The sequence below is a fragment of the Anaerococcus sp. NML200537 genome, assembly GCF_026131715.1.
Taxonomy (GTDB): Bacteria; Bacillota; Clostridia; order Tissierellales; family Peptoniphilaceae; genus Anaerococcus; species Anaerococcus kampingae.
This window is the reverse complement of record NZ_JAMXSL010000012.1, coordinates 1-54,421: the sequence shown is the minus strand read 5'-3', so window position 1 is coordinate 54,421 and position 54,421 is coordinate 1. Positions and strand designations below refer to the sequence as shown.

65 protein-coding genes and 1 tRNA gene are annotated in these 54,421 nt (G+C 33.9%); 3 read left to right on the top strand and 63 right to left on the bottom strand.

The annotated features are described in order from the left end of the window. Positions 1–128 precede the first annotated feature (128 nt). The 9 genes from NH288_RS04980 to NH288_RS04940 all read right to left on the bottom strand — a co-directional run bounded on the left by NH288_RS04980 (position 129) and on the right by NH288_RS04940 (position 8,217). The gene (locus tag NH288_RS04980; protein WP_265213574.1) at positions 129–1,352 is read right to left on the bottom strand and encodes an AI-2E family transporter; all 1,224 of its coding nucleotides are present in this window, start codon (positions 1,350–1,352) and stop codon (positions 129–131) included. A gap of 43 nt (positions 1,353–1,395) precedes the next feature. After that, entirely contained in the window at positions 1,396–1,851 is a 456-nt protein-coding gene (locus NH288_RS04975) for an Asp23/Gls24 family envelope stress response protein (protein WP_106460938.1), read from the bottom strand. A 9-nt stretch (positions 1,852–1,860) separates the two neighbouring features. Beyond that, positions 1,861–2,145: a DUF2273 domain-containing protein gene (locus NH288_RS04970; protein WP_106460939.1), complete on the bottom strand. Its 285-nt coding sequence runs from the start codon at positions 2,143–2,145 to the stop codon at positions 1,861–1,863. Further along, the gene (amaP, locus tag NH288_RS04965; RefSeq protein WP_265213570.1) at positions 2,132–2,701 is read right to left on the bottom strand and encodes an alkaline shock response membrane anchor protein AmaP; all 570 of its coding nucleotides are present in this window, start codon (positions 2,699–2,701) and stop codon (positions 2,132–2,134) included. The genes NH288_RS04970 and amaP overlap by 14 nt, the downstream gene beginning before the upstream one ends. Before the next feature lie 41 nt (positions 2,702–2,742). Then, complete coding sequence (gene abc-f, locus NH288_RS04960) at positions 2,743–4,671, bottom strand: ribosomal protection-like ABC-F family protein (protein ID WP_265213568.1); 1,929 nt, start codon at positions 4,669–4,671, stop codon at positions 2,743–2,745. Then, on the bottom strand, positions 4,672–5,301 hold the full coding sequence (locus NH288_RS04955; protein ID WP_265213566.1) for a redox-sensing transcriptional repressor Rex: 630 nt from the start codon (positions 5,299–5,301) through the stop codon (positions 4,672–4,674). Beyond that, positions 5,298–5,903, bottom strand: a complete 606-nt coding sequence (locus NH288_RS04950; protein ID WP_265213564.1) for a hypothetical protein — start codon at positions 5,901–5,903, stop codon at positions 5,298–5,300. Before NH288_RS04950 ends, NH288_RS04955 begins: the two co-directional genes overlap by 4 nt. 10 nt (positions 5,904–5,913) lie before the next feature. Beyond that, the gene (gene typA / locus NH288_RS04945; protein ID WP_265213563.1) at positions 5,914–7,731 is read right to left on the bottom strand and encodes a translational GTPase TypA; all 1,818 of its coding nucleotides are present in this window, start codon (positions 7,729–7,731) and stop codon (positions 5,914–5,916) included. A gap of 111 nt (positions 7,732–7,842) precedes the next feature. Next, complete coding sequence (locus tag NH288_RS04940; RefSeq protein ID WP_265213561.1) at positions 7,843–8,217, bottom strand: ATP-binding protein; 375 nt, start codon at positions 8,215–8,217, stop codon at positions 7,843–7,845. A gap of 161 nt (positions 8,218–8,378) precedes the next feature. Here NH288_RS04940 and rd point away from each other — a divergent pair, with 161 nt between their 5' ends. Further along, positions 8,379–8,537 carry a rubredoxin gene (rd, locus tag NH288_RS04935; RefSeq protein WP_004833839.1) on the top strand — a complete coding sequence of 53 codons (159 nt, stop codon included), beginning with the start codon at positions 8,379–8,381 and terminating at the stop codon, positions 8,535–8,537. Between the two features lie 34 nt (positions 8,538–8,571). Here rd and NH288_RS04930 read toward each other — a convergent pair whose 3' ends face one another. The 5 genes from NH288_RS04930 to NH288_RS04910 all read right to left on the bottom strand — a co-directional run bounded on the left by NH288_RS04930 (position 8,572) and on the right by NH288_RS04910 (position 12,909). Then, a complete protein-coding gene (locus NH288_RS04930; RefSeq protein WP_265213557.1) occupies positions 8,572–9,447 on the bottom strand; it encodes a hypothetical protein in 876 nt (291 codons plus the stop codon). A 22-nt stretch (positions 9,448–9,469) separates the two neighbouring features. Continuing rightward, the gene (locus tag NH288_RS04925) at positions 9,470–10,405 is read right to left on the bottom strand and encodes a YitT family protein (RefSeq protein ID WP_414731750.1); all 936 of its coding nucleotides are present in this window, start codon (positions 10,403–10,405) and stop codon (positions 9,470–9,472) included. A gap of 118 nt (positions 10,406–10,523) precedes the next feature. Beyond that, on the bottom strand, positions 10,524–11,696 hold the full coding sequence (locus NH288_RS04920) for a coenzyme F420-0:L-glutamate ligase (protein WP_106460947.1): 1,173 nt from the start codon (positions 11,694–11,696) through the stop codon (positions 10,524–10,526). Positions 11,697–11,811: 115 nt separating this feature from the next. Further along, a complete protein-coding gene (locus tag NH288_RS04915; protein ID WP_265213554.1) occupies positions 11,812–12,177 on the bottom strand; it encodes a zinc-ribbon domain-containing protein in 366 nt (121 codons plus the stop codon). Then, complete coding sequence (locus NH288_RS04910; protein ID WP_106460949.1) at positions 12,178–12,909, bottom strand: NAD-dependent protein deacylase; 732 nt, start codon at positions 12,907–12,909, stop codon at positions 12,178–12,180. A 208-nt stretch (positions 12,910–13,117) separates the two neighbouring features. On the opposite strand from NH288_RS04910, the gene NH288_RS04905 reads away from it, so the two are divergent. After that, a tRNA-Pro gene (locus NH288_RS04905) sits at positions 13,118–13,194 on the top strand. 177 nt (positions 13,195–13,371) lie between these two features. Here the strand turns inward: NH288_RS04905 and NH288_RS04900 are convergent. The 39 genes from NH288_RS04900 to NH288_RS04710 form a co-directional block, all read right to left on the bottom strand. Then, complete coding sequence (locus NH288_RS04900) at positions 13,372–15,027, bottom strand: AP2 domain-containing protein (protein WP_265213550.1); 1,656 nt, start codon at positions 15,025–15,027, stop codon at positions 13,372–13,374. Then, complete coding sequence (locus tag NH288_RS04895; protein WP_265213549.1) at positions 15,024–15,332, bottom strand: hypothetical protein; 309 nt, start codon at positions 15,330–15,332, stop codon at positions 15,024–15,026. The genes NH288_RS04900 and NH288_RS04895 overlap by 4 nt, the downstream gene beginning before the upstream one ends. An 83-nt stretch (positions 15,333–15,415) precedes the next feature. Next, positions 15,416–16,009, bottom strand: a complete 594-nt coding sequence (locus NH288_RS04890) for a hypothetical protein (protein ID WP_265213548.1) — start codon at positions 16,007–16,009, stop codon at positions 15,416–15,418. Beyond that, positions 15,996–16,235, bottom strand: coding sequence for a hypothetical protein (locus tag NH288_RS04885; RefSeq protein ID WP_265213546.1), 240 nt, complete (start codon positions 16,233–16,235; stop codon positions 15,996–15,998). Before NH288_RS04885 ends, NH288_RS04890 begins: the two co-directional genes overlap by 14 nt. A 47-nt stretch (positions 16,236–16,282) precedes the next feature. After that, the gene (locus NH288_RS04880; RefSeq protein WP_265213544.1) at positions 16,283–16,621 is read right to left on the bottom strand and encodes a hypothetical protein; all 339 of its coding nucleotides are present in this window, start codon (positions 16,619–16,621) and stop codon (positions 16,283–16,285) included. Between the two features lie 57 nt (positions 16,622–16,678). After that, on the bottom strand, positions 16,679–16,933 hold the full coding sequence (locus NH288_RS04875) for a hypothetical protein (RefSeq protein ID WP_265213542.1): 255 nt from the start codon (positions 16,931–16,933) through the stop codon (positions 16,679–16,681). 74 nt (positions 16,934–17,007) lie between these two features. After that, on the bottom strand, positions 17,008–17,526 hold the full coding sequence (locus NH288_RS04870) for a hypothetical protein (RefSeq protein WP_265213541.1): 519 nt from the start codon (positions 17,524–17,526) through the stop codon (positions 17,008–17,010). A 51-nt stretch (positions 17,527–17,577) separates the two neighbouring features. Then, the gene (locus NH288_RS04865) at positions 17,578–17,889 is read right to left on the bottom strand and encodes a hypothetical protein (RefSeq protein ID WP_265213540.1); all 312 of its coding nucleotides are present in this window, start codon (positions 17,887–17,889) and stop codon (positions 17,578–17,580) included. A 123-nt stretch (positions 17,890–18,012) separates the two neighbouring features. Further along, on the bottom strand, positions 18,013–18,300 hold the full coding sequence (locus tag NH288_RS04860) for a hypothetical protein (RefSeq protein ID WP_265213539.1): 288 nt from the start codon (positions 18,298–18,300) through the stop codon (positions 18,013–18,015). A 1,016-nt stretch (positions 18,301–19,316) separates the two neighbouring features. Further along, positions 19,317–19,754, bottom strand: a complete 438-nt coding sequence (locus tag NH288_RS04855) for a hypothetical protein (RefSeq protein ID WP_265213538.1) — start codon at positions 19,752–19,754, stop codon at positions 19,317–19,319. Between the two features lie 11 nt (positions 19,755–19,765). After that, positions 19,766–20,668, bottom strand: a complete 903-nt coding sequence (locus tag NH288_RS04850; protein WP_265213536.1) for a peptidoglycan amidohydrolase family protein — start codon at positions 20,666–20,668, stop codon at positions 19,766–19,768. Between the two features lie 41 nt (positions 20,669–20,709). Next, positions 20,710–21,177 carry a hypothetical protein gene (locus tag NH288_RS04845; protein ID WP_265213535.1) on the bottom strand — a complete coding sequence of 156 codons (468 nt, stop codon included), beginning with the start codon at positions 21,175–21,177 and terminating at the stop codon, positions 20,710–20,712. Between the two features lie 52 nt (positions 21,178–21,229). Continuing rightward, entirely contained in the window at positions 21,230–21,394 is a 165-nt protein-coding gene (locus NH288_RS04840; RefSeq protein WP_265213533.1) for a hypothetical protein, read from the bottom strand. Between the two features lie 73 nt (positions 21,395–21,467). After that, a complete protein-coding gene (locus NH288_RS04835; RefSeq protein ID WP_265213531.1) occupies positions 21,468–21,788 on the bottom strand; it encodes a hypothetical protein in 321 nt (106 codons plus the stop codon). After that, positions 21,789–22,958, bottom strand: a complete 1,170-nt coding sequence (locus tag NH288_RS04830) for a hypothetical protein (RefSeq protein WP_265213530.1) — start codon at positions 22,956–22,958, stop codon at positions 21,789–21,791. It lies immediately after the preceding gene. Between the two features lie 47 nt (positions 22,959–23,005). Next, the gene (locus NH288_RS04825) at positions 23,006–23,482 is read right to left on the bottom strand and encodes a hypothetical protein (RefSeq protein ID WP_265213528.1); all 477 of its coding nucleotides are present in this window, start codon (positions 23,480–23,482) and stop codon (positions 23,006–23,008) included. Beyond that, positions 23,472–24,026 carry a hypothetical protein gene (locus tag NH288_RS04820; protein WP_265213526.1) on the bottom strand — a complete coding sequence of 185 codons (555 nt, stop codon included), beginning with the start codon at positions 24,024–24,026 and terminating at the stop codon, positions 23,472–23,474. Before NH288_RS04820 ends, NH288_RS04825 begins: the two co-directional genes overlap by 11 nt. Beyond that, positions 24,016–24,549 carry a hypothetical protein gene (locus NH288_RS04815; protein ID WP_265213524.1) on the bottom strand — a complete coding sequence of 178 codons (534 nt, stop codon included), beginning with the start codon at positions 24,547–24,549 and terminating at the stop codon, positions 24,016–24,018. The genes NH288_RS04820 and NH288_RS04815 overlap by 11 nt, the downstream gene beginning before the upstream one ends. 22 nt (positions 24,550–24,571) lie before the next feature. After that, complete coding sequence (locus NH288_RS04810) at positions 24,572–25,024, bottom strand: hypothetical protein (RefSeq protein WP_265213522.1); 453 nt, start codon at positions 25,022–25,024, stop codon at positions 24,572–24,574. Beyond that, positions 25,021–25,506, bottom strand: coding sequence for a hypothetical protein (locus NH288_RS04805; protein ID WP_265213520.1), 486 nt, complete (start codon positions 25,504–25,506; stop codon positions 25,021–25,023). Before NH288_RS04805 ends, NH288_RS04810 begins: the two co-directional genes overlap by 4 nt. 3 nt (positions 25,507–25,509) lie before the next feature. Continuing rightward, positions 25,510–26,130 (bottom strand): hypothetical protein, encoded by a 621-nt coding sequence (locus tag NH288_RS04800; RefSeq protein WP_265213518.1) that lies wholly within the window; start codon positions 26,128–26,130, stop codon positions 25,510–25,512. Positions 26,131–26,145: 15 nt separating this feature from the next. Next, positions 26,146–26,685, bottom strand: a complete 540-nt coding sequence (locus NH288_RS04795; RefSeq protein WP_265213516.1) for a BppU family phage baseplate upper protein — start codon at positions 26,683–26,685, stop codon at positions 26,146–26,148. 1 nt (position 26,686) lies between these two features. After that, entirely contained in the window at positions 26,687–27,259 is a 573-nt protein-coding gene (locus tag NH288_RS04790; RefSeq protein WP_265213514.1) for a hypothetical protein, read from the bottom strand. A 24-nt stretch (positions 27,260–27,283) separates the two neighbouring features. Next, entirely contained in the window at positions 27,284–27,448 is a 165-nt protein-coding gene (locus NH288_RS04785) for a hypothetical protein (protein WP_265213512.1), read from the bottom strand. 6 nt (positions 27,449–27,454) lie between these two features. Then, complete coding sequence (locus tag NH288_RS04780) at positions 27,455–30,871, bottom strand: DUF4815 domain-containing protein (protein ID WP_265213511.1); 3,417 nt, start codon at positions 30,869–30,871, stop codon at positions 27,455–27,457. A 13-nt stretch (positions 30,872–30,884) separates the two neighbouring features. Then, positions 30,885–31,439 (bottom strand): hypothetical protein, encoded by a 555-nt coding sequence (locus NH288_RS04775; RefSeq protein WP_265213509.1) that lies wholly within the window; start codon positions 31,437–31,439, stop codon positions 30,885–30,887. 1 nt (position 31,440) lies between these two features. Further along, the gene (locus NH288_RS04770) at positions 31,441–32,451 is read right to left on the bottom strand and encodes a hypothetical protein (RefSeq protein WP_265213507.1); all 1,011 of its coding nucleotides are present in this window, start codon (positions 32,449–32,451) and stop codon (positions 31,441–31,443) included. Then, a complete protein-coding gene (locus NH288_RS04765) occupies positions 32,448–33,521 on the bottom strand; it encodes a baseplate J/gp47 family protein (RefSeq protein WP_265213505.1) in 1,074 nt (357 codons plus the stop codon). The genes NH288_RS04770 and NH288_RS04765 overlap by 4 nt, the downstream gene beginning before the upstream one ends. Before the next feature lie 12 nt (positions 33,522–33,533). Continuing rightward, positions 33,534–34,178, bottom strand: coding sequence for a LysM peptidoglycan-binding domain-containing protein (locus tag NH288_RS04760; RefSeq protein WP_265213504.1), 645 nt, complete (start codon positions 34,176–34,178; stop codon positions 33,534–33,536). Further along, a complete protein-coding gene (locus tag NH288_RS04755) occupies positions 34,175–34,849 on the bottom strand; it encodes a hypothetical protein (RefSeq protein WP_265213502.1) in 675 nt (224 codons plus the stop codon). Before NH288_RS04755 ends, NH288_RS04760 begins: the two co-directional genes overlap by 4 nt. A gap of 11 nt (positions 34,850–34,860) precedes the next feature. Next, complete coding sequence (locus NH288_RS04750) at positions 34,861–35,589, bottom strand: hypothetical protein (RefSeq protein ID WP_265213500.1); 729 nt, start codon at positions 35,587–35,589, stop codon at positions 34,861–34,863. Continuing rightward, positions 35,579–36,901: a hypothetical protein gene (locus NH288_RS04745; protein ID WP_265213499.1), complete on the bottom strand. Its 1,323-nt coding sequence runs from the start codon at positions 36,899–36,901 to the stop codon at positions 35,579–35,581. Before NH288_RS04745 ends, NH288_RS04750 begins: the two co-directional genes overlap by 11 nt. A gap of 8 nt (positions 36,902–36,909) precedes the next feature. After that, positions 36,910–38,949: a hypothetical protein gene (locus NH288_RS04740; RefSeq protein WP_265213498.1), complete on the bottom strand. Its 2,040-nt coding sequence runs from the start codon at positions 38,947–38,949 to the stop codon at positions 36,910–36,912. Beyond that, entirely contained in the window at positions 38,949–41,891 is a 2,943-nt protein-coding gene (locus tag NH288_RS04735; RefSeq protein WP_265213497.1) for a phage tail tip lysozyme, read from the bottom strand. The genes NH288_RS04740 and NH288_RS04735 overlap by 1 nt, the downstream gene beginning before the upstream one ends. Then, complete coding sequence (locus NH288_RS04730) at positions 41,884–42,144, bottom strand: hypothetical protein (protein WP_265213495.1); 261 nt, start codon at positions 42,142–42,144, stop codon at positions 41,884–41,886. The genes NH288_RS04735 and NH288_RS04730 overlap by 8 nt, the downstream gene beginning before the upstream one ends. After that, positions 42,110–42,520 (bottom strand): hypothetical protein, encoded by a 411-nt coding sequence (locus NH288_RS04725; protein WP_265213493.1) that lies wholly within the window; start codon positions 42,518–42,520, stop codon positions 42,110–42,112. The genes NH288_RS04730 and NH288_RS04725 overlap by 35 nt, the downstream gene beginning before the upstream one ends. 5 nt (positions 42,521–42,525) lie before the next feature. Beyond that, entirely contained in the window at positions 42,526–42,948 is a 423-nt protein-coding gene (locus tag NH288_RS04720) for a hypothetical protein (protein ID WP_265213492.1), read from the bottom strand. Positions 42,949–42,963: 15 nt separating this feature from the next. Then, positions 42,964–45,048: a hypothetical protein gene (locus NH288_RS04715; RefSeq protein ID WP_265213490.1), complete on the bottom strand. Its 2,085-nt coding sequence runs from the start codon at positions 45,046–45,048 to the stop codon at positions 42,964–42,966. Positions 45,049–45,064: 16 nt separating this feature from the next. Continuing rightward, the gene (locus tag NH288_RS04710; protein WP_265213488.1) at positions 45,065–45,274 is read right to left on the bottom strand and encodes a hypothetical protein; all 210 of its coding nucleotides are present in this window, start codon (positions 45,272–45,274) and stop codon (positions 45,065–45,067) included. Positions 45,275–45,558: 284 nt separating this feature from the next. Between NH288_RS04710 and NH288_RS04705 the strand changes: the two genes are divergently transcribed. Next, on the top strand, positions 45,559–46,728 hold the full coding sequence (locus NH288_RS04705) for an IS110 family transposase (protein ID WP_265213487.1): 1,170 nt from the start codon (positions 45,559–45,561) through the stop codon (positions 46,726–46,728). An 842-nt stretch (positions 46,729–47,570) separates the two neighbouring features. Here the strand turns inward: NH288_RS04705 and NH288_RS04700 are convergent. From NH288_RS04700 to NH288_RS04655, 10 genes are all read right to left on the bottom strand, one after another. Further along, positions 47,571–48,248 (bottom strand): ATP-binding cassette domain-containing protein, encoded by a 678-nt coding sequence (locus tag NH288_RS04700; RefSeq protein ID WP_265213485.1) that lies wholly within the window; start codon positions 48,246–48,248, stop codon positions 47,571–47,573. Next, complete coding sequence (locus tag NH288_RS04695) at positions 48,229–49,743, bottom strand: hypothetical protein (protein ID WP_265213483.1); 1,515 nt, start codon at positions 49,741–49,743, stop codon at positions 48,229–48,231. The genes NH288_RS04700 and NH288_RS04695 overlap by 20 nt, the downstream gene beginning before the upstream one ends. After that, positions 49,727–50,470: a hypothetical protein gene (locus NH288_RS04690; protein ID WP_265213482.1), complete on the bottom strand. Its 744-nt coding sequence runs from the start codon at positions 50,468–50,470 to the stop codon at positions 49,727–49,729. Before NH288_RS04690 ends, NH288_RS04695 begins: the two co-directional genes overlap by 17 nt. 106 nt (positions 50,471–50,576) lie before the next feature. Beyond that, a complete protein-coding gene (locus tag NH288_RS04685; RefSeq protein WP_265213480.1) occupies positions 50,577–50,966 on the bottom strand; it encodes a hypothetical protein in 390 nt (129 codons plus the stop codon). Between the two features lie 201 nt (positions 50,967–51,167). Then, positions 51,168–51,389: a helix-turn-helix transcriptional regulator gene (locus tag NH288_RS04680; protein WP_265213478.1), complete on the bottom strand. Its 222-nt coding sequence runs from the start codon at positions 51,387–51,389 to the stop codon at positions 51,168–51,170. 327 nt (positions 51,390–51,716) lie between these two features. After that, on the bottom strand, positions 51,717–52,187 hold the full coding sequence (locus tag NH288_RS04675) for a hypothetical protein (protein WP_265213476.1): 471 nt from the start codon (positions 52,185–52,187) through the stop codon (positions 51,717–51,719). Between the two features lie 325 nt (positions 52,188–52,512). Beyond that, complete coding sequence (locus NH288_RS04670) at positions 52,513–52,743, bottom strand: hypothetical protein (protein ID WP_265213474.1); 231 nt, start codon at positions 52,741–52,743, stop codon at positions 52,513–52,515. Positions 52,744–52,822: 79 nt separating this feature from the next. Then, complete coding sequence (locus NH288_RS04665) at positions 52,823–53,758, bottom strand: hypothetical protein (protein WP_265213472.1); 936 nt, start codon at positions 53,756–53,758, stop codon at positions 52,823–52,825. 161 nt (positions 53,759–53,919) lie between these two features. Further along, positions 53,920–54,150 carry a helix-turn-helix transcriptional regulator gene (locus tag NH288_RS04660; RefSeq protein ID WP_004828547.1) on the bottom strand — a complete coding sequence of 77 codons (231 nt, stop codon included), beginning with the start codon at positions 54,148–54,150 and terminating at the stop codon, positions 53,920–53,922. A gap of 121 nt (positions 54,151–54,271) precedes the next feature. Then, positions 54,272–54,421: DUF3847 domain-containing protein (locus NH288_RS04655; RefSeq protein WP_265213576.1), on the bottom strand; the 150-nt coding region annotated here is incomplete at its 5' end.

Here is a 54,421-nt window from a genome sequence, read left to right as displayed (position 1 = left end):
TAAGGAAAATGTGGAAAAATTTATTCCCACCTTAAAAATCTCTATATAATTAAATTACTTAATACAAATATCCGAGAAAAAAAGTGATGTTGCAGAATAGATTTAACTATTCTGCAACATCACCTTTTCTATATATCTTTTAAATTTTCCGCTCTTATTTCTTCGTAAGTTTTTTTCCTTAAATTTTCTATTTCTTCTTCGCTAATATTTTTGTTTTTAAGTTTCTTTTTGGTATTATCTGTCACAAGTGTGTAGATTACAGTCGCAAGCGGTATGAAGGCAACCATACCAAATACTCCGAATAGTCCCCCGCCTATTACTACTGAAACAAAGATCCAAATAGCAGGTAGGCCTTGGTGCTTACCTATTACAAGTGGATAAAATATCTGTTGTTGGACTTGTTGCAATATTAGGATAAATATCAAAAATATAAGAGCTTTGGCTGGCGAATAGATAAATATCAAAATCATACCGATGGCTGTTGCTGAAAATGCTCCAATGTATGGAATAATATCAAAAGCTCCCATAAGAATTGAAATCATACCAGCTGATGGCAACCTTAGGATGAGCATTCCTATAAAGCAAGCCACACCTAGGGCTATACATGATAAGATTTTAGTTTCGAGAAACCTTGAAAATGATGCATAGGATAGTTTTGAAACATAGATTATATTTTTAGCTACATCTATTGGAAGGTGGGCAAAAATAAAGCCTGTTATCCCATCTGCCAGTCCATTTCTATTTAGGCTGACATATATTGAAAAAATAAAGCCTATACCAAGGGCTAGGATTCCTTGTGATACTGTATTTATAATTGATCCAGTCTTATTTAGTATATTTGATTCTGAATTTAGGAAATCTTGCAAGAAACCTGTCACAGTCCTGCTTATCCCATCTAAATCTAGACTTTGAATCTTAGTTTCTAAAATATGGCTGGCCTTTTCTAAAAACTTGTAATCATCCAAAAAATCTACAAGCGAATCAAAAAATACCGGTATATTTTCGCTAAGCTTGGTAATTGCCCTGGAAAGCTCTGGTATTAAAACTGTTAAGACTATTGTCACCATTGCAAAAAATATTATCCATGAAATTGCCAAAGATAGGGTGAGGCTTAGCTTCTTATTTTTCTTAAAAGCATCAAATCTTGATAAAAGGTCATTATGAAAAAAGTTGACCGGAAGATTTATTATAAAGGCTATAACCAATCCGTAAACTAGAGGCCTAAAAACCTGATAAGCCCTTGATAAAAATTCTCCAATCTTATCTATATAAAAAAATCCAAAATATATAGCTATCAGACAAAATCCTACAAATATGTAACGTCTTGTCTTGCTATCGAGTAAATCTCTCATATTCTATCTCCATACTAAGAGGCCCGCTTAGCAGGCCTTATTTTTAGTAATTATTTTGCTTTTTGTCAGCGTCAGAATTTGCTTGTTGTTTTTCTTGGTATTCTTTTCTTGTTAGAACATCCACAACATCCACATTTATTGTCACTACTTCAAGACCAGTCATCTCTCTAACATTAGAACTTACTACTCTTTGAATGTTGTTAAAGATTTCCCTAGCATTTTTGCCATATTCGATAATTACATCTAGGTTAATCTTTGCTTCTCTTTCTCCAACTTCTACATTAACACCAGCAGTTCTCCTATCGCTGGAGCCAAAAAATGATCCGATAGAATCAGCAATATTACCCTTCATTTCAAGAATACCATCCACTTGATTAATGGCTATTCTAGCAATCTTAGCAACTACCTTATCTTCTATGATAAGCTTGCTTTCTTCATATTCCAATTCTCTGCCATCATTTAGGTCTTTTTTGATTTCTTTATTTAGATTATCTGTCATGTCTACTCCTTAATTTACAATTTTCCTAATTATTTGAAGCACTCTTACATCTTTATCAAAATAAGCTCCGATCAAATAGCCTATTACCATCACTACCCAGATACCCAGGGTCTTAAAAAAACCAAAGTTAAATAGGCAAATAAGGGTGATGAGGCTAAGGATTGTAGAGTTTATTTTCCCTTTGTTTAATCGATAGAAAGCAAGAAGAAATTTTTTATTGTTTTCTCTATTATCAAGCTTTCTCATCTCTACATCATATATAGTATGATTTGTATCCTTGTTAATTTCTTCCATATTCTCTCTTCTCTTTTTGCTTTTCCTTCTTTTCAATCTTTAGGTCGATTTTTATTTCATCAAGTCCTGTAAGATTATTTAAGCTTGTTTTTATCTCTTCTCTTACTCTTTCGGCAAGCTTGTCGATTGCTTGATCTGAATAGTCATCTGCTAAGATTTTTGCCTCAAGCTTGTTATTGTCAATAATTTTAGCCCTTGCCTTTATGGTTTCAAGTCCTAAAAACTTATTAACTGAGGATTTTATCGAAGATTCTAGAGATCTTTGGGCTATAAGCACACTTCCCTTTTCATCTTCAATCAAGACGTCAAATCCCTTGTTGGAATTTTGTCTAAGTACAATAAGCAAAACTATTGCAAAACCTATGAGTAAGATGCCTACAGCCATGAAAAAGAATTGAACAAAGGCTTCATTAGATACTAGTCTATAAAGATATTCATTGTAGACAAAGGCTTCAAAAACAGCCTGGCCATCAATTCCAAAGGCCAAAAATAAGGCTCCTAAGAGGATTAAAACTATTAACATCAAAGAATAGAGAAATTTCATTAATTTTCCCATATTTTTCTCCTTAGGGTATAAATACCCTTGTTTTTTTCCTTTTAATCATCTTCTTCTAATTCTAAATTAAGGTCTAGCCATACTTCATCAAGGTCATCTCTCTTTTCCTCAAGATCTTTGATTTCTTTAAAAACTTGGGCGACCCTATCTTGGTCGTTGTAAAAGCCCTCAGCCATGCTTTCTTTTGTGAGGTCTTTGATAAGTAGGTCGGTTTCCTTCATTTCCCTTTCTATGTCTCTAATCTTGTTCTTTTTGGCCTTGATTTCGCTTTTCTTTAGTTTTTCCTTTTTTCTTTCCTTTTTGATTTGGGTCTTGCTTACCACTTGCCTTTCTTCATCTGTCAGGCTTGCTTCCCTTAGCTTTTCCCTATAATAATCGTAGTTGCCTAAGTAAAGATCAATCTGGTCATTTTTCATATCTAGGATTTTGCTTGCGATTTTATTTAAGAAATACCTGTCGTGGGAAATTATCAAAAGAGTCCCCTCAAAATCTAGGATGGCGTCTTCTAGAATTTCCTTTGAGTCAATATCCAGGTGGTTGGTTGGCTCATCCATGAGGATGAAGTTACAATCTGATATCATTAGCTTAAGGAGGGATATCCTAGCCCTTTCCCCACCGGATAGTTCGCTAATCTCTCTGAAGACATCATCATCGTAGAACATAAATTTGGCAAGGTAGGACCTTATTTCAAAGTTTGTAAGCCTTGGGTAAGCCTCTCTTATCTCATCAAAGATAGTATTTTCTAAGTTTAGAGACTTTTGCTCTTGGTCAAAGTAGCCTATGTTTACAGATTGGCCAAGCTTGACATTGCCTTGATCTGGCATCTCTTCCTTGAGGATTATTTTAAAAAGCGTGGTCTTACCTACCCCATTATCTCCGATTATGGCTGCCCTTTCATTTCTATAAATATCAAAGGAAATATTTTTGAAAATCTCCCTATAGTCAAAGGATTTGGCTAATTTATCTACCTTTAGGACATCCATGCCCGATTGGATTCTTGGGCTAAATTTAAGGCTCATGGTGTCCTGTAGTTCGATTGGCTTTTCCATTTTTTCCATCTTATCTAGGAGTTTTTGCCTAGACCTTGATTGGGATATACCTCTTTTTCTCTTAGAGCCTCCCAGGTTTTTGAGTCTGTCGATGATTTCTTCTTGGCGTTCGATTTCTTTTTGCTGGCTCTTATATTGGTGTAGGTAGACGTCCCTGTCTTTTTTCCTCTGGGTCATGAAGCTGGTGTAGTTGCCATTATAGGATGTAAGCCTTCCATATTCTAGGACCATCATCTTATTTACTGTGGCATCTAAAAAATACCTATCGTGGGATATTATTATTACTGTGCCCTGGTAGTTTTTGATGAAAGTTTCTAGGAAGTTGATTGCCTTTATATCTAGGTGGTTGGTTGGCTCATCTAAAAGGAGAAGGTCTGGCTTTTCTAATAAAAGACCTGCTAGCTCTACCCTTGCCTTTTGGCCACCTGATAAAACAGATATTTCCTTATCAAAGTCCTCCCTATCAAATCCCATGGCTGTTAGGGTTCCTTCTAACTCACTTTTGATGGCGTAGCCATTTTTCTGGTGAAAAAGATCAGATTTTTTTGTGTACTCATCCATTATCTGGGCAAGTTTTTCATCATCCTTTTCCTGGCTCATCTTTTTTTCGAGCTCTCTTATCTCTTCTTCAAGCCTTATCATATCATCAAAGATGGCTAGACAATATTCATAGATTGTCATATGGCTATCTATGCTTAAAATCTGCTCCAGATAGCCTACTTTAACTTCTTGGGGGATAAAGATTTTCCCCTCATCTGCTCTTAAGTTTCCTGTTAATATATTAAAAAGGGTAGACTTGCCAGCCCCGTTGATTCCAACTAGTCCTGCCTTGTCCCCCTTTTCTAAATTAAAACTTAGGCCAGAAAATATTTCCTTACCGGGATATTCTTTGGCCAAGTTTGATACGCTTATTACATTCATCTAAAATATAAAATCCTCTGGTGAATTCATAAAATATGTTAGGGTAAATAGAGATTCATCTAGGTGAACTGATTCTATTACCACTCCATTTTTTACCTTTAGGTCTACTGGCGAGAAGTTCCAAATGCCTTTGATTCCGCCTTCGCAAAGTATATCTGCTATTTCTTGGGCTACTGTTTTTGGTGTTGCTATTATACCTATATCTACCTTGTTATTTTTTAGGAAGTCTCCTAGGTCATCGATTTTTTGCACCTTTAATTCTTCGTGTGTAAATTCTTCCTTATCAAAGACTGCTTCAAATTCATAGCCTAGATCTCTAAAGGACTTGTATTGGTAGAGGGCATGTCCTATATTACCATAACCTATTAGGACTATCTTATAACTTTTATCTACTCCAATTATCTTTGATAATTCACCAATTAATTCCTTTACATTATAGCCATAGCCTTGTTGGCCGAAGCAACCGAAGTGGTTTAAATCTTGTCTAATTTGGCTGGCTGTAAGGCCTGTTATCTCGGATAATTCTTTAGAAGATACTCTGATTATTCCTTTTTCGTTGATGCTTTCCAAATACCTGTAGTATTTTGGAAGTCTCTTGATTACTGACAATGATATGTTTTGCTTGCTCATAAATTATCCTCCGCTTCCTTGTTCTTAGCCTCTTCTAAAAGATGAGTATTTAATATTTCCCTATCTTCATCTGTAAGCTTATCTGAATTCTTCTGACTATCGATCTCAGCTATTATTGCATTTAGCTTATCATCTCTTCTCTGCCTAAGCTCTTCCTCGCTGGCTTCTTTTATTTCTTCCTTAGGCTCTTGGTCCTTCCTTCTATGTAGGAGAGCGTTTATCATGTGAAAAAAGTAAACCACTATCAAGCATGAATAAAATATCAGCTGATTATTAGCTATGAAAAACTCGTTGTTTACGGCTAGGTTTGTGGGCAAGACCCTGACAAATCTTGCCAAGGCTGACAAACCGTGGATTGATAATAGCCCAAAGGCTAGGCTTGTGACTATGGCTGTAAGTATTGAATATCCTCTAGCATTTTTATCTAAAAGGACTGAAAAACTAAAAACTAGCATCAATATCCAGCTTAGGATAAAGGCGATATACCAGCTTAAGTTAAAAAACCATGAATCCACAAACCTTTGAGAGATAGTTAGAAGAAATAAGATGACTACCAAGAAGACAAGCTCAATGCTAAGTCTTCTTTCAAACTTATTTACCATCTATATCCTCCTATTTTTTTGATTTATATCTCTTTGTTGCGTCTAATATTTTCTTTCTTATCCTTAGATTGTGTGGTGTAACCTCGATTAGTTCATCTTCTTCTACAAATTCCATCATTTCTTCTACACTCATCTTTTTAGCTGGTGTAAGGGCGATGGCATCGTCATTTCCGCTTGCCCTGGTGTTGGTCATCTTTTTCTTTCTGCAGATGTTTACATCTATATCTAAACCCTTGGCATTTGATCCTACTATTAGGCCTTCATAGATTTCTTCACCTGGCTCTATGAATAATTGACCCCTAGATTGGGCTGCATTTAGACCGTAGGCTGTAGCTATTCCCTTTTCTGTGGCTATTAGGGATCCTAGCTGCCTCTTATCAAGGTCGCCCTTGTATCTATCATAACCTTCAAATTCGGTATTTAAGATGCCTGTTCCCTTGGTGTCGGTCATAAATTCTGTCCTGTAGCCTATAAGGCCTCTAGCAGGTATTCTAAATACAAGTCTGGTGTAGCCTGATGATGATGGGTGCATATCAATCATTTCACCCTTCCTACGGCCAAGTTTATCTATAATTGATCCTGTGTAGACCTCATCTACATCTACTGTTGCAATTTCAATTGGCTCTAGCTTTTTGCCATTTTCATCGCTCTTAAACATTACTTCAGGTTTTGATACTTGAAATTCATAGCCTTCACGTCTTAGGTTTTCAATAAGTACTGATAAATGAAGCTCGCCCCTACCTGATACCTTAAAGGCTTCTGTTGTATCTGTTGGCTCTACTCTTAGGGAAACATCTGTTTCTGCTTCCTTAAGCAACCTATCCCTAAGGTGTCTTGAAGTAACATATTTACCATCACGACCTGCAAATGGTGAGTCATTTACCGAAAAGGTCATAGCTAGGGTTGGTTCTGATATTTTGGTAAATTCAATTGGTTCATGGTCTCCTTCTGTACCGATTGTATCACCTACATTTATATCTTCCATACCTGATAGGGCTACTATTGAACCAAATTTCGCTTCTTCTACTTCTACCCTGCTTAAGCCGTCAAATTCATAAATTGTGACTACCTTGGCCTTTACAAGCCTGTCTGGCTCATTGTAATTTGTGATTACCGCTTGGGCATTTTTCTTAATTATTCCGCATTCAACCTTGCCTATAGCTATGGTTCCTAGGTATTCATTATAATCTGTTGTTGAAACTAAGACCTTAAAACCTGTATCTTCTTCCGCTTCAAAAGCTGGTGTGTATTCTATAATTGTATCTAAGAGGTCAGTCATATCTTCCTTGACTACACCCTTTTCAAGTGATGCCCATCCATTTTTGGCTGATGCATAAACAATAGGACTTTCAAGGTAGGATTCATCTGCATCTAAAGATATGAATAAATCTAGGATTTCATCTTCTACTTCATCAATTCTTTCATCTGGCCTATCGACCTTGTTTATACAAATAATGGCAGGCAGACCTAATTCTATAGCCTTTTTAAGTACAAACTTAGTTTGTGGCATTGGGCCTTCGTGGCTGTCTACTACAAGTACAACAGATTCAGCCATGTTTAGAACCCTCTCAACCTCTCCACCAAAGTCGGCGTGGCCCGGTGTATCTATAATATTTATTTTCATATCCTTGTAGGATACTGCTGTATTTTTGGCAAGAATTGTAATACCACGTTCTTTTTCGATTGTATCAGAGTCCATGACTCTCTCTTTTACTTCTTCATTATCTCTGAATAAACCTGATGTTTTTAAAAGACCATCTACTAGGGTTGTCTTACCGTGGTCTACGTGGGCAATAATTGCTACATTTCTAACATCTTCTCTTAACATATTTCCTTCTTTCTTACTAACAAATTCTATCAATATATTATACCTAACGTTAATTAATTATCAATAAATATCAACAAAAAAAGTGCTTTTAATTTAGTTTATCAAAGCACTTCATATATATATTAGACAAGCTATTGCATTTTCACAAACTACTATCCTGTCCGACAAAGATTCAACAAGTCTGATTCCCCTGCCATTTTCTGCAAATAAATCGACAGTCTTTTTCCTACAAATTCCACTACCCTCGTCTTTTACCTTTATATATGAATAGGTATCTGTAAGTTTGACACATATTTCTATAAGTTTAAGCCTATCTTTTCTATTGCCATGCTTATAAGAATTGCTCGTCAATTCATCTAATATTAGCCTGAGTTTGAAGATATAATCCTGGTCATAGTCCCTATCTTCTAACAAAGCTAAAAGCTTATCTCTAAATTTTTTTATATCTTTAAGGTCAGAATTTATGACCGTCCTAATTATCTCCATAGCCTCTCCTAACTACTTCATACCCGATTTTTATTTTTAATATCATATTTTTAAAATTTACAGAAAAAATAACAAATTTTAATTAGAATTGAAATTTTCTGTTACATTATAGAATTTACGGGTATAATGTAATTACAAGAAAAAATGAAAGGAGACATTCAATGAAATACGTTTGTACAGCATGCGGATATATTTACGATCCAGCAGAAGGTGATGTTGATAACGGAATTGAAGCAGGTACAGAATTTGATCAACTTCCAGAAGATTGGGTTTGCCCAGTATGTGGAGTTGGCAAAGACATGTTCGAAGCTCAAGAATAATAATATTAAAATAGAGGCCACAAGGCCTCTTTTTTTAGTAAGAATCTATATCATTTTTTTCTTTATTTCTAATTACTATTCCAATTGATATAAGTATGCTTATGATTAAAATTACAGCTACTATTATTACAGGCTCTTTAAGAAAACCTAGATAATCTCTTTCTTCTTCCTCTGCTGGTGCTAGGGCATAAATCTTACTTATATCGTCATTATGGTTGGCCTTTACCTCTTTAGTGAGTCTTTTCTTAGGCTCTTCACTTTCTTTTTCTGGCAATTGAGCATTAGCTTTATTATCTTCACTTACATCTATACTTATTGACTTAATCATATTTGCCGCTTCATTTTCAAGCTGTCTTTTCTGACTTGGTGTCTTGGCCTCTTGTATCTTTTGGCTATAGTCCTTTATCACTTTCTCAGTCTTTTTATTGACTTGACTTGAACTAATGCTTGTATTTGAATTATTAGCCTTGATTGTAACTTTGACTTCTTCTAATGCCTTGGCAAGATTTGAATTCTTATCTAGCTTTTCAACCAAATCATCTACAGCTTTTTGGACCTTTTCGTAGTCAGCATTTTCTTTTTTACTAGCATCACTTGCAGACACCGCCTCTTTTTCTTTCTTTGGATTTGCATCTTTTGGGCTTTGCCCCTCTTTAGTTTCACTTTCAGGACTATTTGCTTCACCCTGCTTTTTAACTTCTTCTTTGACGGGCTCTTTTAAGGGTTGAACCTTTTCTTCTTCGAGGGTTTTAGTGTCTTCTTTTATTTTTATCTTATCAGCTGGCTTTTGAACTTCTGCTTCCTTTACTGGCTGTGTTTCTTCCTTAGACTCAGCATCCTGGGCGTAGGATTTGCCTACAAAAGATAGGCTTAAGGTAGCAATTAAGAATATTTGTAAGATTTTTTTCATAGCCTTAAGCCTCCTTTCTAAATCAGTCGCTATCTAGCTGATCATCTGATGAATACCAGCCTTTTCCAATAATTGATGAAGTATTTAATATAGTTATAAAGCAATATGGGTCAACCTTTTTGATAAAGGACCTAAATCTTGCCTGTTCAAATTTGCTTGTCACACACAAGAATACAGAAATATCACTTCCTGCATATAGGCCCTTGGCACTTATCACAGTTGCCGACCTATTTAAGTCTACTTTTATGAAATTGCCAAGCTCTTCTGTCTTTGAGCTTATGATTATAAATAATTTGGCCTCATTCATTGACCCTATCATTACATCTACGCAAATCCCCTTCATGAGCAAGCCTAGGATTGAAAATAATCCAATCTCAACTCCGAATATCTTGATGGCTGCTATAGTGAAAAGCGAATCTACCACTAGAAGGGCTTTTCCTACCTGAAGAGAGGAGTATTTTTTAATTATCATCGCTATTATATCAGTACCCCCACTTGATGCAGCTAGATTAAATAGAATAGCTGATCCAACTGATGACATTAGGAGGGTAAAGATTAATTCTAGCATCTTATTGCCAGTTAGGGATTGATGAATGGGAACAATTCTTGCTAAAAGCAAGGCTGTTAGGGAATTAAGTATGGCCACATAACCTGTTCTTATGGTAAATTTCTTGCCAATTACAAAAAATCCAATTACCAATAGAACTAAGTTATAGAATAGGGTAATCTGTGGCCTTGTAAAGGGAACAAACATGGATGTGATGATACTCATACCCTCTACCCCACCTATTACAAAGGAGTTTGGATATTTGAAAAAATGAGTACCACAGGCCATTAGTATTGATGCAAAACTCATCCAGAAAAATCTGTATTCCTTTGATAGAGTATTTCTCTCATCTACATTTTTGGCTTGCATCTGTTTGCTTTCTTGATTGTCAAAAGATTGGTTGTCTTTCAATTTTCTTCTCCATCATTAAATATTTACAAGTCTAGTATATGTTACAATTATACAATGAACCAACTTTTATGCTAGGTATCTTAAGCAAAGTTGGCTCATTTATAATTTTTATATTCTATTAGTCGTTTGAATAGTTATCAAAGTAGCCTTGGATTAGGACTACTGGTGTTCCCTTATCCCCTGAACCTGAGATTAGGTCTGATAGAGAACCTAATAGGTCAGTAATTTGTCTAGGTGTAGTACCTAGGGTCTTATTCTTATCTGTGTTTTGGTCCTTTTCTTTGACCATCTTCTTAAATCTCTCTGCAGCTTCTTCGCTAGATAAACCAGTTAATTCATTGTCAGCTACATATTTTAATTTAAGCTCATTTGGTGTACCCTTTAGACCTTCTGTAAAGCCTGGTGATACAACAGGATCTGCTAACTCCCAAATATGGCCTACTGGATCTTTGAAAGCTCCATCGCCATAAACCATTACCTCAATATTTTTGCCGACTACTTCAATAATGTTTTTTTGAAGTCTTTCAACAAAATCTTGAGCATCTCTAGGAAATAGCTTAACAACTTCACCTGTAGATAGGTTTGAACCTAGAAGTCCATAAGAAGGATTGTATCCTGAACCATCTACTGGTCCATCAAGTATCTCATCAAGCTTAAGGATAGTCTTACCACCTGCTTCTACAAGTTGTCTTTTAACTAATTCTCTATTATGAATAGAGCTTACTAAAACATTGTCTGTAAATTTAAGAGCATCTACCGGATTGTTTAAAAAGTGAATTTCAGAATTTGGTGCAAGTTCCTTGTAAAATTCTGGATAATCCATACCAGTAAATAAGTGCTTATAATCTCCAGCAACCTCTCTAAATTCCTCAAGAGAAAGAACATCCTTGTAAGGATTTATATTAGAATTAAATAAATCCATCTCATCCATAAGTAGGTTACCTACTTCATCTGATGGATAGGATAGACAAATGTGAAGCTTTTTGCCAGATTTAGCAAAAGATTTAAGCAAAATAGAAAATCTATTTCTACTAATGATAGGAAATAGAATCGCAACCTCATCAGCCTCAAACTTATTAGCAAAATCCTTAGCTATTTGATCAGAATTTGCATAGTTTCCTTGGCTTCTAGCCAAAAGAGACTCAGTAACCGCAATTACATCCCTATCGTGAAACTTAACTTCTTTAGATACTTCTTTAACCATGTTGGTGACAATTTCTACTAAATCATCGCCTGTTTTAATGATTGGTGCCCTAAGGCCCATCGCTGTTGTTCCAATTATTCTTGACATTATTAATCCCCTTTCATGGAAATTATACATCCGTTTTAAATAAATTTAAATAGTCTATAAAGCTAAATTTTAAATTAATTTATATTTCTAAAAAAACTAAAAATTTCTAAAAAATCTAGCTCTTAGCATCAAACTTTTCCTTGCATTTTGGACACCTAACCTTAATCTTTCCCTTGTTTTTAGGAATCCTAAGTTTCTGTCCGCAGGATGGACAGGTTACATACTTATAGGCCCCATCCTTTTTATTTCCCCTATTAAAAACGCCCTTGATAGGATTTATAACACTATCTAAAAACATCCTATTTTCCTTGCTCCTCTTTATAGAATTAGCGCTCATTGACCTAAATATAGCGTAAATTACAATAAGAGAAGATATGATATTAATAATAGATGAATTGGTAAAATAAGCCAAGATAAGAAGACCTATAGCCAGGCAAATTAAAAATATACCATATTCATCAATTCCATTTCTTTTTTCCACCTAATCACCCACAATCTCTTCCATAACTTTGGCAATATCACCATTTATAACATAATCAGCACGGCTATCCCTACTAGTAGGGTCCTTATTTATAAGAATAAGCTTATGGCCCCTATAAAAATCAATAAGGCCAGCTGCTGGATAAACCACCAAGCTAGTCCCGCCGATAATCAAAACATCAGCATTAGCAATAAGATTAATAGCGTAAGAAATATTATTTTGATCAAGACCTTCACCATAAAGAACAATATCAGGTCTAACAAGGCCACCACACTCATCGCAGTGGGCCTCTTTTTCAAAAGATTTGACATAGGCGAGGTCAAAATTCTTCCCACACTTAGTACAATAATAATCTCTCAAATTTCCATGAAGCTCGATAACATTTTGACTACCTGCCTCTTGGTGAAGACTATCCACATTTTGAGTAATCACAGCCTTAAGCTTGCCCATCTTCTCAAGCTTAGCTAAGGCGTAGTGAGCAGGATTTGGCTTAATCCCTTCAAGCATGAGATTATCCTTGCAATAAGTCATAAACTGGTCAGGATGATCAACCAAAAACTCATGGCTAAGCATATATTCAGGTGAATAACCAGAGTTATTCTCCCTATTATAAAGGCCAGTAGCAGATCTAAAGTCAGGCACACCTGATGCGGTAGAAACCCCAGCCCCTCCAAAAAATACTATATTGTTAGAATCATCTATAATTTTTTTAACTTCCTTAATTGTATCCATGATAATCCTTTCTATACATTCATTATAATCTTAATAAGCCATCTTACAAGAAAATTGCCTTAAGATTTTACAAAGTAAAAAATATATGGTATCATAATTTTAGACCCGAAAGACAAGTAGAGTCTTATTTATAAAAATAATAAAAAAATCGATAAAAATATTTGACAAATTAGTTTATACATCGTATACTATAATAGTCAGTGGTCACCGGGGTGTGGCGCAGCTTGGTAGCGCGCGTGTTTTGGGAACATGAGGTCGAAGGTTCGAATCCTTTCACCCCGACCATATTTTTTTTATTCAAAGATATAAAACTAAACTGGCATAAAATAAACGAAGATAAAAATATTTATTCATTGTTTATGGATATTAAACGATATTAAAAGATACTAAACTATATAAATGTAGTGAAAATGTAGTGACTAATAAATTTATGATTTTAAAAAGAAGGCACAAGCCTTCTTTTTATTTGTCTAATTTATCTTCATACTTTTCTAGTATAGGCTTGAAATATTTTTCTTCACCAGCTAGCCTTGCTTGATATGCTTCTTCTAATGTATCGTATGATCCAAGATAAATAGTTTTATAATTAAGCGTTAAGGATGCCCTATACTTTTTATGCTTTTTGCTATAGCTTACACCCTTATATCCACTAGTATTGTTTTTTGATAAACCTTGCGTGATACCATATAAGCTAGTACCATCTACAAGCTTATCTTTTAATTCTCTTTGTTCGTCCCTAACATGACCGCAAGATTTTGTATTGCCATTTAAAAGGTCCATGCCCCTAACTTCTACTTCTTTTCCACAACTACACTTGCATAAGTACCTAGATTCCCCAGTAGAATTAACTCTTTTAATTACTTTTAATTCCCCAAAGGTTTTGTCCAGGATTTTTTTATCAATTTCCTTATACTTAGCAATCCTAACTTTTTTACCAAAGTCTTTATCACCTAGCTTTTTATAACTACTATGCCCACAAGAGGTAGACCTACCACTTATAAGGTTAGAATTTTCTATTTCTTTTTCAGCCCCGCAAGAACACTTACATAAACTCTTAGATGGATAGGAGTATGGGAATAGTACTGTCCAATCACCAAACTTATCACCTTTTTTTATTTTTAAAGGCTTTTCTTGTAATAGCCCATGTTCCCTTAAAATAGGCTTATAAAATTTATCCTCTGCTTTTAACCTAGCTAGATACGCTTTTTCAGCGGTTGGATAAGTCCCTAAGTCTTTATCTACGCCATCTATTTTGATTGTAGCTTTAAATAATTTTACTCTCTTAACCTTTTCTACCCCTCTATAATCTGTATTAGTTTTAGGGCTATATTTTGGCAATAATAGCTTAAATCTCCTATCATCTCCATCTAGTAATACTAAATTATTTATCTCTTTTAATTCTCCGGTATCAGACCTGCAAAAACTTTTTCCAGGTAAAGAGTTAGGGAATAACACCTTCCACTCTTTGTATTTTTCGCCTTTTTTAATAATAAAAACATCTTCATTCCATAGACCATATTTTTTTAAAATAGGCTTATACATTTCTTCTTCTGCTTCTAGCCTAGCTAGGTAAGCTTCTTCGGCGGTTTTAAAATATCCTAAGTATTCACTTTCGCCTTTAAATTTCAAGCTTGCTAGATACAACCCATCATTTTTAAAAAGCGTTACTCCCCTATATCCAGTGGTAGACCTAGGATCTAATTTAGGTAGTAAGTGCTTAATCCTTGTACCTTCCTTTAAGTCTGACGGCTTTTTGCTTTTTGTATACATTTTATTAATGCAACCGCAACTAACTCTACCTATATAAAGTAGGCCATTCCCATCGACTATGACTTCATTACCACAATCACACTTACAAAGATACTTAGCCCTTTTACTACCACTAACTCTTTTTAAAGGGGTAAGTTTGCCAAATTTTTTGCCTAAAATTCTTGCGTCTATCCTTTCTCTTGTGACGTGACCGCAAGACCTAGACCTACCATTTTGTAAAAAATAATTATTTACTTCTCTTTCTACTCCGCAAGAACATCTACAAAGGCTATATCCACTTTTTTTCCCTTTATCAATTACAATCCATTCACCAAATCTATCTCCAACCTTTATAGGCTTTGATTTCATTCTTCTACTTCACCAAATAAGTCTATATATTCATCTACGCTTATTTTCTCTTCTGCCCACTTTTTAGCTTCATCTTCGCTTAGTGGTATGATTTTTTCTCCATAAGTAGCTCCATGATCCTCCACTACTTCTTTATAAGGTGATAATCCACCGCCCTCACCATATAAGAAAAATTCACCTGTCTTTTTCTGATAAAGGATTTCTTTAAAATATTTGAAATCACTTACTGAATATCTACTTGTGTATTCTCCCTTTACTTCCGCTGTTTCTGTATCGTACATTTTACCATTAATTATCTTTCTCATACTTACACTCCTTTTTTTATTGATACCCATTTTAAATTTTTATATTATTGTTAGCTATATAAATTGAATATTTTTGTATTGTATTAATAGTCGTAAATTTCATTCTGTAGTTTAAATTCTAAATTACTACGTAAGTTTAATTTTGTATCTTTATAATCAATGAAATATTTAATATTATCAATTTCAAATTCTATGTTTTTATTCCAGTTTTCCTTTAAAAAGTTTAAAAGGATATTTTTATCTTCATCTACTTTCAGAACACACTTTGCCAAGTCACAAAAATCCATATATTCGCTTAATTCTTCTTTGCAAATATTTATATATTCTAAAGCGTACTGTTGTTTTCTATCTAGCTTTAATGTTATTTGTGCTATCCAATAAGTTAAAACCATTGTTTTTAAAGTTTTATAAAGTTCACCGCTTTCATCGACTTCACGTAATTCTAATGTCCATTTATCTAATTCTTCATTAACATTCCAAAATTTCCCATAGACGCATTCTTTTTTGCATAGGCTTTTAAAATGTTCGTACATATCGTATTTGCTTAATTTAGATTTTAAAGCATCAAGTGATATATCAAATACTTTAATCAATTCTTCTTCGTGAAAAATTTTCCAAAACTCTTCTTTTGCTTCATATACTTTATCATCATTTTCTATCAAATTATCCTTTGTCATTTTCAATCTCCTTTGAAGTCTCATACTCACCCGCATTTGGATTTTCTACTGCAAATAACTCGTTTAATTCGTCCATATCTTCCTGGTCTGCATAGGCTCTTACAAATAGCCTAGCCGACCTCTGATAATTCTTTTTTCTAGCGTGTTCTCTATTTCTCTCTTCCCATCTCCTAGTCGCATCTATTTGTGATCGTGGAGTTAAATTGTTCACTTGTTTTTTTGTCATTAGTTCTCCTTATTGTTATATGTAGCCCCAATCAAGGGGCTAATTATTTACTTGTAATATTTTTCACTTACTTGAGTGTTTGATATATTAGACCATTCAAGTGATTTCTCTTCCTCATCTAGTCCCTCTATAAATTGACTTTCATAAGCTTCGTTTAATGTATTTATAACATCTTTAATGCCATCTATCCCATAAACCTCTTCTGTAGTTTCTTCAAATAATTCTTTTAATTGCTCGTATTCTTTATCTCCTTCAAAGAAATCTCCGCTATTTATAATCCAATCAAATTTTTCTTCTAGATTTTCATTCCAACTTCTAACTAATTCTTCTTCGTTTTCACCTTGTGCATATATAATATCATTGATTAAATCTTTTACTTGTAACATTGTTATCTCCTTTATATTTTTTATTATATCGTATACGTTATAATATGTCAAACATTTTTATACTAGTTCGTATCCATCATATTTAAAAGTCTTTACTATGTTTTTTACCTTTTCTAAATCCTCTGTAAATTTATCTAGGCTATCTAAGTCCATAGCTCCTATTCCTGCTATGCTTATTTCTGATTTTATAAGAGGTCTTACCTCATAAGTAAATCTTATATAAGCGTTAATATTTCTAGTTTCATCTTTTATCCTTTTGACTTCTCTTCTAAGCTCTCTGTCTGTTACCTTTTGTGTGTTTCCCATTGTCATTTTAGACCTCCTATGTTATATCCCTTCTTACATTATATATTATACCGTATACGTTATGTACCGCAAGTATTTTTTTAAAAATTTAATAAATAATTTTGGTACTTGAAATTGTCAACTAATGCCCTTACTTGGTCGCTTATAACTTCGCCCTTATTTTCGATTCTAAGCCTTATAATAGGTTCTATAATATAATCTATATCTACTTTGTTATCAAGCTTATATAGTCTTATTCTAAGGCCTGTAATAGCCTTTAAAAACTCTTCTTCATCAACCTTTTTATTTTCATCTACTATAATTTCTCCGCTATTGATCTTGCTTTCTGTTATAGATTCTAATAGTCCATTAAAATAAATTTCGTTAGCTTCGTTTCCATCGCCTATGTCCACTCTTACGTGGTGTACTCTTTCCCCATCTACATAATTATCAAAATAAAATTTATAATATCCTTTGCCCTTTTTCTTGTCGTGAATCTTTTCATCTAATGACTTTAATTCATCTATTAAATCTTCTGTAACTTCTAAGCCTTCATAATTTTTTACATCTTTGCCATTTTCATTAAACTCTACTACCCAATAATCTTTTTTATTTATCATTTTTAATCTCCTTTTTATTTATGATTCTTCTTACTTTTTAGCTAGGGTAAACTAAATTACCCTAACTACCTTTTTCATTGTCTCTACTACTTCATTTGCCATTTCTTCATCGTCAGACCCGTTTAGTTCCCAATCAGATTTTTCGTACCACCATAATAACTCCTGGTCTATATCTCTTCTAAACATCATGCCGCCGTTATCCTCAAAAGATATGATTTGATTTTCTATTGTGATTTCTCCCGTATTTACATTTCTGAAAATTAGGATTCCTTTTCTAAGGTTGTTGTACTTATGATTCCTTACTAGATTTCTTATTGTTTCAAGCTCTTTTTCTGTTACTCTTATATCATCTACTACTACCATTTTGTATCTCCTTTTAAAATTAATATTTACTAAACATATCTTATCTGTACTTATATTATATAACGTATACGTTATATTGTCAAATAAATTTTGAATTATTTTATTATCGCTATTATAACTCTTTTAAAGCAATCCAACCTTAGCTCTTTCATGAAAACTAAAACTTTCAGCTTCACTCTCTAGGTCTAAATTATTACACCTACCTAGATAAATCATAAGTCTTTTTACCCTATCAATTTGCCTTGAAAGTTTAGCTTCTGCTTTTACAACCTCATTTACGTATTCATCTTCAATAAGATCCATATTGAATAGTTCTAGCAAGAAATTAACCCTATCATTAAATTTTAAGTTGTATAACTTATAGGTATCTTTACATTCTTGTATGATTTCTTCTTTAGTCTTGTTTGCCATAAAAAACCTCCTAATTGTTTTTATTTCTCTATCCACTCTTAATATACCGTATACGTTATACATTGCAAGTAAAACTGATAATTTGAAATCAATTAGTGACTATTCCTAAAAATACATCAATATACCTAAAAGATAAACATTGAAATCAAGCCAATTATTCATATTTTGCGTTTTAAGGCCTTTAAATTTCTTAGCCATATAAATACCCTCTTAAAAATTTAACTAAAGGTCTACATATAGAAGACTTTAAAAAAAGATAAAAAAATGGCGACCCATAAAGGTCACCGTCCACACTTGAACATAAAAAGCTCATCTATATTATACCACAAAATAAAAAAGCACCCCAGGTGCATAGCATTATCTGCTAGCATGATTCCTTCACAAGTGCTTTTTTCCTCACCCAACATCTCACACCCAAATCTTAAAAGATTGGAGAGAATAGGGTTGCCCTCGGTAGACTTCGTCACACCAGTTTTAGTACTCACAGAGGGACTTTTCTGCTTTCCGACTAGTCAAGATAACTATACCCTAATTTAGAGTAGTTACGACAAAAATTTTGTACACCTAAATTATACCTCAAACAAAAAATCCCACCATAGAGGGGTAGGATAATTTGTATCTTTCGTGCATATATCGGAACTCACATATATTGTACTTTAAAAAGAGAATAAAAAAAGTCTCCATCTACTGGTAATAGATAAGAGACGAGGTTGGGCTGGTTAGGCCTGATTTGGATTTGTGATAACAATATATCACGCAAAGTGGTATTTGTCAAGTTATAGTTTTAGGCAATAAAAAAGACCTACCCCAGCACAAGAGTAGGTTTTATGTTATAGGTATAAGATTTCGTTTTTTACGTGAGTATTTATGCTGTCTTTAAGTCCGATTCATCGATTCAAGTCGGAAAGCAATTTTTGCACGTCAACCTGATTCGAAAATCACTTGGACTTAAAATCAAACTTTTTTATTAGATTTTGAAATACCACTACTTAAAATAGTTTATATATTTATTAGTATTATACTTCTTCTTTAAAACTTTCTGTAACATTTAAAGGGCTACCTTCTTTAGGCTTCTTATTTTCCCTTACTTTTGCTGATACTTCACTTTCTATGAAATCTTCAAGATTTCTTGCACCGCCTAGGTATCTTGCTATGATATCTTTTTGTTCATCTCCTAGCCATAATTTTACTGTATCAACTGCTGAATTAAAGATTTCATCTTTCTTTGCTTGATCAAATAGCTTTTCTGGATTTGATTTTAACTCATCAACTACCTTTTGATTGATATCATTTACTACTGTATTAATGAATCTTTCTAGGAAATCTATTGCTGCAAGGACTCTATTATCTTTGATTTCACCTTTCTTTGCCTTTAATATGTCTATAGCATATTTAATAGCACAAAGTGCCGCTATAATTACTGCAATTCCTAGTAAGCTATATAATTCTTTCATGTTTTAATCTCCTATTTTATTTTGATTTTCTGCCCAATTTTAACGACATTTGGATTTGCAATCTGTGGATTTCTTTTAATTAGTTCATTTAGGCTAAGATTGTGTTTTTTAGCTATTAAGCTTAGAGTATCACCTCTTTTTACCTCATAATAGACCGGTTTATATACAAGTTTATTTACCTCTGCTTGTACCTTGTTTGGATCATAACCTGCCTTTTTAAGTCTACTAGCCCTATCACTACCATTGCCCCACTTACCGTCTATAACCTCTTTAGCTATTTGGCCAATGGTTTTACTAGGCTTTGACTTGATTATTTGGTTTACCCTATCCTGAATTTCCTTATAGTTATATCCTGCATTTTCAAGCTTTCTTACCCTATCTTGGCCTACACCCCATTTTCCGTCTATGACTTCTTTTGCTACTTCATAGGCTGACTTAGTAGGCTTAGCCTTGCCCACATTATCTTGTGGTATAGGTCTAAAATATCTTTCGTTTCTAGACCTTTTTCTGTCTAAAAAGTATGTCAAATAGCATGATAAGTCGTTTTTGCTAATGCCGTTGTTAGAATAATTTGAATGGATTATCCCATCTTTCTTATAAAACATTCCTGTATGACCCTTAGCCCCTAGGCTTGTACCTTCACCACCTCTGATAAAGATATCGCCTGGTTGGACTTCATCATAGCTAAATATTTCTTTAAGTACCTTGCCTTGTCTAGCTAGTGCAAAGAGTGTTTCTGTATTGCCTATAGCTGTAGTCCTTGGTAGGAATCCGCCTGCTATCAAAGCGTAAAAAACTGATGATGAACAATCAAAACCTGGATTGCCGTATCTCCTATACATAGAGTATGGATAATTTCCCTTTGTCCTGTGATGGTCTTCAAACCACTTTATAGCTTTTTTAATATCTCCCATAATAATCCTTTCTTGTGCATATAAAAAGAGACTAGACTTGCCTAGTCCTCTGCTTGATTTTTTAAAATTTCTTGTTTTACTTCTTCTAGCATCGCCTTAGTAGCAAGCTCCTTAGTCGTATCTTGGACAATATCAAGCCTGCCTATAATATCCTGGACTCCGTCCTTAATTTCACAAAAACTATTTTCAGTTTTACTATTGTGAATATCTAGCAAAGAATCGCTATGTTTCAAGGCTTCCGTAAATTTGATTATCGCTTCGTTAGTCTGACTATGGAGGTCTATAAGGCTCTTAGTCTGCTCCCTTTGTGCTTGCCTATCTTCTTTTCTTTCTTGTCTTTCAATTTCTTTCTCAACTTTGAGATTTTCCCTATCAAGCTTTTTTTGTTCTTCAAACTGCTTTAAAAATGACCTTCCAAATGTAAACATTAAAAGGATAACCACAACCGACACCGATATAGCTATCCCTTGGTCTGCTACAAGACTTATAATTTTTTCATAAACTGCCACAATTTAATCACTCCTTTTTAAGTAAAGGGGCTATAAAAGCCCCTACTGTTTCTTATCTACCTTCTTCTTTGTCTTTCTTTTCAAGGTCGATTAGTTCTTCTGCGCCCATTTCTATAAGTGCTTGCTTAACAAACTCTTTCATAGGTGCTGGTACGTCAGAATATTTTTTATAACCTCTTACGATACAAGATGCCATGCAAAATGCTAGTCCTATCATAAATTCACCCCCTTTCTTTTCTATGATTTTAAGTATATAAAAAGCGGCACCAATTGATACCGCTATACCTAACTTACTTACTTTCGATTTGTGCTTGTAGATTAGTAACTTTTTCATAAAGTTCCCACATTCCCATTTCTGCCATAGATTGTGCTTGTTGGGTCTTTTCTAACTGTTCTTTTAATTTCTTATTTTCAATTTCTAGCCTTTCAGTATCAGTTTGGGGTTCTCCGTCATAGTAGGCTTCGCCCTTATCATTGATACAAAGATTGCCTAAGCCCTCTTCTTTTGGTAGGTCTGCTATAACATAGTTAGCCCCTAAGCTTGCAATCATCTCTTCCGATACTACTGCTACTAGTTTTTTGTCTTTTAGTTGGTCGTAATATAAGTACATTTATAATCCCCTTGCTATATCTTGCTCGATTTCTTTTAGGTTTAACAAAGCAATCGAAATACGATAATCGCTATACGTTCTCCCCATTTTATATTTTGATTTTACAACTCCAAAATGTCTAGCCATATTAAACATTGAATCGGTCGCGAGTGAATCATCTTTAGTATACCTGTAGATAAATTTAAATTGTTGCTTGTTTTCTCTTTGCTGTTTATTTAAATCATCACTATAATTGCCGATACCATATATAGTGTCTGTATCCAAATTAATAGCCGATCCATTTAATTTTGAAATACCTGGAAAAGAATCGTTAATTTTTAAAAAGTCACTTCGCCTTAATGCTAATATAATAAATTCTCCAATATTCTCAATATCAGACATCTTATTCTGAAAAAAGTTTAGATAATAAGTCATTTCTCTTAAACCTTCAAAGCAAAAATAAAAATAAGGACAATACCTTGAAAATATATAAGTTGTTTCCTCATTGTCCGATACCGCTCTTATCAAATCATCACTACTAACTATTTGTTTTAAGCATTTAGGGCTACTATAAATAATACGAGCTTTAAAATCATCTGAAATATGCTGTTTAAATTGACTTACATTGTTTTTGAAATAAGGCATTGTCACTTCAAATATTGACTTTGAGAAAAGAGCATCACTATTCATTTCTTTTTTTACTAATGAGTTATTCAAAAAACTAGCCATTGCCGTCTGCGATTGCTGAAATTGTGATAAGGTCTTAATAGATGAAGAAATACTAGTACCATAATAGTTGTTCAAATCCTTGTACAACTCATTGGATTGAAACATACTATCTCTTCTAGCAACTTTAAGTGCTAGCTGCATTATTTGTGAATCAGTCTTTAAATCTCTATCAATCTTTGTTTTGTAAGCATTAGTAAAATTATTATCACTAAGTACCTTGCTACCATCTTTCTTTACATAAGCATTCAAATCCTTCTTATCAGCCTTACTATTATTCAAAGCATTGTACTTCTTAGTCATATCACTAGATAAACTAGACTTAGCACTATCTACATAAGATTTTTCAGCCTTGTTATTCCATTTTGTTTTTTCAGCATCTGTAACTGTTCTGTGGGCGGAGTCTTCTGTAAATTCTGATAATTTTCTTTTCAAATCATCTTCTGTCAAAATTCTTTTTCTCAAATTTTTTCACTTCCTTTCTTTATGTAAAAAAGAGAGCCTAAGCTCCCTTATAGTGGTGTTATTTCTTTGTAGTTGCCTTCTGGTGGATAAATAGACTGTTTCTCTTTTGTTTGCATGCTTTTTTTATCAATAATGATATCTGCTAACTCATCTGTGACAAAGAATTTTTTTATTCTTAATTCTGTGTCATCAGTTAGAGTCCTAATATAAAAGACAGCATTTGAATCGGAATTAATATTTCTATAAGTATATACAATTACTTCACCAATAATAACTGGTTGATATTTCTCTTGTCCATTTTTATACATTCGAACTTGACCATTTATGCTACCCATAAATCCCGCAACATATTCTATATTTTCTTTTATATCACCACTATTATCCTCATTTATAAATCGATACACCCATTCTGTTTTTCCTTTTAAAACCAAAGTATTTTTATTAATAGTCATTTCCAATGGTGCCTGAGAACTAGGTGTTTTAAAAGAGTTTGGTTGATTTAGTAGGTTGTGCTTAACTAACATAAAGCACCCCCAAACATAACTGGTCGATTTCGACCGGTTTTAAGCTTAGACTGGATACACTTCCTTGAATACCCCCCCCCGCCACGAAAATGGCTTGTTTGCTAGGTTCTAGCTCGGTTTTGCTAGGGCTATATAGACTAGGTTTATCACTAACTTCTAATTTACTTTTAATCAGATAAAATGTTTTTCCTAAGTCTGCCTTGTTAAATCTTATAAAAAACGAACCACCTCTATATGTTTCTGGGATTGTCTCTGTATCCATAGTAAATTTATAAAACTTAGGCTCTGTACTGCCTGCTGGATACCACATAGTCCCAAAATGGTAATAAGGACTAGCACTATAATGAACTTCAAAAATTCTATCCGTCTGTAGAGGTTCTGTAGGTGCAAACCAAAAGGATAAGGTTGTTTTACCATTTTTAAAGTCAAGCCAAAAATCATCTTCAATAAAGAATCTGCAATCCTTAATGTCAGCAAAATCAATTTCAGCTATCTTCATTTCAGCTCTTCTAGATTTTTTCAAATAGTTTCTATTAATTTTCACGCTGCAACCTCCTTCCTAAAAGAAGATTGCTTAGGGTAGATACTAGATTGGATAAACCTCTTTGAACGTACCCCCCCCCGATAAAATACGGACGTTTAGCCGTTTCTAGGGTATTCTTGTTAGGTACATATTGAGTTTTTTCTTTCCCTTTTTCTAACTTAATTTTTGAATATACCGCTTTTACTTTTGTTTTTTTACCTTCATTTGCAAAATCCCATATATACTTAATTTCTGGTATATATTTAAAAGTATACACAATTTTGTTATTCGATACATCTGTGTTAGTATATCCATAAGGCTTTTCATAAATCGTAGAACCATTCGCCCTTGCTGGTCCTACACTTACTATTTCATCGAGCAATTGACCATCTAGACTCACTCTATCTAAATCACAAGACAAGGTATAAGTTTCTCCATCAATCAATGTTGGTACATCTATGAATACTCCATTATAGTATAATTTATCTCCACCTCTGTATTCTAAAGTGCTTTTACTTTCATATAAATTAGGGTTAATTAACATAAACTACCCCCCCTTATATCCTCTATAGAGGGTAGACTTCGTGATACCCCCCCCCGATAGGGAAAATGGCTTGATTTTCAGCTTTTACCTTGCTTTTATGTGGTAAGTATGGTGTCATTTGGTCTCCTTTTTCTAGTTTTATATTATTATATTCAGCACTTATCCCATTAGTACTACCATGTATTCCTGCATAGCAAGATAACCTACTTGTTACACCTTCTTTATACGTAAAAGTAAAACTATTACGTCCTTTAGTGCTAAATGTAGAAATTCCGCTTAGTGTCTTATAATCACTATCAAAAAGAATTATGCTAGCTGATTCTCCTTTGCTCAAACTTAAGTCTGTCGAAAAGGTATAAGTTTCTCCGTCAACTAGACCTAAATTTTCTATAAAAACTGAAGCAAACCTAAAATCAACATCCTTTGCATCTAAAAAAATTTTATCTTGCGTGGTTAGATTCTCATTAATTATCATAACCCCTCCTCTCTAACAATAGATACCTTGTCCTCTGGCATGGTAACACTAGTAAAAATCATCTCTTCATTGATATTTTTACCAAAGTCTATTTTATAATCTCTTAAGTGTTTATACACGTGGATAGCATATCTTAATTGCTCATCTTTTAGGCTATAAAATAATATTATTCCCTCGCTGCTTGATTTGATTCTAAATCTGAATGATTCGCCGCTTACCATGATTTTGTAGAAGTCATTAGCAATTACCTTGCCCCTTTCTTCGTGGATCATAAATAATTGGCCGTTTTCATACTCAAATTTAACATTATAGATATCATTTCCATTATAAATAATATCTGACATATCAAGCTTGTTTTTATCAAAATCTGTAAAATCATTAGTAGATAAGGCCTTGCCTTCTACCTTATCTACCTTTAAGTCAAGCAATTCTTTTATTTTCTTAACTATTAGCTTAAGACCTTCAAAATCTAATACTTTCATAGACTAAGCCCCCATTGCTTGATTAATTTCTTCATTAGTGATTGCTTTTATATCTTCTTCACGTATGTAACCATCAAGGTTTACTTCTGTGCTAGTATCACCGATTTTTTCCCATTGATTGTTTACATAAATCCACTCTTCATATACATTGTTGCCGCTGCCTTTTGGCCCTACTAGATAAATAGTATCTTCTGTACCTTTACTAGGCTTGCTTGCCACTATCTCTTTTTTCATGTGTCTAGCATCGCTTATAAGCTTTTGTACCTGCGTTTTGCTTACTAAGTCCTTATCATCGACTAAATCTGATAATTTAGTAGGTACTGCTATATCTACTTCCTTATTGCTTACATTTACTAGAGTCCCATTTCTCTTGACCTTTGTAATCACATTTTTTTCTGCTCCCTCTTCTAGGCTATTAATCTTAGTAAGATTAGCACTAGATAAAAGGCCTGCTTCTTCTGTAGTTGCTACATTGTAGGTTTTTAAAGTCGATAATTTTTGCTTATCTTCATCTGTATAGTCATTTTTTGATAAGCCCTTGCCTGTTTCTTTCTGTACAAACTTTTCTTTGATAAGCCCTATTAAGTGTTGTAAGCCTATCAAGTCTAAAAACTTGCTATTCAATCCATACCTCCTTTGCTAAAATAGTTTGCTTATATCAGCTTCTTCTATCCTGTTTACACTCATGCGTCCTATCTGATCCATCATTTCTTTTTTGTCTTTTTCAGTAAAAAAGTCGATTCCGACTATTGGTGTGTGTCCGTCCTTGCCGTCTTTGCCATCTTTACCGATTAAGAAGGGATTTGAGACATAAGTCTCGCCACCTGTTCCGAGAGCCTTTCTGACCCTCAAATAAAAAGAACCACTTGTCATTAAGTAGTTCTTGTTTCTGATTTTTATTTCGCATTGTAGGATGCCATTATGAGATAAAACTCCGTCTGTCAGCACGACTTTTAATTGCTTCTTATCCTTTGATACTTCACAATTTAGCTTTATAGCTTCCATATTAGGCTTTAAGACCAAGCAATAAATTTCCTCATAATCTTTTATCTCTAGGATTTTAATTCCCTCTGTTAGGTTAATATAGAGGATATTGCTTATATTGTCGTACTGGACTAGACCTGCATACATTCCGTTGTTTTTCTTGATATCAACTTTGATTCTATATGCTTTCTCCATTCTAGGCCTCCAAACTACCTATAAGGCTTTTAAGTTCGTTTTGTGTGACCGGTTCAAAGTTAATGCTTGTATAAAATCCTGCTATAGTATCTTTCATTTCCTTAAATTGCTTTTCTGATTTTGCCGATATACCGCTTACAATTTCTATGTTTGTCTTAACCGCTTCGTACTGATCTACAAAGGCGTCTAAGATATTCATTTTCATAGATATAATTAACTTATCTTCGGTCTTTAAGGTGTTGCTTTTCATAACCACCCTGTCACCTTTAGCTAAAAAGACATTATCTAGCACTCTTTTTTCGCCATCTAGCATTACTATTTCTGACTTGCCATTTCTAAATAGTTCTATCTGCAAGTTTGGTATACTAGCGACTAATTCAATCTTATAAATTCCCATTACCCTTGCCTCATATACTCCTGGCAAAGCCTTGCTATCATAGGTCTTTTCTAGCTTATCTTTAATATCGGGCTTGAAATTTTCGTAAACTTCCCTGTTGTTATTAAGTTCATCTATTATCTCATTAAGCCTATTTACGATATCATAAAGCGGTGATTGTTTACTTAATTTATTCATAAAATCTCCAAACTAAAAGGATAGCTATTTTTCGCTATCCTTTTCTTCTAATTTCTTTATTCTATTTTTTAGGCTTTTGACTTCTTTGTTTGTCTTCTCGATTTCCTTTATTAAATCTTCTATTGTAGGCTTATCCTCTTCTTTTGGTTTAAAGATTAAAGCCCCTACTTCGTTTACTCTATAGTCCATACTTACCTACTTCATGATACATTTTAGACGTCTTACCCTAGGTCTAACGGCTGTATTATTAGTTGATAAGTCAGCTTTTACTCTAAAGTTAGTTTGTCCGCTGCTTTCTGTAGCTGTGTAGGTATATTCGATATATCCGCCTACTTTCTTAACCTTGCCATCTCCCTGTTGGGTTAGCTTTTTCCAAGTATTTCCGTCCCTATCAGTCGCATAGTAGAATACTACCCCTGTACCGCTAGGAGCATAGACATCTGCTATTACCTTTACATTAGTATACTTAGCATCTGTGACTATATTTCTTGATACATAGGAACTTTTAGAGTTGTTTAAGCTGCCTACAAGCATCAAGCTATCAAGTGCTATAGCTGGCGATATATTGCCCTTATTAGTCATTGTTGCCCTTACTGTTACGTTATTTACTTTCTTAAGCAAATCCAAACTATTATCTATAGCTATTGGCAACCATGACTTAGCATCATCAGTAGAGTATTCCCATTCTAGGCTTGTATCTACTGGTACTGACGTATCAGCAAGTAGTCTTATTGTGTCATATTCTACGCCCTTAACCGAGTTAAAGTAGATAAATGACTTGTTCACATAGTCATTGATATATAAGTCAAACTTAAGGTTGAAGTTTTGTTTAGCACTCCAAGCTATAGCGTTTGATGATTCAAACATCATTCCTGGTATATATGGATTTTCAAGCACTATCTTCTTGCTTGCTAGGTCTTTCTTGCCTAATTCTTGTACATAAATACTAGCTGTAGGGCTATTTGATAAGGCTGTTATAGCATATTGAGTATTAGCCTTTAGGTATACTGGATTTTCAAATACTATCCTTGTTTGACTTGTTCCATCTTCACTAACTTTTATCTTATCATAGCCGATTACTTGTTCTGCTAGGATTTCTTGACTAGGATAGCCATTTTCACATTTTCTAATCTGTACCCTTAAGTCATTTTTATTATCTTTAGCTGCAAAGTACAAACCTATAGAAGTTAGCATTTGGTCTTTTAGGACTGAAAATGTCTGTGCTACTGGATCTACCAAAACTTGCGACCACTTAGTTGTATATACTGTAGTATAGGTTACATGAGTAGTAGTTGTATGAGTTGTAGTTGTAGTGCTTAAAGTTCCATTTGCTGTAAAAGGAGCATTACCTTTTAGGCTTGTAAATTCTTCTGCAAAGATTTCTACATTGACTGTTCCACATCTTACGTGACTAGGAATTTTAAAAGTACCCTTTACTATTCCGTCCTTATCTGCCATAAGGCTACCATTTGAGCCCTTATAGGTATCATTTAAAGGTTTTACCTCTACTGGTATGTCATTAAATAAGACCTTGATTTTATCTTGCTTAGGTAAAAACCTTGCCCCTGTCACGCTAATTTCGATTTGTCTCATATACTCTATAGCCGAGTCGGTAACATTTACGCTTGTTGCGGTGGTATTATATGAGCTTTGCTTTGTTTCTTGACTGGTTTGTGATCTCCATTCATACCATCTTCTTAAGTCCCCGTCCTTGCCTGTATCTTTTCTGATGCTGTTATAAGATACTTCTGTTCCGCCATTTTCTCTTAAGGTTATACTGCTAGTTTCTATCCAATTATCCACTTCTGGATATATCTTAAGGCTAGGTGTTTTTGGGAAGGCTGTATATGGATTGATTCTGTGTGCTCTAGTTGCGAATGGTTGACTATCTTCTATCTTTTCTTCACCTCTAGCCGTTACAATTCTTTCAAATTCCTTATAGTCTTTTGACTTATCCTTATCTATACTTAGCTTATTTGTTGATAATTTAAAGCCTAAAGTAAGTTCTTTATTTACTAGGTCTATACTAGCATTATAGCTAGGGTGGTTTACATCTGATTTTGTAAAGCCTATAAATCCATCTGTTAGGATTCCCTTTAATTGTGTTGCTTCTTCTCCGTCTAGGGCTTCCTTGTCTAGGTCTGTGATTGCTTGATTAACTTCCATTTCTTCTAGTCTTTCAAACATTTTTTGAATTTTGGCCATATCAGACCTTACATTCCTAGAGTTAGTAACTATAAGCTTATCATTTACTGGTGCTACCTGTACATGACCTAAAAGCAAAACTGCCTGGTCTGTAATATCTGGTGGTGCTACACTATCAGCCTTATCTGCTTGCCCTGGCAATACCCTTATAAGCCCCTTTTCATCAAGTGTAATAGAAGCTATATAGTGCAAGTAGAATGTATAGTCAATTATCATCGTACTTCTATCTACTGGCACGTCCTTGTTTAGTATCTCTACATAGTACAAGCCATTATCAATGCTTAGCTTATAGTCAGTATTTTGTATCATGGTTTTATTATAGGTAAATTCTATCTCATAGCTTGCCCCTAAGTCTGGTTGCTTACCTCCGCTTAGCCATCTTATAGTATCTGATTCTAGTACATAGTCTGTATTTTTCTTGTAAGTTGTACTTGTTGCCGATTGCTTTATAGATAAGATTTCCGCTACTGGTGTAAACTGACTAGGTATAGGGTCTGTACCATTTACCGAACCTTGCCTTGTAATTCTTTGACTTACCTTTATAACTGCTACTAGCCTATCAATCTTAGCTACTGGATTGTTATTGAGTAAGTATTTTTTCACTCCATTTTGATATACTTTAGGCTCTGCTGTTATACTTCTTGTATCTTTTGCCCTAGGTACTGTAATAGTGCTTGCTGTTTGCTTTTCTATTTCCCAACCATTAACATAAGCCTTACCTTCCGATAGGTTTAAATATTGATTGTCTTTGTCATTTTGGGCTTTTTGTGATAGCTCTAGACCTCTTACCTTGTAGTGGCCTGATTCATCATAGGTTCTCCTTGCAAGTAGGGCTAAAAACTTATTAAAGATTACATCTTCGTCTTTTTTGTTATTAGTTACAAGTTTACCATCTTGAATTAAATATATTGTTGTGGCCTTTTCATCATTTGCTGTTAGTACTAAAGTTTCTTTTAATCTGTCAGCCCCTGGCAAGCCATAGTTTGGTGTACCACTTGCTGGTGATACTAGTCTATCATCATCAATTGACTGTATAGCTTCCCTTTTAAGCCTTACCCCTATAGATTCAAGGTCTTTACCCTTAATTCTTACCTTTTGTTTTTCAAATTTTCTTACTATACCATTAAGATATATTTTTCCATCTGTTACCGATATATCTTTTTCTATTGATCCTGGTACATCTTCGATTAGGATTTGTGCTCCACTTTTTATGTCCCCATCTTTTAAGAAGCAATCAGCAATGTTTTTTATAATTCCTTTTGCGTTTGATTGCAATTCGTTTAGTTCCCTATTTTGTAAGTGTGTACCTGGTCTAAAAAGTACTTGTGTATAGTTATCATCAAGTAACCTATCAAAATATGGTGCTTGCGTTAAATCTACGTTTACTAATTCATTTTTATCTGTCATTTATACCTTCCTTTTAGCACTCTATGACCATAAAAAATGTGTCTTTTGTGTCCGATTGCCTTGTAGTAACCTTCCTATTTGCTAGTACTTCTAAGATTCCTACATCTTCTATATCATCTGCTAGTAGTATGCGGTTTTTATCCTTACCTTCCTTAGCTTGCACTCTCGAAAATACCCCTAATTGCCTATAAGCAACTGGTGGTAGTTCTTCATAATATATAGTGCTTTCTACAAGTACCCATCTAGATTTTTGTCTTAAGGCTTCATCTTTTGTCAAGGTCTTAAATTTAATCTTTGCATACTCTATATCTCCGTATTCATCTGGCACTACAAGCGATACCCTGTCAGCCTTTTTCATGCCTACTAGCTCTTCTAGGTTTTCAGCATCTGGATTAGGCTCTGGTGGTACAAAACCTTCATCATTTTCCCCCTCCCAAGGGCTAGTTTTGCCAATACCTATAAAAATATTGCCTCGCTCTACAAGTGCTAACGCTCTAGAACAATGAGCGGTGTTTGTTATTATCGGCAATCTTTCATGTATATTTGTACTTACTGTATTAACCGCCATTTTAATTTATCCTTTCTGTCCTAACTTCTATAGGCTTTTGTGTCATGGTTAGCCTACCTTCCTTTTCTCTATCAGCTTTAAAAGATTCATCTTCAAGTGCTAGGGCTTCTTCTATACTAGGATTTTCATTTTTTAAGATGATTGCATAGTCCTCTAATGATAAGATTCCGCCTAGGTGATTTCTTACTACTCCTGTTGCGTAAAGCTCTCTTACCCTTGCTATGCCGTCCCAATATACTAACTGCTTACCTTCTAGGATTGCTGTTCCATCTAGGATAGAGTTATCTAAATCTCCTTCGATTTTATCAAGCCTGCCTGCTGGTATTGTTGAAAATCCATTATAATTTACATTATCGACTACTATATAGTGGTCTTTATGTATCTTGTTATAGACGTGTGTGTTTCTTTCCGCCCTATCAGCATCAACTATAATGTCCCATCTAGGGGCTATAGAAAATACTAGCTTGATACCTGCTGCCTTTACCTTATTTAGATACTTTATAAGCTCTGGTGTTATATAGTGTGATTCTGGCAAGCTTATGTCTATTACTGAATAGATCCAATAATCATAAGATACTAGCCTACCACTTCCGTCTAGATATCCCCTATCATCTAATTTGATAAGTTCAGTCCACGGTTCAAATATCCTTATGGATTCTGGCAAGAGGTTTTCATTATTATCCTTATTCACCTTTCTTGCAGCTGCTCTTTTGATACTTTCTAGAGTGTTTTTTGGGCTTTCTATTTCTTCGATTATTCTTGCCCTGTAGGTATCATCATTTTCTTGATAGTCCCTAGCTACACTAAAGGTATTGCCCCAATAGTCTAGCCAATCATCTGTGGCCGTATCTATAGCCATTTCTAAGATAGCTAGGTTTAGCCCGTCTTTTTGTATGACTAAGCCTTGATATATAGCATCTATAATTACACTTTTTGCCCTACCATCTTTGCCTACATTAAGCTTGTATAGGGCTATTAAGGACTTATAAAAAATTGAATTTAATAACTTCATTTTTTATCCTTTTCTATGCTTTTATTTACTGCTATCTCTCCTGCCCTTACTATCTCATTGCTTTTGATATTTACATCTTTTAGATTTTCAATATCTATAAAGGATATAGCTTCCCTAAAAGATTCATATATATAAGTTAGTAGGTTAGAAAACTTAAGGCTTTCTGATACCTGCATATTGTCTAGATATCCTCTAATGCTTGTTTCGATGATTGAGTCATAAAGTTCCTTGTTTATTCCATCTTTATAAATCACTTTTATATTATCTATATTGACAAGTTTTTTTACTGTAGGCCTTATCTCTACTTCGATACCGCCTGCCCTATACTTATCTATTTCCTTATAGATATTAGCCTTTAAATCTTCGCTTAGGTCGCCATTTTTATCATGCACAAAGGCTCTTACATAGCCTATATAATTATCATCTATATAAACTCCTGCAACTCCTGGCACTTGTTTTATGCCATAAGCTAGTGATTCAGAAGTCCCTCTTTGTAGGGTATGGATATACTCCTTAAACCTTTGCGACCTATCCGCTTCACTTTCTATGTCTTTACCACTTACTAGGTCTTTTAAATTGACTACATTAGCAATATTAGGTGTACCTGCTTCAATCTTGCATATTTCACCTGCTAGGGCGTTTCCTCTTGCCCCTGCTTCTTCTGCCACAACCTTTATTGTTGCTGTCCTACTTCCCGCCTTGACTTTTATATTATCAAGGCTAGTATAGTATTCTTTCTTAAGTCTTTTATTGCCTGAACTAAATCTTGTACCTTTAGGAATTATCACATCTTCTATAAGTACAGATTCATAAATTATGGTTACATAACCCTCTGCCCTTTCAGCTTCTTTTCTCTCAAAAGAAAAAGCATTGTAACACGAATTTGCTATAGCGTGTTCAATGCCTTTTTTTAAGTCATAATAAAATTCTTCGCCTTGTAGGGCTACTGATTCAAGCAAGGTTCTTGTTGCTGATCCAACATTAAAATCTGTTAGCTTATCAGTCCTAGATGCTACCCAATTTACTAAGCTTTCTAGGATTGCATTTGCTCCCTTTATCCTAAATGCCATTTAATCACCCCCTTATACTATATATTTAAACTCTATAGGCTTACCTGGTTCTATAGGTATGATTTGTGCATATACTACAAGTTCTCCATCTACTAGGTCTGCTTTTAAATCTTTAAGGTCTTTAACCCTAAAATCCGACCTTATACATGATTCAATCTCAAATATAATTTTATTTATAGTTTCTTGTGTATAATTTTTACCATAGTACTTGTATAATTCAGACCCAAACTCTGGATGCATAAATAAGCTCCCTTTAGTTACTGATAGTCTGGATTGTAATTGTTGGCCTAGATTATCTAAACCTCTTACTATGTCTATATCACTATTAAAGGCTTGTAAGTATCCTTTTTCTTCATGGTCTAATATGCTTTCATGGTATATATCTAAGTCTTTTCCATAAGCTTCCGCTTCTATTTCTTCATTGTCATGGATATTAGCAACCTGGTAGGCTTGACTACTAGGAATAAGTATCAAATCACCTATCTTGGCAACCTGCCTATTGTCGCTATAACTATCATCTCCAAATACCGAATTTATGTATGGTGGATCAAGCTTATTGATTTCTGCTATCTCCGTCCAATCATCAATCCCATATTTTACTGCTATTCTTTGTAGGCTATCCCCTAATTCTATTCTATGTGTAATAAGTCCTCTCATAAGCTATCTACCTCAATATATTCTGTCTTAAGATTTTTCTTAATCAAGCATAAATTATAAAGTAAAGTAGTTAGATGATGGTTTATATCTGTGCTTAGGTTAGAGTTATATTCTTCAAGTTTCTTTTTGATATAGTTTACATTGTTTATAAGCTTATCTAGCCTTTCTTGCCTTAATTCTCCATAATCAAGTTCATCACCTATTATATAGTGATTATATAAGCTATATCTTAAGCTATATGAGTCTAAAAGCACAAAGAGTATATATTTATATATCTCTTGTTTCTTAAGCTCTTTAAGGTCGTTTAAACAATCAAATATAGCACTATCATTTTTCACCATATTTGTTGCACAAAAAAATAGTGCATCATTTATACTTAAATTTGCACTATTATTAATTTTATCTTGTACCTGTATCAAATAGCTTGTATCTAGTATGCTATCATCAAAACTCATAACCTTTTTATAGATATTGTAAGTTTCTATAGTCAGTTTGTTCTTAAACTTATATTCAATCCCATTTACCATGAAATTATCATCTTCTAGGTCTAGACATATAAGCGAAGCAAGCCTTAACTCTTTACATACTTGATAAGCTGTTGTTGGACACCACTTAGGGGAATCAACCTTGCACCCTATAAGCGGTGATAAGTTTTCGATTAATTGATTCATATAACCTCCTGTCACGACCTAGAGTTCATATTTCTACCTGTGCTAATTGTAGGCGCTTTAGGTACATTTTTACGTCTTTTCTTTCTTACATTTATTACTACTTTCTTAGCCTTTTTAGGGGCTTGTTTTCTTGATTGTACTGCTGCTTGTACATTTGTTTCAGAAAAGTTATTTGCTTGACTTTCTCCCTTTTCTACAACGTTCCTGTCTGTTACTGTATCTGCTACTGTGCTAGGGCTTTTTAGTGGATTGCCTATAACTTGTAATTCTGCACCACCTACCGGGTCTCCTACACGTCTTAGTACATATAATTGTATGTCGTACTTATAGATTAAGGGTTGATTGACATTTCTTGATATATTAAGCCTTATAGGTACTGTAACATAGGCCTCACCATCTGTGTGATTATAAAAGTTTAAAAAATCCTTTACTTCTTTCCCGTCTTTTATATCGTCCATAACATCAAGCATAGCTTTTTTAAGTTCTAAAAACTTCTTATATCCAAAATCTTTATTACCCCTACCATCACTATAACCTGTTGTTCCTACTATACTAAGCTCTTTAAGGCCTGAACCGAATAGGTCTACTATAGCTCCGCCCTTTGTGTAGTGGACATTTACTCTATTTGGTATCTTAAAATCATACACTTCCGGATTGATATTAAACAAGTAAGAGTGATTTTTAAATACCATTTCCATTCTTTTTATTTTATTTCTGCCGTTATAAGCATTACCATTCATAATCGCCCTTACCTTCTGTTCCTGTTTCTCCTGGATCAATAAACCTTAAATCTTCTGTATCTACTTTCTCTATATCTTTTAAATAAGCCCTGCTATAATACTGATTTGTGCTTGTATTAACTGTTGGCGCATTAAAATTAATGCTAGTATCAGAATTAAGGTTTAAGCTGCCCTTTGCATCTATCCTAGCACTACCGCTAGTTTTTATGCTTACATCACTATTAGCATTGATACTTACCCTTTGTTCAGTATTAAGGCTTACATTCTCGCTTGTATCAATAACTATTCCATCATCATTAAAGCTTAGCTTGCTTATCCCTTTTTCAGTTTGCCTTATAAGGCTTACATTGCCTTTTTTATCTATGCTAAAGCTAGTAAAATCTTTAATCTCTGGTACTTCAATTTTAGGGTTTGGATATTTTTTATAGTGCTTTCTCATGATAGTATCTTCTGACTTTCTTAAAGTTCGCCTATCATATACCTTTGCTTCATCATCTCTTCTTAGTCTTTTAAAAGTCTTTGGTTGCACTCTTACTTCAAACTTGTCATTTTCATCTATACCGATTTCAAATAAAAAGTCTTTCTTATCCTTGCTATATCTTGTAATTCCTAAGCCTGCATCGTGATACCACCTGTTGTAGGTGCAATCTTCACTATCCTCTAGCTTATCTTTAGTAACTCTCAAATAATTAAATGGTACTATAAGGCTTGTTTTTCTGTTGTGACTGATAGTTTTATTAGTTTTCTTATCCTTTAGGGTCAAGTCCTCAAAGTTAAATCCATCTTCTCTATGGTCACTCATCTTGTGGATTTTGCCGACTGTAAAAGCTCCATTGACTTCTACATCTTCAAACTCTCCTGTGCCATTGCTATAAGTGTAAGATTGATTTTTATTAACTTTTATCATCTCACCCCTTACCTGGTAAGATTCTCCACTTGCATCTACTCTTGGATTGATATTTGAAGTGTTTTTATCCCATATAGGTAAAGAACCTATAATTATAGGCTTATACTTTTCCGAACCTATAAAGGCTACTACTACCCTTTGCCCCTTTTCTAGTGGTGTATATTCTCCATAGGATAGGCCTGTTTCTTCATCATATCCTGAATACCTTTCTAGTTGGACTGGGGCGTTTACCACTCCATCTGTGGACTTATTATCGCCTATAAAAGCTCCCGATTGTAACTGTATGTCCGCTGTTCCGTTTTTATCATATACTCTAGTGACAATCCCTGTTACAATCTTTCCTGCATTATCTATATCATTTCTACCGCCATAATTGACATCTCCTAAATTTGATTGTAATCTCATTAGACCTCCTATAGACCTACTATCCTAAGTCCCCATGTCCACCTGTTAGGGTTATATTGTCCACCTGGTCCTGACGGTACTCCGTCCCTATGTGATCCATAAGTCCTGCCATCATCGCCTAAAAATTCTGTATGTCCATTCCTTAAAAGTATATCCCATGGTTGGACTTGGCTTAGTGGTATCTGATACCATAACTTAAGTCTTTTTCCATCATCAATCATAGTACGAGTTGAAGGCGCCCATGTACCTCGCCAATTCCTGCCTAGGGCTTCCATAGTCACCTTATATACAAAGCTTGAACAGTCACTATAGCCTTCATTCATTCTTAAATTGTACATATTATATGTTTCGCCTGCGTGACTTCTAGCAATCATACCAACCCTTTTTCTAAAACCTGTTGGATCAGAATAAGCAATAGGCGCATAAGAACCTGCTCCACCTGCTAGATAGCCTTGATAGTTTTCTATAGGGACTGAACCAGGGTCAAAACCTGTTATTTCAAGCATATCTTCTGGGGTTATTAATTTCCATTGATTCCACGGCTTAGAAAATCTAGTTCCATTTTTAAGCCCTCTTGTTACTTGTAAGTTAGTACTCCACCCCTCCGAATAGGTGAAACTGTGACTTACGTGTTCAATGTAGTATTCCATATCGGTAGATTTTATTAAAAGTCTGCAACCTACTTGATATGCATAATCTCCCTTTAAGGTTAGACTTCCATTTTCCATTTGGCCATTTTTAATATTCCAATTGAATAAGTCAATAGTTTTTTGTGATACTCCTAGGCCATCACTCGCATTAGCTGCATCTATTTTCTCTTGCTCCTGCATTTTGAGTATTTCAACTGCTTTTTGTCTTTGGACTGTGTTTATTTCTTCTTTATCAACGCCCATATAGCCTGTGAGTTCTCTTATTTGAGCATACGTTAAATTCTTTCCTCTTTTCTCCTGGCTTTTTATATGCTCTTCATCAAATGCTTGATTTTCTTTTTTCTTAGCTTCTGCTTCGATTTCAGCCTTATCTGATACATGGCCGGCTACATTTGCTCCGTTACTTTCTCCCGTTGGTCCGCTATTTCCCATGGTCTTATACTTGCTTGTTACTTGCAATCTTCTTAGTCCATATCTCTTATAGTAGGGCTTATACCATATAGGTTGACCAAACATCATGTCATATTCATTTATAAGACTTTCACCCTTTACAGAATATAGGGTATAGGTTTCTAGGTCTGATTTGCCTAGTTCCTCATTCATTATGTCCCTTTCCTCTATCTTAAAGATTCTTAAATTATTCCAATCTCTAGGGTTAAAAGGTGTAGGCCTTGATATTAAAGTCGGCTTATTATCTACAATTTCCCAAAAAAGCTCGTTAAATGGTGCATTCCTTAGCTCTTTAAGATAGGACCATAAAGAACCTTGAAACTCATAAGAATTATAAGGGTTTCCTATAGACTCTTCTCTTTGTCTAGGACTATCAAGATATATAGCATTAAAATAATCTTTAAAGCTTTTTCCGTTAGCAAATTCTAGGTTGATACCCCTATTGATATAATTATCTATTGCTGTCTTGATAAGCTGTGAAGGCGAATTAGGACCTGCTACAAAATCTTGGCCTTGATAAAATCCTACTATGCTATAAGTTGCATTTACTTCTTGGACTGCTCCTATATCAAATTGCATAAGGGCTTTATTAAAGCCCCTACCTGTTACGTTTATTACTCTTTTAGGTGTTAAGTCTACATAGGCCATGGATTTAAAGGTATTGTCTACCATACCATATAAGACAATTCCTCTTCTTTTTCCCCTGCCTAGCTCTATTGTTATAAAGTCGCATGAATTTATAGCCTTATACCATTTGTCCTTATAGGCTAGGCTTATAGTAAAGGTTGCACAATCATCTGCTCCTACATCTCTAGTAGTTTCTACCGATAGGATATCAAAATCAAGATTTTTACTTGTGTTTAGCTTTGCTAGTTGAAAAATTTCTAAATTGCCTTTTTCTGTTGCAAATGTCACCTTGCAAAAAGGATTGCTAACATATGTATACATCAGTTAGGCCTCCTTTGGTACACTTGATTGAGTTTAAATTGTTGATTGTTGCTACTTAATTGTTTTGCTGCCATAATTATCATCTCTTTAAACTTTTCTGTTAGGTCTGGGACTCCTGATCCACCTTGCACATTAAGGTTAATATTTATAGTTCCTGTACTAGTGCTAGTTTCGCTTCTTTCCCTATAGGACTTAGCATCATGCTTGCTTAGGACTGCTTCGTCTTTGTGCAAGTAGGCTAATTGGTCTTCTGTTACCCTATCAGTACCTACTGCATAAGCACTTACATTTTTCTTCGCTGATTGACTTAAACTACTATTGTTTGCTACAATTGTTTTATTTTCTTCAAGTATCTTTCTTGCCGTTGCGCCACGTTCTGCATTGTGGTTGTGTTTAGGTTTTTCAAATTGATTTTCAAAATTAGCTGCCGATTGATAAGCGTCATTAGAGGTTTTAAAGCTATTTATAAAGCTTGCACTATGATTGGTCTTCATCTCATGCATTATAAAGTCAAGCTGGGTCTGTAGGTCTGTCCAAGACTTGCTTCTTCCTCTAGCAAATTCTTGTAAAGCCGTAAACCTTGGACCTTCCCATTGGGCTAAACCTCTACCAGGACCACCGCCATTTTGCTTTATAGCTGGATCATATCCTGATTCATGATATAAGTTGGCCATGATTCCTGCTATACCTGCATTTGAAAAGCCCTTGCCTTTAAAATAATTCCATATTTTTTGTGAATTTCCATCGCCTGTTAGTGGTCCACTAGGGCCATCTACCCCACCTACACCACCTGCCATAGGTCCACCATTTAAAGCATTTAGTGCATTTTCTCTTGCAAGTGCATAGTCTGACTTAGCTTGGATTCCTTGACCGGTATTTGCCTTTTTACCCTCTAGGCCTTTGTTGTCTATATTGATATTAAACATATCCCCGGCTTCTATCCTATCAAGGATATTCTCTTCACGCTTTACGACTAATTCTTGCCTACCTACTAGGTCTTTATCTTTTCTTTCTTTGTGAATTTCATCTGCATAGGCTTTAGTTGGCGCTAATGATTTGCCGGCTTTTCTGCCTAGCCATTCACCACCTAGGCCACCTACAATAGCTCCTATTCCACCGCCTATTACTGTTCCTGCCGGTCCTGCTAGTGTGCCTATGACTGCGCCTAGTTTAGCGCCACCTAGTGCACCACCTATTGAACCTACTCCACCGCCTATAGCTCCTATACCTTCTTTGGTTTCGCCTTTTTTAAAGTGTCCATAAGCTTCATAGCCGTGACTTATAGCATCTACTGCTATACCTACACCGCCTGCGACTTTTGCAAACTTACTAGCTTTTGATAGTGCGCTAGCACCCTTAGCAACTCCCTCGGCTCCTTCTGCTACACCTTTTCCGCCTTTAAAAAGTCCTGGTAGAAATTTACTTATACCGCTAGCCGCTTCTGCTCCACCTTCTGCACCTTTAAGGCCTTTAGCTAGTAATTTAGGTACTGAACCTACAACCTTGCCTACTGTTGCACCTGCTGCTACTGTACCTGCTATATTTAGTCCACTTTGTAATGGTTGTGGTAGGGCGTTATAGGCTTTTTTAAGAGGTGAAGTGCCCGCATTATATACATTTCCTGATGCTAGATTGGCCGATGCTCTTTCTAATTCATAGTTAAAGTTGCTTAAGGCTTTAGAACTTGTTGCAAAGTCAAGGTTCTTTTCTTTATCTCCGCCTTTTCCGTATTCTTCGTTAGCCTTTTTATATGATTCTAAGCTATCTTGACTTAATAACTTAAGGACTTCCTCGGCTTCTTCTGTGTTAGACAAGCCCATAATTTGCTTGGTATACATGACGGCCATATCCTTGTCCCCGCCTGTTTCCCTTTGCAAATTATTATAAAATGCTTTAGCACCTTCTGGGTCTGATAAGCCTTTTTCAGCTCTCTTTGTTGCTGCCATTAGGCCTTTTTTACCATAGCCTAATTCACCACCATAACCAAATAGCCTTAAGGTTGTCATATCATGTTCATTAAAGCCATTTTGCATCTTACTTATTAGCTCTGCACCCTTTTCGCCTTTTAGTGCCGGGTTCTGTCTTGCTAACTGTGCTTGTAAGCCTGCTGCAACCTTAAAATCATCTGAACTTACTTCAAGCTTGCCCCTAGTTATAGTGTCGGTAATATCCGCTAGGCTTCTTGCAACTTCATCTTCTCGGCCTTTCATGCCGCCTGCTGCAATGTTAGTACCTATAGTATTTGTGTAGTCCTCTGCACTTAAGCCTTGTAGGTTTCTTTTTCTTAAGCCTGCATAGTCATAAGCTAGGGAGTTAGCATCAATACCAAATGCTAGCTTTGTTTTCATAAAGTCTTCAGACGTGCTTGCCAAATCTGCTGTACTTCTAAATCCGCCCCTAGCTATGCTATCTTGTAAGCCTATGACCTCGCCTGTATCAAAGCCGTATTTCTTACCTAGGTTAGTTGCTCCACTTCTAGGCTTGTTAAAGTCATTTCCGTATGCCCCTAGTCGGTTATATACATCAAGTGAACGCTTTTCAAATGCTGCTGCTTGTTTGGCGTTGTTGCTAAAGTACGATAAAGCTCCCTTTGTTGCACCTATGATTGTGCCTATCTTTCCTAGGTTATCAAGGATAGGGATACTTCCTCCGCCTGTGCTACCACTACTACCATTGTTTAAAGGCGATGGATTTTTGCTAGCACCTACACTATTAGCCTTATCTAGGCTATTAGTGAGTCTTTCTATAGTTTCTATTAGCCTATCTGTAGAGTCGCTACCACTAGATGGACTAGCTCCCGTCCTACTTGAAGTGCCTGTTTCAGTGCCTATTTTGACATTTAAGGCATCTTTTTGTAATTCCTTAACATCTTTACCTATTTCCTTAATGCTTCGTTTGGCCGCGTCTGCGTTTGCTCCTACACTAATTCTAATATCACTCATCTAAATCCACCTCCTCCCATTCATTTTCATTATTTACATCGACTTTGTTTTCTTCTACAATCGGTACATCTTCATTCCAATATTTCTCAAATTCTGGGTCTACAAATGTGTTCTTGTGTTTTTCTACATTTTCTGGATCATCAAAATAGATTAACCAATCAAGTAAGTTTAAATCAAAAGCGTTAAACTCTTTTAATCTTTCATCAAAGATACTACAATTAAGAATCTTGCTCGCTTTCCGTAACTTCCTCACTATCGGACTTAGGGCTATCTCCTCTAGGTTCATCTTCTCCATTTTGCTTGCGAAAGGAGTTTTCAAATTCCCTAGCCTTTGCGTATAGCTCATAGATTAAGTCCGGATTATCTACCTTATCCATATCAAACCAATCTGGACTCTTAACTAAAAGCTTGTTAAGATAGCACACGCTTGCTGCTAATGTATAGCCCATATTTGATATTGTTTTAAGGTCGGCATCTTTAAGTACCTTTGCAAGGTTTACCTCTATATCTATAGTATCAAGGATAGATGGGAACTTTACTGTGAAAGTCCCCTTTACTTCTTTGCCTTGAATTTTTGTTTTAATTTCTATATCCTTTGTTCTAGAATTTAAATTTACAAATTCATTCATTCAGTCTATTCTCCCTCATCACATGATAAAAATTGTACTGTTGCATTTTCTCCGGCTATAGCATTAGCTCTAATTGTAGAAGTGCAATCTGTGAATGTACAACCTCTATATACTCTTATGGTCTTGTTGTCCCATTTATTGATAATTTCAATGTCAATAATATCTTTAGCTAGGATATCTTCGCCTAGGCCTATAAGTCCCATGCTAGCTAAGTTTTCCTTTCTTAGCATATATCTTTCTAAAGTAAAAGACCCTTCATATCTATTTTGTACGTGTTCTTGTGGCATAATTGATCCGATTTCATATACGCCTTCTGTACCATAAGATATTCTAGGGTCTAGTGATTGTGCTCTACCTACTACTTGGCCATTAATCTTTATAAGTATGACCGCACCAGTTAAGACTGTTTGCTTTTCTGCACTTGCCATTATTACCTACCTTCCTTATCTTTCCATCTCGTTTATGCTTAATTCTTCGGCATAAAACTTAACGTCTATAAATACAAAGTTTGTAACCTCTGTAGGGGCTACATCAAATGTTAGATAAACTCTGTCATTTTTCTTATCTATTCTTACATCTCTGTAGGCTACTATGATTCCGTCTTTCTTGTATTGTTGAAGTACTGATATTGCTCTATTTCTAGCTGATTCTAGGGTAGAAAAAGGTGTTAGCTTACCTGTAAGCATCTTATCTAGTGCTTTTCTTATATCCTTAGATAGTTGGTCTGCAATTGCACCTGTAGACCTTTCTATTTTGAGTGGGTCGTTATATTGTGCAAAAGTTGTATAGTCCCAAACAAGTTTTGGATAAAAAGTAAACTGATTATCTCTACCTGCGACCATATCATCAAATAGGATTCCATTATCAATAAGCTTGCTCTTATCCTCTTCGCTATAGGTATTTTCTGGCTTTAAATACTTAAAGACATCTGCTGTTGCACTCTCTACCCCTAGGAATGCAAATCTGCCTGCATACATAGCTGCGTGGATATAGGCTGGATATAATTTGTTGTTATAATCATAAAAGCCTTGGCCTGTGAATTGAACTCTTTCGTGTTCTAGTTGTGCTTTTTGGTTGATTTGTTCTTCAACCGACATATTGTTAGCACCACCACAAACAAGTCTTCTTTCCTTGCCATATCTTTCACTCATCTTAATAACGTGTTCTCTACACTCGGCAATGATTCCTATATCATCTGTAAGTGGGACAATATAGTCTATATCGTATTTACTTAGCTCATCTAAGAACTTTATAAATGACCTTGCTTCCCTGCCCTCTGCTCCACCGCTTAGTGGTTGGAATGAGTAGTCAGCATAGTTTGAAACTTCTCTATTTATGATGGTTACTTCTACTAGGTTTGATTGAGTTTTAGTAGTTTTCTTGATATCTCTTAAAACTGCTGTAATAGGTGTTTTTTCCTTGATTTCCACCTTGTCATAAAAATCTAGGTCGTGTACTGATAGCTCACTATTAACTGTTTTTACTGGCTCTACTTCATAGCCCTTATAGCCCATCAAGAAAAGTGATAGACTTCTAACATTGCTAAATTGTGTAGGGTCTAGGTCTAAGTCGATATCAACCTTTGCCGATTCCGCATTATCACCTATATAAGTTTGAAGCTTGATAGCATCTCCCTTACCATTAGATACAATTGATAAACTAGCATAGGCTTGTTCGCCGTTATACTTAATAGAAAAAGCTCCACCTAGATTATCAAATTGTTCATAACTATCTTTCTTTGCATCATAGATAGTTAAGCATTTAGTCTTTGGTGAAGCTCCATCAGTTAGCTTGTGGCTTATTAAGTTGTTTTCTTCTCCATAATCTTTAGAAGTAATTGTATAAACAAATTCTGATTCTGTTACCTTGGCTGTACAAGGAATTAAGAATGTATCACCTTGATTGTATTTACCTTCTGCAAAAGTTACCTTAACTCCATCTCCTAGCTCCTTATCAGTCGCATTAGAAGTGTTTTTAAGTGGCAATTCTTCGCCTATTTGTTCTCCATCAGAAGCTAGGTAGTATATATAACTTGCTTCTGCTAGGTCTTTAATACCTGGTGAAGTAATTTCGATTTTATAGGTCTTATTTACATCTCCTGTATAAGTACCACTTGCTGTTACTTTTCCTGTTGTGTTAGCGTGTTTTGTTACTATTACCTCGCCTATCTTAGCATCTACTGTCTTTGTTTGATATACATTTCCTGTTGATTTACTCGCACTATTAGACCTTATACAAAATATTTGGTCTGCCCCGCCTAGTCTTACCCCGTCTTTTGTTTCTACTACTGGATCATAGGCTTTTAGGGCTGCATCTAATAGATTTCCACCCTTAAGGACTTTTTGTGCATCTTCTGGGTCTTCAATAATTTTGACTTCCCCCGGTACTCCACCTTTAGAAGTACCAATTAAAGCAATGTTTTTAGCTCCATTAGCCTTATATATCCTCATATCACTAACAACGTTTGAATATACTCCTGGCTTTCTGTGCCTTATATTGTGAAATTGATAGCCTTTTTTAAATGCCATATACTAATTTCCTTTCTTATTCTGTTGCTTCTTTTAGGACTTTGTCCCATTCTTCATTTGTCATATAAAGCTTGCCCTTAAGCCTTACCTTAATAGCTGCTTTAATTTCATCTCTTACATTCTTTCCTAAGAAATATTCTCTAAAAGATACTAGCCTTTCGCTCTTTTTAGGCTCTGGATTGACTTCCTTTTTAGCCTTGCTTGGTGTTATCTTCTTCTCTGTCACCATTTGCTCCTTATATAATGTATTTAGGTTGTTAAAGGTAACCTATAATCCTTTTTCAACTAAGTATTATTCAGTTTTACTGTATAATATTGTTATTAGATAGAGTGTACTCGTCACTTCCTTGAGATTTAATCTCGTAATTGAAAGAGTGAGTCCTCTAATCTTTTAACTGTTTACGAATAAGTTAGATGTTGACCCTTTCAGGGTACTTCGTATATACCATAAGGCAGTAACATTATTAGATTTTGAGGTGTCTATCTAAAATACTTTTTTATGAGGTTCAAATGTTTTATTTAGGTATTGATATTGGTAAAAACACTCATGTTGCTTCATTAGTTGATGACAAGAAAAAAGTTATTTTTAAGGCTTTTTCTTTTTCAAATTCCATTGATGGTGCTGAGAGTTTAATCCTTAAACTAGAAGCTTTCAAAAATGAACTTGAAGTTGCTATGGAAGCTACAGGTCATTATTGGTTATCTCTATACTCATATCTTGTCGAAAAAAACTTTACAGTTCGTGTTATCAATCCAATTCAAACTGACGGTTGGCGACAAGGTATTGAGATTAGAAAGAGAAAAACTGATATTATTGATTCTCTTTTAATAGCTGATCTTCTTAGATATGGAGATTTCGTTGAGACTTCGCTTTCTAATGAAGATTATTTGTCTTTGAGAAATCTTTCCAGATTTAGGTCTTACCTCATTTCTTCAATTGGCGATCTTAAAAGAAAAACTATTGCACTTTTAGATCAAGTTTTTCCTGAATACGCCTCTTCTTTTAGTAATATTTTTGGGAAGACTTCTAAGGAAATTCTTTCAAATTTCTCTACTCCTTCTGATTTTGAGGATATTAATTCTGATGATTTGAATACTTTTCTTGAATCTGTTTCTAAGAAAAACTATGCTTCTAAGAAGATTGATGAGCTTTCTAAAAAGGCTTCTTCTTCTTTTGGTATTAATTTCTGCCTGGATTCTTTTAGTCTTCAAATCAAAATGCTTATTGAGCAAATTTCTTTTATTCAAAATCAGGTTTCTGATGTTGAAAATGAAATTGAACTATTGCTTGAAAAACTTAATTCTCCAATTACTACTATTCCAGGTATCGGTTCTGTTAATGCAGCTACTATATTAGGTGAGATTGGTGATATTAAAAGATTTTCTAATCCTTCTAAACTTGTCGCTTATGCTGGTTTGGATGCTAGCATTTCTCAGTCTGGAGAATATGAATCTACTTACAATCATATGAGTAAAAGAGGTTCTCCATACCTTAGACGTGCTTTGTTTCAATCTGCTCTTAGAGCTGAATTTTGTGATCCTGTTTTCTCAAATTTTTATCAAAAAAAGATTAGTGAAGGAAAACATCATCTAGTTGCTACCAATGCTGTTGCTAGAAAGCTTTGTCATACTATTTTTGCTGTCCTTACTAAGAATGAACCTTATCAAGTGCAGAGTTAATTTTTGCTTAACTGTTTACAAATTTTTGAAAAAGGTTCTGTAAATGACGAGCTTTGCTCGGGCATAGCCTTTATCATTTACAGATTCTTTTGAGAAAATTACTATTTAAAAGGCGAAAACTTTACTAACCCTATTTTTAAATTCTTAAACTCTAGGGTATTTTTTCATGCTTATTTTTATTCAGTTTTTATCAATATCAATTCTTATATTTTTAGCATTTTACCTCTTGACTTTTAATAGTTAGTCTTTCTTTCTTTGTTGTTTTAGGTGGAGGCTTAATAGATTTTTATATCCACTTTGTGAATGAGCGTTTTGAAATGATAGAATTAAAAAAGCCGACTACTGAATTAATTTTTGTTGTTTCAGTATGTCGGCTTAATTGTTTTGTTCATTTCAAATTTTAAAAGTCAAGGGCGAGCGTTAGCGAGTTTATTTACCCTTGACTTTTAAAAAGCGAATGGTTGTTGCTCCCTGCAAGGGTTTGGCTCCGCAGGACGCAAGCACCCTTTAGGGTGTATAATTGCGCCCTTAGAAATCTAAGGGAGATTTGGTTATTATATTTTTCCTAATTTTCTCTCATTACTTTTAGTGTTTCTTTAAATCTTATTTCTTTTGATTAAGTTGCTTTACTCTGTTTCTGCCTTTTTTCCTTTGTTTTGTTTTTTCTCAAATTGTTCCATCAATTTTTCTAATTTTTAAATTGTCATTTCCTCATTCTAGATTTTTATATAACAAAAGCAATCAAGTTCTCACTCAATTGCTTTGCACCTAATCTTTAAATTGTCATTACTCAAATTACTTATTTTAGCATGTATATTACCACCCTCAATCCACAAAATTTCTCACTTCTCGAAAACTGAAAAATAAGACTTTTTGAGTTCATCGGTAAATAACACAAATTTTTTATCCAAAATAATATATATTTCATCACATATTTTTTCCAAATATTCGTGTTGATGTGAAGTTAACAATATAGTCTTACCTTCATTTTTTAAAGCCGATAATATTTTTATTACATCAACATTTGTTTGAAAATCTAGGGCATTGAATGGCTCATCTAACAAAATAATATCCTGATTTTCCATAATTGCTTGAGCAATTCCTAGTTTTTGTTTCATTCCTGAAGAATAAGTTTTTACTCGTGACCTATTATCAGGATCTAGTCCAACACGTTTCATATATTCTTTAATTGTACTGTCATCAATCTTTCCTTGAATATCTGCTAATAACTTAAGATTTGTAAATCCATCATAAAAGTCAATGTATCCAGGTTGATTTACAAATAGGCCCACATTTCGGGGAAAATCCAAGTCTTTTCCTACTTTCTTATCTCTAACATAGATTTCTCCATCATCAACAAACTCTAAACCAGTAATCAATTTAAATAGAACACTTTTACCTGTCCCATTTCCACCTACCACTCCAATTGTTTTTCCTGCTTCAATTTTTAAACTTGCATTTTCATAAAGAACATTTTGTTTAAATTTTTTGCTTATATTTTTAATCTCTATTATTGCCATATTTTATCCTCCTCATACTTATAAAAATAAAATACATAGCGTTCAAAACTGATATTATCAAAAGTTTTATTACAAGCTCATATTTATTGTTTATTCCATCAAATAAATTGGACATTCCAAAATTTAAATCAAGTAAATTAAATGTTGGCAGTATGAAGAAAATAAACTTAAAAAATATGATTGATAAAATTGATGCTATTGCATTGGTAAATTTACATAAAATTTTAAAAATTACAAAATCAAAAGTTAAATTTACAAAGAAAATCACAAAATACATACTTAAAATTCCGTATGTAAAGTTTATATTGAATTCACTTATAAAATATTCATTGCTAATAGTACCTACTCCACCCATAAAATAGAACACACTACCTAAAGTATAAACAAAAAGTGTATATAGAAAGATATAATTCATATATGCTCCTGTAAGTTTTCGTTCAAAACTCAACTTACTTTTTGTTCGAATCAATATTGGTGCCTGTCCATATTTTTTCATTCTACTTTCAGATATTCCAATAAAAAACAATGGCGTTAAATAAATAATCACTAGTCGCAACCAAGGAATAAATGATGAGTAATTTTTATTGACCCCGAATAGGGTCGTTACGATTACATCTTTGAAATTGAAATTCGCCCCTCCTATTGTCCTGAGCAACTCCAATAAAAATACTATTAATAATATTATGAAAGATATTAATTTTTCTCTTTTTGAAATAATAAACTCTTTGAAGCTATAATTATTGGTTTTGAACATCTTTCCAAAACAAAATAGGATTAGCAGAACACCAAATAAAACAGTCAGTAGAAATTTAATAGTTCCGTTAACAAACAATCCATGGTGTAACAAAATAAAGTTGTCAAAGCAGACTATTGGAGCAATTGTTTTTAATTCTGTCTTAAATCCTATAAATGTCAATATATAAATAAGTACTGATGAAAGTATAACGTTCCTATAGTTGTACCTATAATTAATGTATGAGAGCAGTGCTATCAGCAATGTAAATCCAAACAAAAAATACCCCATATTTAAAAGGACAGCAAATAATGAATTACTAAAATAATCAATATAAGTATTCAAAATTTCGATTAGTTCGTCATATACTTCTGCCTTTATACTTTGAGAATTGATCGATAAACCAAAAGTTCTTATTCCAATAGTAAAAATAGTCGCAAATTGTATGGTCATATAAACTATCAACCATTTAGTAAAAGACTTTGTAGATTCTTTTATTTGGTGGAATGCACTCTTATATCTTATTATCTCAACGTCATCAATATTTCTAATATATCTTGCAATTATAATAAGTAAAATTGGAAATACACAGTATAAGATATAGTAGTGATTTGTCAAAACTGAAAGAATATAACCCCATACTCCCATATCTACTCTTCTATATTCTTGTAGCGTACTCCCACATATATAACACAGAATGCTAAAATTTATAATTAGTAATATCCTGTTTTCAATGAAAATCCTCTTACATTTTTCCAGCATTAAATCTACTCCTTAAATAAGTTTCAACAGCTGCAATTATAAATAAAAAACATATAATTCCTATGGAAATGTTGGTAATCGTCATCGATATTGGCTTCAATCTATTCAAAACAAATGTCGTAGTTATACTAAACCTTGATATACCAAGTGTAGCTGTTATGAAATTTTCTACAACAATATATGCAAAAGGCAAAATCATTGCAAGAAATAGATTTTCGATATATAGTGCTGCAATTTGTGCAAACAAACATATTAATGATCCAATTAAAGCCTTTTGTAATGACCACACAATTCCAAAAATAATTGGTTTAGACATCTGTAATTCACCAAAAATATAGTTAGACAAGTCTGGCTTGGTGCTAGACTCAACAATGTTTGCGATATTACACGAGAAAACCACACCTATTATATTCACTATAAATACCATTAAAAAGCATGCTGTCGTCGCTGAAAATATATGAATAAGTACATATTTTTTCCTGGAAATACGGACGTGAACATACTCTAAAAAATTATCCTTTTTCATAAAAAACGTATAAATAGAAAATGGTATACTTACAATCAATCCAAAAAAGAAATCGATAGGTTCTGATGCATATGAATAAGGACTAATTTGATAATATATCATACTATTTGAGTTATATATTACTATAAGTGTCATTAAAACTACTGCATAAATTATACCTACTGCGAAAGCAGGAATTGCTTGCCTTTTTATTGCGTTCAAATATAATCTCATGTTCATTTCCTCTATTTTATCAAAATATAGTAGGCTGCTAGAAACAGCCTACTATAACATACTGTTTGTGTTTTAAACTATATTAATCTTAACTTCAGTTACTTTTCCATGAACCATCAACTTGAACAGCAACAGGTGTATTCCAGTCATTTGAGAAGTGAAGTCTTATATAATCTCCTTGTTTGTGATTAACGTTCCCGTCTAAATCGTAGTAAGAATTATCATCAACATTTCTTGTCCAAGATCCTGCTGTTCCATCATCCTCTTGCATTCTTACATCTACAACATAATCCGCACCGACATTACGAGAACTCAATCCACCATTTGCTCCACTTATAGATTTTGTTTGATACGCAGTGTAACCATTTCCGTTAAAACGCCCTACTGTTGTACTATATGTCTTATAACTTGTTCCAGCGTATACCATTGTTGAACCAAGTGTCAATACCGCACAAATTGCTAATACATTTTTAATATTCTTCATTTTAATCCTTCCTTTATAACCATCTTCGAAATAAATATATATATAATACCCGTAAATAGCTGATTAGATATCATAAATAAAATTATTAACAAATATCTAATAGCTACATAAATCTCCATTTTTATACCTTTGAGGATTTTTATAAATCATAAAATTCACTCTCCTAATAAAGTTTAATTAATGTTATGTCTGTTATTTCGTTTAACATTTTGAACACCTGTATTTACCTGTACCATCTAAGTCAAATATTTGGTATATACAGACGCCCAAAGCATTTGCTATGTCATTAGCATTTTTAAGGCTAGGAATTGTTTTCCCAGTTTCTATTTTATTTATGCTTGTCCTTGATATCCCTACTTTTTTTCCAAGTCTATGTTGCGATAAACCTAGAGGTTTACGGTATTTCTCGATTCTATTATTCATTATATCACCTTTCTTTGGTTAACTACAGTTTAACATATTTTCGTTTGAATGTCAATGCTTTTCATGTTTTTTTGATTACCTTTTCCTAATTTATTATTACATAATATCTATGCTAATATTTTTACATTTTTTCTCATTACTCTAAGTGTTTCTTTAAATTCTTTTGTCTTTGTTGCTTCTTCTAATAAGATTTTTATTTATTCATCTCTAAAGTCAGGTATTTATATCTCCATTCTTATACCTCATTGGGTTTAATAGTTGTAATATCAAACTGATGATTACAACAAGTAAACTATCATAAAACATAACTGTTAAATTCTTATATTATTAATCTCTTTTACTTACTCCGTAAGCAACTGATGCTGCTGTAAGGATTCCAGTAACCCCAGCTACTCCAGCGATACCAGTTTTAGCGTTGTTTCCAGCTTTCCTTGCTGGTTTGTTAGCTTTTATGTTCTTATCTTCATTTATCATATCTTCATTTACTTTTAAGTCGTCAAAATTAACATTGAATACTTTTAAAAGTTGACTTGGAAAATAGTTCACTGCCCATTGTTGTTCTTTAGAAAGAGTATTATACCATTTTAACCATTCTATATCTTTTTCCGACAATCTAAGTGATTGTAATAGCTCATAGTTTACACTCAATTGTTCCTCTTTACTTAGCCCATTAAACCATTCTTGCACTTCTTTAGGGATGACTTCTGAGTTATTGTCTGCTGATGAAGCAAATACATTTGTTGCCATCGCTGTTAACAGCATCACCATGGCTATTAATAAAGTAAATCTTTTTTTCATTTCATCTCCTCCTTATCTAATCTTGAATCATAAATAACATCTGTTGGCATTCTTTCAGATATAATTGTTAAATTACGATAGTCATTTAAATCATTCTTTAACTGTACCAAATATCCATCTTGTACAGGATGTTTTTCTATTTTCACAATATAATAATTCTTGATATTATTATTGGTAAGATATCTTTTCACAGTTAGCCTTATCATAATAGGCTTATAAATAAGCATTATAGTAACTACTAAAATAACAAACATCAAAAAGAATTTTTTAATATTATACTAAAAACCCCTCCATCCGTATTCCGGATTTTGGGGTTCAGGTCATATTAATCTTTCTTTATTATTATCTTTATTTCTTCTTCTGTTTTTATTAAATCATTTTTAATAACTATCTCTTTAAGTAAACTATCATTATCGTAGTATACAGTGATTCTCCCCCCATTTTCCATTAAATAAACATCTCCATAAGACCCAAATAATGATCCAGATGGCTTACCAAGTATCTTATATAGTTCCTTTTGATAAATTTTCAAAACACAACTAATTTCCTTATTCAATATTGACTCCCTTAAATAATTTTTATAAATTTAGTCCTCATTATATAGAATATAACAAGGACTAAATAATATAAAATGGCTATCTCGATATTATATAATATCCACCCCAAGTACTGTAATTTGCATAATAATAATTTCTATCACAAGTTTTAGGGTCAGATATATAATTACCTGAAGCATCTTTATAGGTTATTCCTGTCAATCCAGGCTTGTGAGACCAGCCGCCATCCCTATCCTGTCTATACCAATGATAATCATTATTTGCTATAACTAATGCAATTTTATATTCATTTGATTTAGGCTTTTCACTGTAGCTAGAACTTCTAATAGTTCTTCCTAAGCTTTCCATGTCCGATTTTACAGCTTTAATTATAGCTCTTTGAGTAAGATTAGTATAAAGTTTGCCTTTCCTGTATCCAGGTTGAAATATATATCCTGCATGTGGATTTGATTTATCATCTGCTATTCTGTTTAAGACATAGCCATAGCAATTTGCTCTATAAATATTCTCAGGATCATTCCAATATGAAGGTCTATACGAATATTCTCCACCGCCTGTAGGCATGCCAGAACGCATCATATTAACGTCATTATTATTTATTAAATCTTTCTCATCATTTGTATTCAATTCAACAGATTCATCTGTTTTTAAATCAATGCTGTTTAAAAAACCTTTAGGTGCTGAATTCATTCTAATATCATACTTTACACCTTTATATTCTTGAATATACTTATCAACATCTTTTTGATTCTCTATGTTATTAGCATTAAAATATAACTCAGCTTCCATATCAACAGGAGTATCTGCTAAAACCTCTGATGTTCTCAAAGATTCATAAATTTCATTAGGTGCTGAATTCATCCTAATATCATACTTTACACCTTTATATTCTTGAACATACTTATCAACATCTTTTTGATTCTCTTGTATTCTTTCCGAAGCTGCAAAGACACTTGTATTTAGTCCAAGCATCATTGTAAATATCAAGAATAACCCACAAATTTTTCTTAACATAATTATATCCTCCATTTCTACTGTTATTAAAATCAATATATATTAATATTATTTTCTTAAAGAATCAAATTCCAATTTAATTATCTCCATTTTTATACCTTTGAGGATTATTATAGTTCATAAATTCCACCTATCTTTGTCTTGATGTAGTCATTTAATTTTTAACAACAATTATGACTATGACACTTATATGTTTCTTCTCCGTCCAAATCAAAAATCTGATACATACAAACACCTAAAGCATTTGCTATATCGTTAGCAGTTTTAAGACTCGGAATCGTTTTCCCTGTTTCTATTTTGTTTATACTCGTCCTTGATATACCTACTTTTTTTCCAAGTCTATGTTGCGATAAACCTAGAGGTTTACGATATTTCTCAATTCTATTATTCATTATATCACCTTTCTTTGGTTAACTACAGTTTAACATATTTTCGTTTGAATGTCAATGCTTTTCATGTTTTTTTGATTACCTTTTCCTAATTTGTCATTACCTAATATCTATGATAATATTTTTATATTTTTTTCATTACTCTAAATGTTTCTTTAAATTCTTTTGTTTTGATCGCTTCTTCTAGTAAGGTTTTTATTTCTTCATCTGTTAGTTCTTCTGCATTTTCTATAAGGCTTTCTAAGATTGCTCCTCTTGTTATGAGCCTATGAGT

Bases quoted from the DNA above. Each gene is read 5' to 3' on its own strand.
- NH288_RS04980 (WP_265213574.1), bottom strand. From the start codon at position 1,352: ATGAGAGATTTACTCGATAGCAAGACAAGACGTTACATATTTGTAGGA.
- NH288_RS04975 (WP_106460938.1), bottom strand. From the start codon at position 1,851: ATGACAGATAATCTAAATAAAGAAATCAAAAAAGACCTAAATGATGGC.
- NH288_RS04970 (WP_106460939.1), bottom strand. From the start codon at position 2,145: ATGGAAGAAATTAACAAGGATACAAATCATACTATATATGATGTAGAG.
- amaP (WP_265213570.1), bottom strand. From the start codon at position 2,701: ATGGGAAAATTAATGAAATTTCTCTATTCTTTGATGTTAATAGTTTTA.
- abc-f (WP_265213568.1), bottom strand. From the start codon at position 4,671: ATGAATGTAATAAGCGTATCAAACTTGGCCAAAGAATATCCCGGTAAG.
- NH288_RS04955 (WP_265213566.1), bottom strand. From the start codon at position 5,301: ATGAGCAAGCAAAACATATCATTGTCAGTAATCAAGAGACTTCCAAAA.
- NH288_RS04950 (WP_265213564.1), bottom strand. From the start codon at position 5,903: ATGGTAAATAAGTTTGAAAGAAGACTTAGCATTGAGCTTGTCTTCTTG.
- typA (WP_265213563.1), bottom strand. From the start codon at position 7,731: ATGTTAAGAGAAGATGTTAGAAATGTAGCAATTATTGCCCACGTAGAC.
- NH288_RS04940 (WP_265213561.1), bottom strand. From the start codon at position 8,217: ATGGAGATAATTAGGACGGTCATAAATTCTGACCTTAAAGATATAAAA.
- rd (WP_004833839.1), top strand. From the start codon at position 8,379: ATGAAATACGTTTGTACAGCATGCGGATATATTTACGATCCAGCAGAA.
- NH288_RS04930 (WP_265213557.1), bottom strand. From the start codon at position 9,447: ATGAAAAAAATCTTACAAATATTCTTAATTGCTACCTTAAGCCTATCT.
- NH288_RS04920 (WP_106460947.1), bottom strand. From the start codon at position 11,696: ATGTCAAGAATAATTGGAACAACAGCGATGGGCCTTAGGGCACCAATC.
- NH288_RS04910 (WP_106460949.1), bottom strand. From the start codon at position 12,909: ATGGATACAATTAAGGAAGTTAAAAAAATTATAGATGATTCTAACAAT.
- NH288_RS04900 (WP_265213550.1), bottom strand. From the start codon at position 15,027: ATGAAATCAAAGCCTATAAAGGTTGGAGATAGATTTGGTGAATGGATT.
- NH288_RS04895 (WP_265213549.1), bottom strand. From the start codon at position 15,332: ATGAGAAAGATAATTAATGGTAAAATGTACGATACAGAAACAGCGGAA.
- NH288_RS04890 (WP_265213548.1), bottom strand. From the start codon at position 16,009: ATGACAAAGGATAATTTGATAGAAAATGATGATAAAGTATATGAAGCA.
- NH288_RS04885 (WP_265213546.1), bottom strand. From the start codon at position 16,235: ATGACAAAAAAACAAGTGAACAATTTAACTCCACGATCACAAATAGAT.
- NH288_RS04880 (WP_265213544.1), bottom strand. From the start codon at position 16,621: ATGTTACAAGTAAAAGATTTAATCAATGATATTATATATGCACAAGGT.
- NH288_RS04875 (WP_265213542.1), bottom strand. From the start codon at position 16,933: ATGACAATGGGAAACACACAAAAGGTAACAGACAGAGAGCTTAGAAGA.
- NH288_RS04870 (WP_265213541.1), bottom strand. From the start codon at position 17,526: ATGATAAATAAAAAAGATTATTGGGTAGTAGAGTTTAATGAAAATGGC.
- NH288_RS04865 (WP_265213540.1), bottom strand. From the start codon at position 17,889: ATGGTAGTAGTAGATGATATAAGAGTAACAGAAAAAGAGCTTGAAACA.
- NH288_RS04860 (WP_265213539.1), bottom strand. From the start codon at position 18,300: ATGGCAAACAAGACTAAAGAAGAAATCATACAAGAATGTAAAGATACC.
- NH288_RS04855 (WP_265213538.1), bottom strand. From the start codon at position 19,754: ATGAAAGAATTATATAGCTTACTAGGAATTGCAGTAATTATAGCGGCA.
- NH288_RS04850 (WP_265213536.1), bottom strand. From the start codon at position 20,668: ATGGGAGATATTAAAAAAGCTATAAAGTGGTTTGAAGACCATCACAGG.
- NH288_RS04840 (WP_265213533.1), bottom strand. From the start codon at position 21,394: ATGATAGGACTAGCATTTTGCATGGCATCTTGTATCGTAAGAGGTTAT.
- NH288_RS04835 (WP_265213531.1), bottom strand. From the start codon at position 21,788: ATGTACTTATATTACGACCAACTAAAAGACAAAAAACTAGTAGCAGTA.
- NH288_RS04825 (WP_265213528.1), bottom strand. From the start codon at position 23,482: ATGTTAGTTAAGCACAACCTACTAAATCAACCAAACTCTTTTAAAACA.
- NH288_RS04815 (WP_265213524.1), bottom strand. From the start codon at position 24,549: ATGTTAATTAACCCTAATTTATATGAAAGTAAAAGCACTTTAGAATAC.
- NH288_RS04810 (WP_265213522.1), bottom strand. From the start codon at position 25,024: ATGATAATTAATGAGAATCTAACCACGCAAGATAAAATTTTTTTAGAT.
- NH288_RS04805 (WP_265213520.1), bottom strand. From the start codon at position 25,506: ATGAAAGTATTAGATTTTGAAGGTCTTAAGCTAATAGTTAAGAAAATA.
- NH288_RS04795 (WP_265213516.1), bottom strand. From the start codon at position 26,685: ATGGAGAAAGCATATAGAATCAAAGTTGATATCAAGAAAAACAACGGA.
- NH288_RS04790 (WP_265213514.1), bottom strand. From the start codon at position 27,259: ATGAATAAATTAAGTAAACAATCACCGCTTTATGATATCGTAAATAGG.
- NH288_RS04785 (WP_265213512.1), bottom strand. From the start codon at position 27,448: ATGGACTATAGAGTAAACGAAGTAGGGGCTTTAATCTTTAAACCAAAA.
- NH288_RS04780 (WP_265213511.1), bottom strand. From the start codon at position 30,871: ATGACAGATAAAAATGAATTAGTAAACGTAGATTTAACGCAAGCACCA.
- NH288_RS04775 (WP_265213509.1), bottom strand. From the start codon at position 31,439: ATGGCGGTTAATACAGTAAGTACAAATATACATGAAAGATTGCCGATA.
- NH288_RS04770 (WP_265213507.1), bottom strand. From the start codon at position 32,451: ATGAAGTTATTAAATTCAATTTTTTATAAGTCCTTAATAGCCCTATAC.
- NH288_RS04765 (WP_265213505.1), bottom strand. From the start codon at position 33,521: ATGGCATTTAGGATAAAGGGAGCAAATGCAATCCTAGAAAGCTTAGTA.
- NH288_RS04760 (WP_265213504.1), bottom strand. From the start codon at position 34,178: ATGAGAGGACTTATTACACATAGAATAGAATTAGGGGATAGCCTACAA.
- NH288_RS04755 (WP_265213502.1), bottom strand. From the start codon at position 34,849: ATGAATCAATTAATCGAAAACTTATCACCGCTTATAGGGTGCAAGGTT.
- NH288_RS04750 (WP_265213500.1), bottom strand. From the start codon at position 35,589: ATGAATGGTAATGCTTATAACGGCAGAAATAAAATAAAAAGAATGGAA.
- NH288_RS04745 (WP_265213499.1), bottom strand. From the start codon at position 36,901: ATGAGATTACAATCAAATTTAGGAGATGTCAATTATGGCGGTAGAAAT.
- NH288_RS04740 (WP_265213498.1), bottom strand. From the start codon at position 38,949: ATGTATACATATGTTAGCAATCCTTTTTGCAAGGTGACATTTGCAACA.
- NH288_RS04735 (WP_265213497.1), bottom strand. From the start codon at position 41,891: ATGAGTGATATTAGAATTAGTGTAGGAGCAAACGCAGACGCGGCCAAA.
- NH288_RS04725 (WP_265213493.1), bottom strand. From the start codon at position 42,520: ATGAATGAATTTGTAAATTTAAATTCTAGAACAAAGGATATAGAAATT.
- NH288_RS04720 (WP_265213492.1), bottom strand. From the start codon at position 42,948: ATGGCAAGTGCAGAAAAGCAAACAGTCTTAACTGGTGCGGTCATACTT.
- NH288_RS04715 (WP_265213490.1), bottom strand. From the start codon at position 45,048: ATGGCATTTAAAAAAGGCTATCAATTTCACAATATAAGGCACAGAAAG.
- NH288_RS04705 (WP_265213487.1), top strand. From the start codon at position 45,559: ATGTTTTATTTAGGTATTGATATTGGTAAAAACACTCATGTTGCTTCA.
- NH288_RS04700 (WP_265213485.1), bottom strand. From the start codon at position 48,248: ATGGCAATAATAGAGATTAAAAATATAAGCAAAAAATTTAAACAAAAT.
- NH288_RS04695 (WP_265213483.1), bottom strand. From the start codon at position 49,743: ATGCTGGAAAAATGTAAGAGGATTTTCATTGAAAACAGGATATTACTA.
- NH288_RS04685 (WP_265213480.1), bottom strand. From the start codon at position 50,966: ATGAAGAATATTAAAAATGTATTAGCAATTTGTGCGGTATTGACACTT.
- NH288_RS04680 (WP_265213478.1), bottom strand. From the start codon at position 51,389: ATGAATAATAGAATCGAGAAATACCGTAAACCTCTAGGTTTATCGCAA.
- NH288_RS04675 (WP_265213476.1), bottom strand. From the start codon at position 52,187: ATGAAAAAAAGATTTACTTTATTAATAGCCATGGTGATGCTGTTAACA.
- NH288_RS04665 (WP_265213472.1), bottom strand. From the start codon at position 53,758: ATGTTAAGAAAAATTTGTGGGTTATTCTTGATATTTACAATGATGCTT.
- NH288_RS04660 (WP_004828547.1), bottom strand. From the start codon at position 54,150: ATGAATAATAGAATTGAGAAATATCGTAAACCTCTAGGTTTATCGCAA.